Source organism: Ensifer sp. 4252 (assembly GCF_050434565.1).
Lineage (GTDB): Bacteria > Pseudomonadota > Alphaproteobacteria > Rhizobiales > Rhizobiaceae > Ensifer.
The window spans coordinates 113,498-171,168 of the sequence record NZ_JBNDIU010000003.1 but is presented as its reverse complement, the minus strand read 5'-3'; the positions used below and the strand labels follow the sequence as shown (position 1 = coordinate 171,168).

Below are 57,671 nucleotides of genomic sequence, written 5' to 3'. Positions count from 1 at the left end.
GAGGCCCCGCGCGCCGCATGCCATCCAGAGCCGTTTGGACACAATCACCGCAAAAGAATGGACCCGCTTGCACGGCTTTGCAAGCAAGCAACCGCTAACATTAATGCATCAGGAAAGGTCCGGATCCGAACGGGCCGCACCATGGCACCCTTGAGAGACGTGCTGCGTTCTGCTTCCGTCGGTCACGCGATCCCGCGACCGACGGAAACAAGGGCAGCGAAATCAGGAGTGGGCGCGGCGCCGGGGCTGCCTGCGCGCGCTCGATCTGCTCGCAAACGTTCCAAGGTCGATGGCGGCGCTGTCGGGCGCCCGGCAAACCTCTTCAGGATGGCGATCGCTTGCTTCGACTGCGAAATGGATTGCTGCCGCCTCGTTGGTGAACAGCCCTCCGACCAATCCCTTGCGGTCGGAAACAACCCACCATCCGTGGCTATCGCGCCCGACGACGAAACGCGCCCGCGCCAGAAAACCACGCCGAATCTGCTGCATACTGTCCATGATCGAATGTTCCTTGTTGATGAATAGTGCGGCCGCTCAACCGGCGAGCCAGGGGATGACCGTCTGGATGCCGTAGGCGAGCCCGAGCACGATACCGAGGCGGATGCCGATACCGAGGAAAGCGTCGCGAACCGCACTGTTGTCGGCGTGACAGCTGTCGGTCCCCTGCGACCGGCGTCTTTGTTCCGCCTGCGCGGCAAGATGGGGAAAGCGTGACATGGTCTGTCTCCTTTGATGTGTTTGATGTGAAGCTCGGGCCGTGCCCGTCGTGCACAGCTGCAAGAGCCGCCCAATTTGCGATGACATGGAAGCGCCCGGTCGATGGCCGCAGCCTCAGCTCGCAAGTGCGAGGGGCAAGCGCGGGCTGACATGCTGGCCGTCACGCGTCTCGATCAGCGGTTCGAGTGCCGAGCGGATCTCGGCCGCCGTCTCCGGCGACACCGTCGTCAGCGGCAGCCGCACTTCGGGGCTTAAGCCCCGGGCCAGATGCAGGGCGTATTTGATCGGGCCCGGATTGGTTTCGCGTTCAAGCGCGGCGAACAAAGGCTGCAGCCGCTCATGGATGGCGACGGCCGCCTGGCTGTTGCCGGTTGCGATCGCATGGTGCAGGGAAACCGTCAGCCTCGGCACGACATTCGCCGCCACCGAGATCGTGCCATGCCCGCCGCAAAGGTTGAACGGCAGCGCCGTCTGGTCGTTGCCCGAGAATTGGCAGAGCCGCGCCTTGACCGATGGCGGCGACGCGAGGAAGCGACCGATATCACCTGTCGCATCCTTGATGCCGACGATGCCGGGCAACTGCGCCAATCGCTCGAGCGTGCGCGGCGCAATATCGACCCCGGTGCGTGAGGGCACGTTGTAGACGATGACAGGCAGATCGACCGCCCGGACCACCGCCTCATAGTGGCGATAGATCCCCTCCTGGGAGGGCTTGTTGTAGTAGGGCGCAACGACGAGCACAGCGTCGGCGCCGAGCGTATTGGCCTCGGCGGTCAATTCGATCGTCGTTTCGGTAGAGTTCGTGCCCGTGCCGGCGAGAACAGGGATTTTCCTCTCCGCGACCTCGACGCACCCTTCGATGACCGTCTTACGCTCAGTGCGGGAAAGCGTCGCCGCTTCGCCCGTCGTTCCGCAGGCGACGATGCCGGAAATGCCGTGGCGGATCTGCCATTCGACGAGCGACATCAGACCGATGGCATCGACCTTGCCGTCCTTGAATGGCGTGACCAACGCCGTGATCGCCCCTTCGAGGCGAAGCGAATGATCGCTCATGGAAATGTCCTTCAGGTTGGGAGATGGCCGCGGCGGGTGCTGTCGCCTTCAATCGAAAGCCGAAAGGCGCGGCAGCATTGCAGGAAGGCCGAAAGGATCGCCGACGCCAGATCGGCGTGGCGCGCTTTGAACGTGACACGGCCGGCACCGGCGGGTGCGTAACGAAGCGCGCAGGTCCACACCCCGCACTCATGGCTGAGGGTACGCAGGCAAAGCTTGGCTTCGGTCAAAGCCGTCAGATGGATCACGGCATCGACCAATGCGTCTGCGGCCATCAACTCGCGAAAGCGGCGCGACGGCCAGTCTTCCGGCACCAGGTCGGGCCTGTCGCCGAGCAACCGCACAGCCTCCCAGACGTGATGCTCCCGCAGACGGCGAACCGCGGCGATGCGCAGAAGCAGGAGCGTCAAGGCATCCGCCCCGCCATCTGCGTGATCCGGCTCCACGAAGGGGCCTCTGCCGGGCTGGCGATCCGGTGTATCGGAACGATGGCTAAAGTTGAAATCGTGAAGGGTCATGGTGCTCACCCGTTGTCGATGAGCAAAGGCTACCCCCGCCCCGCGTCCGGTTTCGATTGCGACTTGCACCGGCCGGCATAAGATTTTCATAAGGGGGATCACGTGCCGGGTGTCCAAGGCCAAGGCACGACGCTAGACTGGCGCGAGGGGGTCGTTATCCGGCCGAAATGCGGGCAGTGACGCGTCGAAATAATCTGACGCAAAAGATGACGTGCGCGCAATTTTGCGCTAGGTAGCCCCTGCACTGGAGGTCAATGACCGCCATATCAGCCAATGACATTTCGTCCTTGAAGGAAACCGTCCATGCCTGCCTATCGCTCCCGCACCACCACCCACGGCCGCAACATGGCCGGCGCCCGCGGCCTTTGGCGCGCGACGGGCATGAAGGACAGCGACTTCGGCAAGCCGATTATTGCGGTGGTCAACTCGTTCACGCAGTTCGTGCCGGGCCACGTGCACCTCAAGGACCTCGGCCAGCTTGTCGCCCGCGAGATTGAAGCGGCCGGCGGCGTTGCCAAGGAATTCAACACCATCGCCGTCGATGACGGCATCGCCATGGGCCATGACGGCATGCTCTATTCGCTGCCGTCGCGCGAAATCATCGCCGACAGCGTCGAATACATGGTCAATGCCCACTGTGCGGACGCCATGGTCTGCATCTCCAACTGCGACAAGATCACGCCCGGCATGCTGATGGCGGCGCTGCGCCTCAACATCCCGGCCGTCTTCGTGTCCGGCGGCCCGATGGAAGCCGGCAAGGTCGTCCTGCACGGCAAGACCCATGCGCTCGATCTGGTCGACGCCATGGTCGCTGCCGCTGACGACAACATCTCCGACGAGGACGTCAAGATCATCGAGCGGTCCGCCTGCCCGACCTGCGGTTCCTGTTCCGGCATGTTCACCGCCAACTCGATGAACTGTCTGACGGAAGCGCTCGGCCTGTCGTTGCCGGGGAACGGCTCGACGCTCGCGACCCACGCCGATCGCAAGCGCCTGTTCGTCGAGGCCGGCCACCTCATCGTCGACATCGCCCGCCGCCACTACGAACAGGACGACGACAGCGTTTTGCCACGCAACGTCGCCTCCAAGCAGGCCTTCGAAAACGCCATGGCGCTCGACATCGCCATGGGCGGCTCGACCAACACCGTTCTGCACATTCTCGCCGCCGCCCATGAGGGCGAGGTCGATTTCACCATGGCCGACATCGACCGGCTGTCGCGCAAGGTTCCCTGCCTGTCGAAGGTGGCGCCGGCCAAGAGCGACGTGCACATGGAAGACGTGCACCGCGCCGGCGGCATCATGTCGATCCTCGGCGAACTCGAAAAAGGCGGCCTGATCAATCGCGATTGCCCGACCGTGCACAGCGAAACCCTCGGCCACGCCATCGACCGTTGGGACATCACCCGTACCACGAGCGAAACCGTGCGCAACTTCTTCCGCGCAGCCCCCGGCGGCATTCCGACCCAGGTTGCCTTCAGCCAGGAAGCGCGCTGGGATGAGCTCGACACCGACCGCGAAAAGGGCGTCATCCGCTCGGTCGAACATCCCTTCTCCAAGGACGGCGGCCTTGCCGTGCTCAAGGGCAACATTGCACTCGACGGCTGCATCGTGAAGACCGCCGGCGTCGACGAGAGCATTCTGAAGTTCTCCGGTCCGGCACGGGTGTTCGAAAGCCAGGACGCATCGGTCAAGGCCATCCTCGCCAACGAGATCAAGGCCGGCGACGTCGTCGTCATCCGCTATGAGGGTCCGAAGGGCGGCCCGGGCATGCAGGAAATGCTCTATCCGACGAGCTATCTGAAGTCGAAGGGCCTCGGCAAGGCTTGCGCGCTGATCACCGACGGCCGCTTCTCCGGCGGCACCTCGGGCCTTTCGATCGGCCATGTCTCGCCGGAAGCGGCGAACGGCGGCACGATCGGCCTGGTGCGCGAAGGCGACATGATCGACATCGACATCCCTAACCGCACGATCGGCCTGCGGGTCGACGAGGCGGAACTCGCCAGCCGCCGCGCCGAGCAGGACGCCAAAGGCTGGAAGCCGACCGAGGTCCGCAAGCGCAAGGTCACGACGGCACTCAAGGCCTACGCGGCCTTTGCCACCTCCGCAGACCGCGGTGCGGTTCGCGACCTCGGCGATCACTAAAGTTCGACTGGCAAGAGATAAGAGGCTCCCGCCTGCGCGGGGGCCTTTTTTATACGTTTTATGCGTCGCTTGATGGAAACGGCTTGGCGACTTGCGACCATGCTCCCCGCTATTCAATCCAAGCGCAGCCAAGCTGTTCCGCACACAATTCACCTGCTATTTTAGGTTTATCTAATTTCCGTGGAGTGAACGATGGCGAACGCGGCGGACCTGCTCGGCACCTGGAAAATGCTCTCCTGGACCCGCAAGGCGGTAGCATCGGGTGAGATCACCGATGCCATGGGTCCGGACCCCATCGGCTACCTCTCCTACCAGCCGGTAGGCCGCATGACCGCAGTCGTGGTCAAGCGCCATCGCCCGGCGTCGAATGGCGCACCCCCCACCGACGAGGAAAAGGTAGCACTGTTCGATTCGATGCTCGCTTATGCCGGCTCCTATACGCTCGAGGACGGCAAGGTCATCCATCATGTCGATGCGAGCTGGAACCCGGCCTGGGGCATTTCCGACCTGATCCGGCCATTCATGCTGGACGGCGACCGACTGGTGATCCACAGCGCGCCGGGCATCGATCCGACAACCGGCGAAGAGGTCACCTACCACCTCGAGTTTCGCAAGGTGTAAGTCGCCTGCAAAGGCGCCCACCTATGCGGGAGCTTGCATGACGCCCGATGCAGCAACCTAGAGATGGCGCGTCTCGGCCGGCGGGTGGAACCAGTTGTTGTTGCGGCCGTCCATATATTGCACCGGCGCTTCGGCGAGCACGGCGGGGTCGACGTCATCGAGCGTCGCGACGTTGACGGAATAGTAGGCGCCGCCGATTTCCTCGATATAGCCATGTCCAAAGGCGGCGATGCCGCAGGTCTTGCAGAAGCGGTGATGCACGCTGTCGCTACCGAACTGGTAGTCGGCGATATCGACTTCCTCGGCCTGCAGCCGGAACGCATCCGGTTTCACGATCGCGCCCCAATAGCGCTTCTTCCAGCAGATCGTGCAGTTGCACTTGCCCGTACCGGCGTCGAGATCGATGTCGGCCTCATAGCGGATCTTTCCGCAATGGCAGCTTCCCCGATAGGTCAGTTTCATCACCTTCACTCCCAATTCGAGACCAGAACAGCCCATGTTTCAATGCGTAATAATTGACAACTTGCTGTCATTTCATCTTGTCATGATGACAACATATTGTCAATTGTGCTCCGCGTCGGTTTTCCGGAAAAAGCGAATCGGGCGCAGCGCCCACATGGCGCACCTGATCTAGAGATGCCGTTGCCCTTGGTCGTGCCGGCATCAAGGTCGAAATCGGCCTCGTATCGCACGGTGCTGCAGGGGCAACTGCCTTTGTAACTCCGTTTGGACGTTCGCATTTCCCTTCGTGCGATCAAAACGCTTGCGACGAGCACGCCACCATGACAACATGCTGTCATTATTCACCATGGCACTTGGTAGTCGCTGTCAACATGAATGACCCTGTCCGCACCCCCGCCGGCGACGCCTTCGCCCAGTTCGCCATCTCGGTGCTTCGCCTGGCCGGTCCGTTGACGGCGGCTGGCGACGTGCTCGCCAAACCCTCGGGCCAGACCAGTGCGCGCTGGCAAGTGTTGGCGGCCGCAAGCCACGCACCGATGTCGGTTGCGGACGCCGCGCGCGCGCTCGGCCTTGCGCGGCAGGGCGTGCAACGCATCGCCGATCTGCTCGAAGAAGAAGGGCTGATCGCCTATGGCGACAATCCGGCGCACCAGCGCGCCAAGCTGATGGTGCCGACGCCGCGCGGCGAAGAAGTGCAGGATGAAATCAAGGCAAGGCAGGCCGTCTGGGCGGATGCCCTCGGGGCGGAGCTCGGAGAGGAGCGGCTGCGGCGGGCAACCGCGTTGATCGGCGAAGCGATCGCCATGCTGCGGGATCGCCCGGCGACGGGCTAGAACCAGATCGCTTCAGTCCGCGCTCGCAAAGCGTGTTTCAGGCAAACTGCAGGAGATCGCCGCGCAAACGCTCCGGCCCGCCCTCGCCAAGCCTCTCGTCGACGACCGCGTGGGTCGCCCTCCAGATCGGGACAGCCCGCGCCAGCAGACGCTCGCCCTCTGGCGTCAACCGTAGCCAACGCGACCGTCGGTCCTCCTCGTCGGCGAAAATCTCGACGAGCCCACGCCGCTCCAGCGGTTTCAGCGCTGCCGTCAGCGTCGTGCGATCCATGGCAAGCAGCAAGGCCACGGTGCGCATGTTCGGCGGCGCCGGGCGATTGAGCGACATCAGCACGGAAAACTGGCCGTTGGTGATATCGAGCGGCCGCAAGGCATCGTCGAATTGGCGGGCAATCGCACGAGCCGCGCGCTGGACGTGCAGGCACAGGCAGGTGTCCTTCACGAACAATGTGGTCTCGAACGGAATGACGGGCGATTTTGACATAACTGATTAATGTTGATATCAACGTAATTAGTCAAGTGCAACGTTGGAAGGAGGAACGGGCATGAGACAGGATCATGCAGTCGTATCGTCGCAGGAATGGCTGAAAGCGCGAAAAACGCTTCTGGATCTGGAAAAAGAGCACACCCACCTGAGAGACAAGGTCAACGCGGCGCGCCTCGCCTTGCCTTGGGTGAAGATGGAAAAGTCCTACGTCTTCAACACGCCGGACGGTCAGAAATCCTTGGCCGAACTCTTCGACGGCCGCAGCCAACTCGTCGTCTACCACTTCATGTTCGGCCCGACCTGGGAGGCCGGCTGCCCCGGCTGCTCGTTCCTCGCCGACCATTTCGACGGCATGCTGCCGCATCTCAATCACCACGACGTCACGTTGATCGCCGTCTCCAATGCCCCGCTTTCCAAGCTCGAAGCCTACCAGAAACGCATGAACTGGCATTTTCCCTGGGTGTCGGCCGAGGGCAACAGCTTCAACAGCGACTTTCACGTCGCCTTCACGCCTGCCGAACTCGCTGAGGGCAAGGTCATCTACAACTTCACCGAGACGGAAAGCGCCAATGCGCACGAGGAACTGCCCGGTCTCAGCGCCTTCCAGAAGGTCGACGACAGCACCGTCTACCACACCTATTCCACTTATGCCCGCGGGCTTGAGGAAATGGTCGGCACGCTGATGCTTCTCGACCGCGCGCCGAAGGGGCGAAACGAAGAGGGCACGCAGGGTTTCGTGCGCCGCCACGACGAATATGGCGATGCACCTCAACGCAAAGCCGGTTGAGCGTCCCGGCACCGCGCCCGGAACGGAACCTTTCGGCTCCGGGCGCGTTTCTTCCCGCTCATATCCCTGATTCACTTGTATCTCTGATCGACCCTTGCATATCTCGGATCGATTTTCACGCGTCCCCAGGAGAGGAAGTTCAGTGAAGGCAGAACCGGAAGAAGCGCATCGCTGGCTTGAACACTTGCTCGGCGATTGGCAGGTACGCACATCGGGCGAACCGGAAACGGTCACCCCATGGACAGAGCATGTTCGCAGCCTTCAGGGGCTTTGGGCCGTCTGCGAAGGCCGGGGCACCATGCCCGACGGCAACTTCGGCGAGACCTTGATGACACTCGGTTACAACCCGGAAACCGGACGTTTCGTTGGAACCTGGGTCGGCTCGATGATGACCCATATGTGGATCTATGACGGCGAGCTTGAACCGGACGGACTGACGCTGTCGCTCTACAGCGATGGCCCCGACTTCGATGCTCCGGGCAAACAGGCCAGGTATCGCGACGCGATAATCCTTGACGGCCAATCCCGACGCCTGCTGACGACCCATGTCAGGACAGATGACGGGACCTGGAAGGAAATGATGACGGTGGAGTACAGCCGCCTCTGACATGGGCTGAAGCGCCTCGCACGGCTGGACCGGCTCCGGCCGGCGCGGCTTCCAACTTTGCAACCGGAGGACATAAGATGGCAGGCCATAACGGCAAATTCGTCTGGTACGAACTGATGACCACGGACACCAAGGCGGCAGAAACCTTCTACAAGGATGTCGTCGGATGGGATGCCCGCGACGCCGGCATGCCCGGCGTGAGCTATACCCTGTTCAGCAAAGGCGAGCATCAGGTCGCGGGCCTGATGACCATGCCGGAAGGCGCGCTCGAGATGAACGTGCCCCCAGCCTGGCTCGGCTATATCGGTGTCGACGATGTCGATGCGGCGGCGGCAACGGTTGCTGCCAAGGGCGGCAAGATCCACCGTGCGCCGGACGACATCCCCGGCATCGGCCGCTTCGCCATCGCCACCGACCCGCATGGGGCGGTTTTCGCCCTGTTTACCGGCACCGGCGAGCCGCCACCCGCTGTCGACCCGATGACGCCGGGGCAGATCGGCTGGCATGAGCTGATGTCCGGCGACCTCGACAAGGCCTTCCCCTTCTATGCCGAGGTCTTCGGCTGGACCAAGGATCACGACATGGATATGGGCGAGATGGGCACCTATCGGATCTTTGCCATCGACGGTGCCCAGTCCGGCGGCATGATGACCAAGCCGAAGGATATCCCGTCACCCTATTGGCTTTACTACATCAACGTCGCAGCGCTGGACACGGCTATCGAGCGCGTCAAGTCCGGCGGCGGCAAGATCGTCCTTGAGCCCATGGAAGTGCCGGGTGGAGCCTGGATCATCCAGGCGCTCGACCCGCAAGGTGCTCTTTTTGCCCTTGTCGGTCAGAGAGGCTGAACGCAACCCGAGATCGAAACGGCCTGCCTGGTATCCATCGATAGGCTCCAGGCAGACCGAACGGCACCGCTCACATAGAAGACCCCTCGCGACCGCGGCTGGCGTGCGCCGCACGCATCCCTCAGTTGCGGTTTTACCCATGGTATTTTAGGGTATTTCAGGGATATTTAACACCTTATGCGATAGTACTGCGGCATGTATCACTGATCGCGGAAAGCATTCCTTCTCCGTGGCAAGAAATTGTCGCGACTCCGGCACGATGACCGGTAGCATTGGTGGACCAACTTCGCGCAAATGACCAATCCCACACCCAATGAGCCGCAGCGCAGCGAAAGCGGTCGAGACCTTCGCTCCGCCAAGATGCTGCGCCGCAAGCTGCAGTGGCTGATCGCCATCGTGGTCGCCTGTACGGGTGTGCTTGCCACCGAAATCATCGCCGCCTCCTACTCCGACTTCGTCATTGCCCGACGCAACCTCGCGGAAGTCATCGCATTCTGCCGGGTTCTCGACACGGCAACCTATCTCTCGGCCGAACGCGGGCCGTCGAACGGGGTCATGGGCATCGGCGTCGCCCCGGGCTCACCGGTTCAGGCGCGCCTTGCCGAATTCCGGGCGCGCAGCGACGCAGCCTTTGCCGAGATCGTGGCCGGCGCGACCGGTGGCAGCCGGTCGGAGCCGGCAACGGCACTTTCGCCCATCCTTGCCGAAGTCCAGCGCCGCCTCCGGCTCGCCCGGGCCGAGATCGATCGCATCGCCGCCATGCCGCCGGAACGCCGCGACCTCAAGGAAATCCAGACGGCCATCGAAGGCATGTTCGCCGTGATCGACGCGATGCGCCCTGCCTTCGACTGGAACATCCAACGCCTGACGAACACCGATCCTGATCTGGCGGGCATCGCCATCGCCGCCCACATGCTCGCCAATCTGCGCGAGGATGGTGGTCGTCTTGCCTCCCAGCTCATGGCTCCGGTCGCGGTCGGAAAACCGCTGGAAGCCAAGAACATCGCCGACAGCGAGCGAACACGCGGTCGCCTGCAGGAAATCTGGTCCGTCGTCGGCAAGCCGGGCGCACTGCCCGGGTTGAAGCCGAAGAACATTGCCGATATCGCCGCGATCGAACACCAGTTCTTCGGCGAAGGTTTTGCGATTATCGACAGCGTCGTGTCGGTCGGCAGACATACCGGGCATTACCCTGTCACGGCCGAGCAATTCACCGACCGCTACGTTCCGAAGATGAAGCCGCTCGAGATCCTTCGCCGCGACTTCATGGACGCCACGGTCGAAAGGCTTGCCAGCAGCAAGACACAGGCCTCGGTAAAGCTGGCGGTCGCCACCACCGCGACCTTCGCCTTGTTCATCGTCCTTCTCATTCTCATGCGTCGCGCACGATCGCTGGTCTTCGAGCCGCTGCTGCTTGCGCGCCACAGCATCATCGAACTTGCCAATGATCGCCCGATCGCGCGATTGAGCGGCAAAGGCGGCGAAGGCGAAATGGGACGGCTCTTCGATGCGATCGACGTGCTGCGTCAGAGGCTCGACGAGCGCACCCTCCTGATGAAGCACCTCGAGCGCCAGGCCGAAACCGACGAGTTGACCGGTCTGCTCAACCGTCGCGCGCTGGAACTCATCGGCGGCGCCGAGGATGTGGCGGGTAACGAGAAGAACGCCTGCCTGATCCTGATGGATATCGACCACTTCAAGCAGATCAACGACACCCACGGCCATCTTGTCGGCGACATCGTGCTGAAGGAAACCGCCCGCATCATCCGCTATTCCGTGCGCTCCTCCGACCTGGTCGCGCGTTTCGGCGGCGAGGAATTCGCCGTCATCACCCCCGGCGACGATCTCGAGGCCGCTCGCGCCCTTGCCGAGCGCATCAGGTCCAATCTTGCGCGCGAACCGATCACCTTTGCCGACGGCCAGGAGCTGAACGTCACCGCAAGTTTTGGCGTCGCCGGTGCCGACGCCAACCCTGGCTGGAAAGGCCTGATCGAAAGCGCCGACACCGAGCTCTACCGCGCGAAATCCGAGGGGCGCAATCGCGTCTGCGGCTAGCCCGACAGGTAGGCGCCCCGCCTCATCATCAGCCGGAAAGTCGCGCCCGTGCCGCCAGGAAGTCGAGCATCACCCGAACGCGGGACGGAAGCGCCCCACCCTGGCCTTGAAAAACAGCGTGGAAGGTTTCGCGGTCTCCCGGATTGAGATGCTCGACAAGCGGCACCAACCGGCCGGCATCGATGTCATCCCGGACCGTGAAGGTCGCCATCCGCGCCAGCCCGACGCCAGCCAGAGCCAGCCGACGCAACCCCTCTCCGTCGCTCACGCGTACCTTTTCACTCGGCGGCACCAAAATTGCTTCGCCATTGGACAATAGCGGCCACCCGTCGACGGCCCTGGTGTAGCTGAGGCTCAAGCGATTGTGCGTCATGAGCTCGCCAAGGCTGTCGGGTTTGCCGCAACGAGCGAGGTAAGACGGCGCTGCGACGATGGTCATCGACGTGCTGCCGAGCTTGCGCGCAATCAGCCTGGATGCCTTGAGCGGCCCCCCGCGGATCGCGATGTCGACGCGCTCCGCCATCAGGTCGACGACAGCATCGGTCTGGATGATATCGACCGAAAGATCCGGATATGCGCTCAGCAATTCCGGCAACAGCGGCATCAGCACATGCGTGGCAAAGGAGGCGCTGGCGTTGAGGCGGACACGCCCTGCCGGCACATCGCCGGCGGCTGCCTGTCTTTCCGCGTCGTCGATATCGGCGAGAATGCGGGCAGCCCGCTCGTGAAAGGCACACCCCTCCGGCGTCAATTGCAATTGCCGCGTCGAACGGTTGATCAACCGAACGCCGAGCCTCTCTTCCAGCCGCTGCACCAGCTTGCTCACCGCCGATGGCGTCATGCAGCATTCGCGTGCGGCTGCGGAGAAACCGCCGAGTTCGACGGCCCTGACGAAGACGGCCATTTCGCCGGAGCGGTTGATCGAGTGTCGCGACATGTGACTTCAACTCACAAATGATGTTCCTGCAGATGGTCTACCTCTCAAATGGTCGAGACACCACCTTCCTCTTGCCAATGCAGGCATGAACGCAATGAGGAGTTCGAATGATGGAATACAGACGGCTTGGATCGTCCGGATTGAAGGTTCCCGCGCTGAGTTTTGGCGCCGGAACGTTCGGCGGCAAGGGCCCGCTTTTCAGCGCCTGGGGCAACTCCGACAACGCGGAGGCACGCCGTCTTGTCGACATCTGCATCGAGGCCGGCGTCAATCTGTTCGACACCGCTGATGTCTATTCCGACGGCGCCTCCGAAGAGGTGCTCGGCGCGGCCATCAAGGGACGGCGCAATGACGTTTTGATCTCCACCAAGATGTCGCTGCCGATGGGCGATGGTCCGAACGATGCCGGTTCCTCGCGCTCGCGGTTGATCAAGGGGGTCGACGATGCCCTGCGCCGCCTCGGCACCGACTACATCGACCTAATGCAGTTGCACGCCTTCGATGCCGGCACGCCGGTCGAAGAGGTGCTTTCGACGGTCGATACCTTGGTGCGCGCCGGCAAGCTGCGCTACGTCGGCGTTTCCAATTTCGCGGGGTGGCAGCTGATGAAGTCGCTCGCTGCCGCGGAAAAGCACGGCTATCCGCGCTACGTCGCCCACCAGGTCTATTATTCGCTGGTCGGGCGCGACTATGAATGGGAGCTGATGCCGCTTGGGCTTGACCAGGGCGTCGGCGCGCTCGTCTGGAGCCCGCTCGGCTGGGGGCGTCTCACCGGCAAGATCAGACGCGGCCAGCCCTGGCCGGAAGGGAGCCGCCTGCACGATACCGCCTCGTTCGGCCCGCCGGTCGATGACGACCAGCTCTACGATATCGTCGACGTGCTCGACGAGTTGGCGAGTGAGACCGGCAGGACCATCCCGCAGATCGCCATCAACTGGCTGCTGCAGCGCCCGACGGTGTCGAGCGTCATCATCGGCGCCCGCAACGAAGAGCAGCTGCGCCAGAACCTCGGCGCTGTCGGCTGGTCGCTGACCGCCGAGCAGATTGCGCGGCTCGACCAAGCAAGCCGGAAGACGCCCGCCTACCCGCACTTCCCCTATCACCTCCAGGAAGGCTTTGCCCGCCTGAACCCGCCGGCCGTGTGATCTTCCGGCCGTGACGATAGACGCGCCGGAGAAATCCGGCGCCGTCTTTCACGCTTGCTTTCTCTCTTCGCATTGCACAAACTTCCCGAGAATGGGGGCAATATCAGCTGACGTTGGTATGAGACCTGCCATCAAGGGGACAAAATCCGGTATGTCGATCAAGGCCAGTATCTACCACCTGACCCACTATACCTATGACCGCCCGATCAGGCTTTCACCGCAGATCATCCGATTGAAACCGGCGGCGCATTCCAAGACCAAGGTCATCAGCCACTCGCTGAAGGTTTCGCCCGCCAATCACTTCGTCAATCTGCAGCAGGACCCCTACGGCAACTACCTCGCTCGCTACGTCTTCCCGGAGCCGGTCACCGAGCTGAAGATCGAAGTCGATCTGGTCGCCGACATGACCGTCTACAACCCCTTCGACTTCTTTATCGAAGAAGAATCCGAGCACTGGCCCTTCGCCTACCCTGAGGACCTGATCGACGACCTGAAGATCTACATGACGCCGGAGCCGATGGGGCCGGCGCTGTCTGGGTTCGTGGCGACCGTCGACCGCTCTCGACAGCGGACTATCGACATGGTTGTCGGCCTCAATGCCCGGCTCCAGCAGGAAGTCGGCTACGTCATCCGCATGGAACCCGGCGTCCAGCTGCCTGAGGAGACGCTCACCTCTGCCAGGGGCTCGTGCCGCGATTCGAGCTGGCTGTTCGTCCAGATCCTGCGCAATCTGGGTTTTGCCGCCCGCTTCGTCTCGGGCTACCTCATCCAGCTGGCGCCCGATCTCAAGGCGCTCGACGGACCGTCCGGCACCGAGCACGATTTCACCGACCTGCACGCCTGGGCTGAGGTCTACCTGCCGGGCGCCGGCTGGGTCGGGCTTGACCCGACCTCCGGCCTTCTGACCGGCGAAAGCCATATTCCGCTGGCCGCCTCGCCGCATTACCGCAACGCCGCGCCGATTTCCGGCGGCTTCTTCGGCGATCCGGAAACCCGCACCGACTTCGCCTTCGATATGAAGGTCTCGCGCGTCGCCGAGCATCCGCGCATCACCAAGCCGTTCTCCGACGAAAGCTGGCAGGCGCTCAACGCGCTCGGCGAGCATGTCGACCGGGTCCTGTCCGAAAACGATGTGCGCTTGACGATGGGCGGCGAGCCGACTTTCGTCTCGATCGACGATTTCGAAGCCGAGGAGTGGAACACCGAGGCTGTCGGACCGACCAAACGCGAGAAGGCGGATATCCTCATCCGCCGGCTGCGCGAACGCTTCGCGCCCGGCGGCTTCCTGCACTACGGCCAGGGCAAATGGTATCCGGGCGAAAGCTTGCCGCGCTGGACCTTCTCGCTCTACTGGCGCAAGGACGGCGTGCCGATCTGGAGTCAGGCCGATCTCATTGCCGAGGAGAACGGGCGGCATGAGGTGACGGCGGAGGACGCCGAACGCCTGCTGCATGGGGTGGCGGCTGAGTTGAATGTGCCGACCGACATGGTCGTGCCGGCTTTCGAAGATCCAGCCGACTGGTTGCTCAAAGAGGCGAACCTTCCCGACAACGTTGATCCCGCCAACTCCAAGCTGAAGGACCCGGAGGAGCGCAGCCGCATGGCCCGCGTGTTCGAGCGCGGCCTGACGGCACCGACCGGCTACGTGCTGCCGGTGCAGGCCTGGAACGCTCGGGCCACCGGCGTAAGGTGGATGAGCGAAAAATGGCAGACGCGCCGCGGCCGCATCTTCCTCGTTCCCGGCGACAGCCCCGTCGGTTATCGCCTGCCGCTCGGCGCGTTGCCCTATGTCGCTCCGTCCGCCTATCCCTATATCCATCCGGTCGACCCGACCGTTCCGCGCGACGACCTGCCGGATTTCGGAGAAACCAGCACTCGTCCGCAGCATTCGCGTTTCCAGGCATCGGAAGTGCCGGAAACCCCGCAGCCGCAGCCACGCGACGAAATCGCCGGGCTGGTGCGCACCGCCGTCAGCGTCGAGCCGCGCGACGGCAGGCTCTGCGTCTTCATGCCGCCGACGACCAGCATCGAGGAATATCTCGACCTGATCGCTTCGACCGAACGGGCGGCCGCCGCACTCGGTCTGCCGCTTCATATCGAAGGCTACGCGCCGCCGCATGACGAGCGCATCAATGTCATCCGCGTCGCCCCCGATCCCGGTGTCATCGAAGTCAACATCCATCCGGCCGCCAACTGGCAAGAGTGCGTCGATATCACCACGGCGATCTATGAAGAGGCGCGCCAAAGCCGGCTCGGCGCCGACAAGTTCATGATCGACGGTCGCCACACCGGCACCGGCGGCGGCAATCATGTCGTCGTCGGTGGTGCCAATCCCAATGACAGCCCGTTCCTGCGTCGGCCCGACCTGCTGAAGAGCATCGTCCTCTATTGGCAGCGCCATCCGGCGCTCTCCTACCTGTTCTCCGGTATGTTCATCGGGCCGACGAGCCAGGCCCCGCGCATCGACGAGGCCCGCCACGATCAACTCTACGAGCTGGAGATCGCGCTCGCGCAGGTGCCCCTGCCCGGTTCAGCAACGCCGCCGCCGCTGCCCTGGCTGGTCGACCGGCTGTTCCGCAACCTGCTCGTCGACGTCACCGGCAACACCCACCGCGCGGAAATCTGCATCGACAAATTGTTTTCGCCAGATGGCCCGACCGGCCGGCTCGGCCTCGTCGAATTCCGCGGCTTCGAGATGCCGCCCAATGCCCGCATGTCGCTTGCCCAGCAGCTGCTGGTGCGTGCGCTCATCGCTCGCTTCTGGAAACACCCGCTCGACGGCCGCTTCGTGCGCTGGGGCACCGCACTTCATGACCGCTTCATGCTGCCGCATCACGTCTGGCACGATTTCCTCGAGGTGCTCGCTGACTTGCGCGCCCACGGGTTCGATCTTCGGCCGGAATGGTTCGAAGCCCAGCTCGAGTTCCGCTTTCCGTTCTGCGGCGAGGTCGAATACGAGGGTGGCAAGCTGGAAATCCGTCAGGCGCTGGAGCCTTGGCATGTCATGGGCGAACAGGGCGCGATCGGCGGCACCGTGCGCTATGTCGACAGCTCCGTCGAGCGGCTGCAGGTCAAGCTCGACACGCCAAATCCCGAGCGCTACACGGTCACCTGCAACGGCCGCCCCGTGCCTCTTGCCAGGACCGGCGCCAATGGCAGCGCCGTTGCCGGCGTTCGCTACAAGGCCTGGCAACCGGCCGCCGGCCTTCACCCGGTTTTGCCCGTGAACACTCCCCTTACATTCGATATCTATGATACATGGTCGAATCGGGCGATTGGCGGATGCGTCTACCATGTCGCCCATCCGGGCGGGCGCAGTTACGAGACATTTCCGGTCAACGGCAACGAGGCAGAAGCGCGGCGACTGGCGCGGTTCGAGCCCTGGGGCCACACCCCGGGAGGCTACCTGCTTCATCCGGAGAGCCCGTCGATGGAATTTCCGATGACGCTTGATCTCAGGCGTCCGCCAGGAGCGTAAATGGCGAAGAAGCAGACAGCAGCGGCAGGCCGGCTGGGCATCGATGACGATCCGGTCTTCGGCTACCGCGCACTTCCCGGCATCGCCGACGAGATGCTCGACGCGCACGGCAATGTGCGGCCCGTCTGGCAGCGGCTGCTTTCGACGCTTGGCCGGCTCGACGAAACGGATCTCGCCAATCGCTTCGCGCGCGCCGACCGCTACCTGCGCGACGCCGGTGTCTTCTATCGGGTCTATGGCGGCAAGGACAGCTCGGAGAGAAGCTGGCCGCTGTCGCATATCCCGGTCCTCATTGACGAGCACGAATGGGCGACCGTCTCACAGGGTCTCATCCAGCGCGCAGAACTTCTGGAGAAGGTGGTCGCCGACGTCTACGGCGAAAACCGGCTGGTGCGCGAAGGCCTGCTACCGCCGGCATTGATCGCCTCCAACCCCGATTTTCTCCGGCCGCTCGTCGGCGTCAAACCGGCCGATGGCCATTTCCTGCAATTCATCTCCTTCGAGATCGGCCGTGGGCCTGACGGTAACTGGTGGGTCCTCTCCGACCGCACGGAGGCGCCCTCCGGTGCCGGCTTCGCCTTGGAAAACCGGGTCGCCACCACGCGCGCCTTCTCCAATCTCTATGCCGAAACGCATGTGCATCGCCTCGCCGGTTTCTTCGGCGCCTTCCGCGACACGCTGCAGGCGCGCAAGCTGCATCCGGACGATCGCATCGCCGTCCTCTCGCCGGGCATCGCCAACGAGACCTATTTCGAGCATGCCTATATCGCCCGCTATCTCGGCTTCATGCTGCTGGAAGGCGAAGACCTGACTGTCGTCGGCGGCCGGGTGATGGTGCGCACGGTCGCCGGGTTGAAGCCGGTCGGCGTGCTCTGGCGGCGCCTCGACGCCGCCTTCGCCGATCCGCTGGAATTGAACCAGTCGTCGCACATCGGCACCCCCGGCATCGTCGAAGCTCTGAGGGCCGGTTCCGTCGCGATCGTCAATGCGCTCGGCTCCGGCATCGTCGAGACACGCGCCTTCCTCGCCTTCATGCCGGCCATCTGCCGGCATCTGCTCGGCGAGGAGCAGAAGTTGCCGTCGATCGCCACCTGGTGGTGTGGCCAGACATCCGAGCGGGCAGAGGTCGCCGCCAATATCGAGCGCATGGTCATCGGCCCGGCCTATGCGACGCGGCCCTTCTTCGACGACAACGGCCAGTCGGTGCTCGGAGCGTCGCTGGGCGAAAAGGACAAGGCATCGATCTCCGATTGGCTCGATGCCGAGGCCGGCAAGCTTGTCGGCCAGGAGGCGGTCACGCTGTCGACGACGCCGGCCTGGGTGCGCGGTCGCCTGACGCCGCGCCCGATGAGCCTGCGCGTCTTTGCCGCCCGCACCCGCGACGGCTGGCAGATCATGCCCGGTGGCTTTGCCCGCATCGGCGCTGGCGACGATGTTGCCGCCATCGCCATGCAGGCCGGCGGCACGGCGGCCGACGTCTGGATCGTCAGCGACCGGCCGGTCGAACGCACCACCCTTTTGCCGGCCGAGGAAAGCTTCACCCGCAACATGCCGGGTAGCCTGCCGAGCCGGGCTGCCGACAACCTGTTCTGGCTCGGCCGCTATATCGAGCGGGCGGAAGGGGCTTTGCGTATCCTGCGCGCCTGGCATGGCCGGTTTGCCGAGACTGCCGACCCGAGCCTGCCGCTGCTCCAGGACGTCACCGATTATCTCGCGGCCCTCGATATCGATACCCGCCAGGCGGTACCCGACAGCCTGCTTGCCAACGTATCGAGCGCTCTTTTCAGCGCCGGCAACATCCGCGACCGCTTCTCGCCGGACGGCTGGCTGGCGCTCAACGACCTGTCGCAGACGGCACGAAAGTTCCATGCGACCGTGCAGTCGGGCGACGACGCCACCCGCGCCATGACCGTGCTTTTGCGAAAGCTTGCCGGCTTTGCCGGTCTCGTGCACGAAAACATGTACCGCTTCACTGGCTGGCGCTTTCTGTCGATCGGCCGCTACATCGAGCGTGGCCTGCACATGACGCGGCTGCTCGGGCATATGTCCGGCCCCGACGCGCCCGATGGCGCCTACGACATGCTGCTTGAGATCGGCGACAGCGTCATGACCCACCGCCGGCGCTACAACGTCAACACCGCGGCACTCACCGTGACCGACCTTTTGGCGCTCGACCCGCTCAACCCGCGCTCGGTGCTCTACCAGCTGAACGAGATCAAGACCGAGGTGGAGCTTCTGCCGAACGCCTATGTCAACGGCCAGATGTCACCCTTCTACCGCGAGGCGATGCGCTTGCATTCCGGGCTTGCCGTCATGACACCGGAGGCGATGAACCTCGGCGTCTACAACAGGCTGGAGCGGGATCTGGAAGCGCTCTCCAACATTCTCGCCAACACCTATCTCGGCTGACCGGCAGGACACGCCCATGCTCTACGATATCAGCCTGAAGATCACCTACGGTTACGAAGTGCCGGTATCCGGCGGGCGCCATCTGGTGCGCGTCATGCCGGCGACGCTACCCGGTCGGCAGCGGCTTGTCGTCGGCTCTCTGAGCTGCCACCCGATGCCGGCGGAACGCTCCGAAAGCGTCGATTTCTTCGCCAACCCGTTTACCGCGATCCTGTTTCGCTCCGCCCATGACGACCTCGTCATCCGCATGCAGGCGCGTGTGCAGGTGGAGCCGCTGCCGTTGACGGCGGACTTTTCGGCCGATCTGTCCGGCTTGCCGACGGAATTGGCGGCCTGCTGGTCCGTCGACCCCGACGCGCCGCATCATTTCGTCGGCCCGAGCCCGCTTCTGGCAGAGGTCCCGGAGATTGCGGCCTACGCGCAAGCCGTTGTCACCCCCGGCATGACGATCCGCCAGATCGCCACCGCGATCTGCGCGCGCATCCACCGGGATTTCGTCTATGATGCCGAGGCGACAACGGTGAACACGACACCGGCAGAAGCATTCGAACTCAAGCGCGGTGTCTGCCAGGATTTCACCCACGTGATGATCGTGGCGCTCAGGAGCCTCGGCATTCCTGCCGGGTATGTTAGCGGATTCTTAAGAACAATCCCTCCGGCCGGCAAGGAGCGCCTGGAAGGGGCTGACGCCATGCACGCTTGGGTTCGCATCTGGTGTGGCACCACCGCCGGTTGGATGGAACTCGATCCGACCAACAATATCCCGGCCGGAACGGACCATATCGTCGTAGGCCATGGCCGCGACTACGGCGACGTTGCACCCGTCATCGGCGTGCTGAAGAGCTATGGCGGGCAGAAGACCGAACAGGCGGTTGACGTCATTCCGGTCACCTGACCCGATTTGAGACACGACGTTCCCGTTTTCAGACACTCCCCGGTCGCCGGAACCCGCTGTAACCACTGGTTTTCCTGCATTCCGCTAAAATTGAATCGATCGCCTGAACAATATCGTAAGTCATCCCCGCTAATGTCCCCTCAAGTTTGCAACGTGTTCCTCGGGGTGTGCAGAGATGGGAAAACGATCCACGATCAACCGGTCCTTCATGGCTATGCTGAAGGACCGTGGCGGCAATTTCGGCATGATGGCGGCCTTGGCAACGCCATTGATACTTGCCGCCGGTGGTGTTGCCATCGACCTGGCGAACATGGTGACGATGAAGAACCAGATGCAAGACGCGGCCGACGCAGCAGCATTGGCGGCAGCGTCCGCACTGGTGGCCAAGAAGAACGAGACACCGGAAAAAGCCAAGGAAATTGCTTTGAATTTCCTGAAGGCCCAGTCGGCAGGCAGCGCTAGTGACGGTTGGGACGAATCCGGCGGCACCGGCGATGTAGCATTCAAGTCAGCATCGCCAGACCTGGCATCTAACGACGCGCCTCCTACCGACGAAGCGACTGTCGACATCCTCGAGGGCAGCAACGGCGCGACGGGCAAGACCTTCAAAGTCTCGATCGTCAACAAACGCACTATCGAGTTCAATGCGATGACGCGGCTGCTCGGCCAGAAATGGACGCAGATCGAGACTCGGGCAACTGCCGAAAGCGCAACCGAAACGAAGAACGCTCTGTCGATGTATCTCGTGCTCGACCGTTCCGGCTCGATGGCGGAGAAAACCAACGTCTCAGGCGTCACAAAGATCATGGCGCTGAAAAGCGCCGTCACCGATCTGGTTACCCAACTCAACACCGCCGACCCTGATCAAATCTATGTCCGGACTGCGGCAATTTCTTACAATTCGTCTCAAGACACTGCCGGCAAGCTGGCATGGGGCACCGCCGATACTGCGGCCTATGTCAAAAAACTAGTGGCAACCGGTGGTACGGCATCGGCAGCGGCGTTCGCAACCGCTTACGCCAAGGTCACGGACCCAAAAGAGGACGAGCTGCACCAGGCCAAGAACAAGCAAGTTCCGACGAAGTACATCGTCTTCATGACCGACGGTGACAACAACAACAGCAGCGACGACACGAAAACGCTGGCGACGTGCGCAACAGCAAGGAAGAACAATGTCCAAGTCTATACGGTAGCCTTCATGGCACCCGCGCGCGGACAGAAACTGCTTAGCGATTGCGCCACCACCACAGCCAATTACTTCAAGGCCGAGAACACGGCCGACCTGATCGCCGCCTTCAAGGCGATCGGTGAGAAAGCTTCGGCCATGGCGACCCGCCTGACCAAGTAAACAAACAAAAGCGCGCACCATTATGCCGCCCGGCCCCACCGGGCGGCATTTTTCGTTCGCGTGACCGTCAAAGCCATGGCCCTTCGTCGCGTGTCCCTTCTATTCAGGCAATTCTAATCCTTTTAAAAACAGCTGTTGCAAGCGCTTCGGATCGATGCATAAATTGCCTATCCCCGGTCGGTTCCGGCCTGCGACCTCCCAACGCAAAAGGGTAAGACAGTTCTGATGATGAACAAGATTTCCGCCAACGAACTGCCGCAGCCCGCACTTCGTTCTTCTGAACCCGACCAGCTGGCAGTCGAAATCCTCGAGCGATTGAAGTACCGCATCGGCAAGGATCCGAAGGTCGCCAAGCCGCACGACTGGCTGACCGCGGCAATCCTCGTGGTGCGTGACCGCATCACCGACAAGTGGATGGATTCGACTCGCAAGACCTACGCGACGGGTGCCAAGCGCGTCTATTATCTCTCGCTCGAGTTCCTCATCGGCCGGCTGATGCGCGACGCCATGACCAATATCGGCCTGATGGAGGAGATGCGCGATGCGCTCGCCTCGCTCGGTGTCGATATCGATGTCATCGCCCTGCTCGAGCCCGACGCAGCACTCGGCAATGGCGGTCTCGGCCGCCTTGCAGCCTGTTTCATGGAATCGATGGCGACCGTGGACGTTCCGGCCTATGGCTACGGCATCCGCTACATGCACGGCCTGTTCCGCCAGCAGATGGCCGATGGCTGGCAGGTGGAGCTGCCGGAAACCTGGCTTGCCCATGGCAATCCCTGGGAGTTCGAGCGGCGCGAAAGCTCCTATGAGATCGGCTTCGGCGGCGTTGTCGAAACCGCCAATGTCGACGAGGAGATCCAGCGCTTCGTCTGGAAGCCGGCCGAGCGTGTGATCGCCACCGCTTTCGACACCCCCGCTGTCGGCTGGCGCGCCAAACGCGTCAATACACTCAGGCTCTGGACGGCACAGCCGATCGACCCCATCCTGCTCGATGCCTTCAATGCCGGCGACCACATCGGCGCGCTGCGCGAAAGCAACAAGGCAGAAAGCCTGACGCGCGTGCTGTACCCCGCCGATGCCACACCGGCCGGCCAGGAGCTTCGCCTGCGCCAGGAGTATTTCTTCTCGTCCGCCTCGCTGCAGGACATCCTGCGCCGGCACCTGCAGCAATATCCTGATTTCACCTCGCTGCCCGATGCCGTCGCGATCCAGCTCAATGACACACATCCGGCGGTCTCGGTCGCCGAATTGGTGCGGCTCTTGACCGACCTGCACGGCCTCGATTTCGAACAGGCCTGGGATATCACCCGCCGAACCATTTCCTACACCAACCATACGCTGCTGCCGGAAGCGCTTGAAAGCTGGCCCGTGCCGCTGTTCGAACGCCTGCTGCCGCGCCATATGCAGATCGTCTATGCGATCAACGCCAAGATCCTGATTGAGGCACGCAAGCAGAAGGGCGCCACCGACGAGGAGATCCGCAGCATCTCGCTGATCGACGAAAGCGGCGACCGCCGGGTGCGCATGGGCAACCTTGCCTTCGTCGGCTCCCACTCGATCAACGGCGTGTCGGCATTGCACACCGAGCTGATGAAGGAAACGGTGTTTGCCAACCTGCACAGGCTCTACCCTGATCGCATCAACAACAAGACCAACGGCATCACCCCGCGCCGCTGGCTGATGCAGTGCAATCCCGGCCTGTTCAACCTGATCCGCGAGGCGATCGGCGACGAGTTCATGGACAATACCGAGGCGTTACAGGCGCTCGACGCCTTTGCCGACAAGCCGGATTTCCAGGAGCACTTTGCCGCGGTCAAGCGCGCAAACAAGGTGAAGCTGGCGCAGCTCGTGCAAAGCCGTCTCGGCATCAGGCTCGACCCTTCGGCGATGTTCGACATCCAGATCAAGCGCATACACGAGTACAAGCGCCAGCTCCTCAACATCATCGAGGCGGTGGCGCTCTACGACCAGATCCGCTCGCATCCCGAGCTCGACTGGGTGCCGCGTGTCAAGCTGTTCGCGGGCAAGGCGGCGCCGAGCTACCACAACGCCAAGCTGATCATCAAACTGGCCAACGACGTCGCCCGCGTGGTCAACAACGACCCGGCCGTCCGCGGTCTCCTCAAGATCGTCTTCGTACCAAACTACAACGTCTCGCTGGCCGAGATCATGGTCCCCGCTGCCGACCTGTCCGAGCAGATCTCGACAGCCGGCATGGAAGCGTCGGGCACCGGCAACATGAAGTTCGCGCTGAACGGCGCGCTGACGATCGGCACGCTCGACGGCGCCAATGTCGAAATGCGCGACTGGATCGGCGAGGAAAACATCAAGATCTTCGGCCTGACGGCCGAGGAAGTGACGAATGCCCGTGCCGAGGGCCACAATCCGCGCGCCATCATCGAGGGCTCCCGCGAGCTGTCGCAGGCGTTGCAGGCGATCGCTTCGGGCGTGTTTTCGCCCGATGACCGCAACCGCTTCACCAGCCTCGTCGATGGCCTCTACAATCACGACTGGTTCATGGTCGCGGCCGACTTCGAAGCCTATGCCAGGGCGCAGCGTGAAATCGATCAGCTGTGGACGACACCGTCGGCGTGGTATTCGCAGGCCGTGCGCAACACTGCGCGCATGGGCTGGTTCTCGTCCGATCGTACCATCCGGCAATATGCCGGGGAAATTTGGAGAGCCGGATGACCCCTTCGGCCGGCAAGGACCCGGAACCCGCAGCCTCAGCCCTGCTGTCAATGCCGGCCATTGCGGCCATTCTTTCGGGCACGCACGACGATCCCTTTGCCGTTCTTGGCGTACATCCGGCGGGGAAGAACTATGTCGCCCGCTGCTTCATCCCGGATGCCGTCAGCGTCGTTGCGGAAACGCTGGGCGGCAAGGAAGTCGGAACCCTCGAGCGGCGCGACGACGCGGGCTTCTTCGAGGGTCCGGTCTCGCTGCGCAAGATCCAGCCGGTGCGCTATCGCGCCCGCAACGACGGCGGTGAGTGGATCGTCGTCGATCCCTACTCATTCGGGCCCGTGCTCGGGCCGATGGACGACTATTACATTCGCGAAGGCTCGCATCTCCGGCTGTTCGACAGGATGGGCGCCCATCCGATCGACCATGAAGGCGCTCAAGGCTACCATTTCGCCGTATGGGCCCCGAACGCCAAGCGCGTTTCGGTGGTCGGTCAGTTCAACGACTGGGACGGGCGGCGCCATGTTATGCGGCTGCGGACCGACACCGGCATCTGGGAGATCTTCATCCCCGGCGTCGAGGCGGGCCTTGCCTACAAATACGAAATCCTCGACCGCCAGGGTATCCTGCTGCCGCTGAAGGCGGACCCCTTCGCACGCCGCTCGGAACTTCGGCCCAACACCGCCTCGGTGACGACGCCTGAGATCGCGCAGGTCTGGGAAGACGAGGCGCACCGCGCCCATTGGGCATCGACTGACGCCCGCCGCCAGCCGATCTCGATCTACGAGGTGCATGCCGGCTCGTGGCAACGTCGCGACAATGGCGACATGCTCTCCTGGGACGAGCTTGCCGACCGGCTGATCCCCTACTGCGTCGACATGGGCTTCACCCATATCGAGTTCCTGCCGATCTCGGAATTCCCCTACGACCCGTCCTGGGGCTATCAGACGACCGGGCTTTATGCGCCGACGGCGCGCTTCGGAGAGCCGGAAGGCTTCGCGCGTTTCGTCAACGGCTGCCACAAGGTCGGCCTCGGCGTCATCCTCGACTGGGTGCCGGCGCATTTCCCGACCGACGAACACGGGCTGCGCTGGTTCGACGGCACCGCGCTCTACGAGCACGAGGATCCGCGCCAGGGGTTTCATCCTGATTGGAACACGGCGATCTACAATTTCGGTCGCCAGGAAGTGCTGTCGTTCCTCGTCAACAATGCGCTCTATTGGGCGGAGAAGTTCCATGTCGACGGGTTGCGCGTCGATGCCGTCGCCTCGATGCTCTACCTCGACTACTCGCGCAAGCATGGCGAATGGGTGCCGAACGAGTACGGCGGCAACGAGAACCTGGAGGCGGTCCGCTTCCTCCAGACGATGAACACCGAAATCTACGGCTCCCACAAGGGCATCCTGACGATCGCCGAGGAATCGACGTCCTGGCCCAAGGTGTCGCACCCGGTCCATGCCGGCGGTCTTGGCTTCGGTTTCAAGTGGAACATGGGCTTCATGCACGACACGCTGCAATACATGTCGCGCGAGCCCATCCACCGCCGCCACCACCACAACGACCTGACCTTCGGTCTGCTCTACGCCTTCAGCGAAAACTTCGTGCTGCCGCTGTCTCACGACGAGGTCGTCCACGGCAAGGGTTCGCTGATCGCCAAGATGACCGGCGACGACTGGCAGAAGTTCGCCAACCTGCGCGCCTACTACGCTTTCATGTGGGGCTACCCCGGCAAGAAGCTGCTCTTCATGGGGCAGGAGTTTGCGCAGTGGCGTGAATGGTCGGAGGAGCGTGCCCTTGACTGGAACCTGCTGGAATATCACCTGCACGAAGGCATGCGGCGACTGGTGCGCGACCTCAACGGTACCTATCGCTCGAAGCCGGCGCTGCATGCGCGCGACTGCGAAGGCGACGGCTTCGAGTGGCTTGTCGCCGACGACCGGGACAATTCGGTCTTTGCCTGGCTGCGCAACGCGCCAGGTGAAAAGCTCGTCGCGGTCATCACCAATTTCACACCCGTCTATCGGGAAAACTACACGATCCCGCTTCCGGTCGCGGGTCGCTGGAAGGAAATCTTGAACACCGACGCGGAAATCTATGGGGGGAGTGGCAAGGGCAACGGCGGCGCCGTTCAGGCACAAAAGGATCAGTCAGGAGCGATAACAGCCACCATCACCTTGCCGCCCTTGGCAACGCTGATGCTGGAGCAGGATTAGAGCATTTCCAGGAAAAATGCGAAGCGGCTTTCCGTCAGGGAATGCGTAAAACAAAGAGATAGAGCGTTTATTCGACTCCGTTTAGTTCGAAAACGCTAGCGTGTTCCAGCCCGACGGTGAACCGGACGGCGGGGGCGCAAAAAGAGATTTCGAGGGCCGCAAGGCGTCGCAAAAGGTCGCCGTGACGATCCCGAAGAACAAACAATTTGGGGAGGACAAATGGTGGAAAAGCGTACGCAACCCTTGGCTCGTGATGCCATGGCCTATGTTCTCGCTGGCGGCCGCGGCAGCCGTCTGAAGGAATTGACCGACCGGCGGGCAAAACCGGCCGTCTATTTCGGCGGCAAGGCCCGCATCATCGATTTCGCGCTCTCGAACGCGCTCAACTCCGGTATTCGCCGCATCGGCGTCGCCACGCAGTACAAGGCCCATTCGCTGATCCGCCATCTGCAGCGCGGCTGGAACTTTTTCCGCCCCGAGCGAAACGAAAGCTTCGACATCCTGCCGGCAAGCCAGCGCGTTTCCGAAACGCAATGGTACGAAGGCACCGCCGACGCGGTCTACCAGAACATCGACATCATCGAGGATCACGGCGTCGAATACATGGTCATCCTGGCGGGCGACCACATCTACAAGATGGACTACGAATTGATGCTGCAGCAGCACGTCGATTCCGGCGCCGACGTCACCATCGGCTGCCTCGAAGTGCCGCGCATGGAAGCGACCGGCTTCGGTGTCATGCATGTCGACGACAAGGATCGCATCATCGCCTTCGTCGAGAAGCCGGCCGACCCGCCGGGCATTCCCGGCAATCCCGAGATGGCGCTCGCCTCGATGGGCATCTACGTGTTCCACACAAAGTTCCTGATGGATCTGTTGCGCCGCGACGCGGCCGATCCGAAATCGAGCCGTGACTTCGGCAAGGACATCATCCCCTATATCGTTGAGAACGGTAAGGCGGTCGCCCACCGCTTCAACCGGTCCTGCGTGCGCTCGGATTTCGAACGCGAAGCCTATTGGCGCGACGTCGGCACGATCGATGCCTATTGGCAGGCCAATATCGACCTGACGCATGTCACGCCCGAACTCGACATCTACGACAGCACCTGGCCGATCTGGACCTTCGCCGAGATCAAGCCACCGGCAAAATTCGTGCATGACGACGAGAACCGCCGCGGCTCGGCGACCTCCTCGCTGGTGTCGGGCGACTGCATCATCTCTGGCGCTGCGCTCAATCGCAGCCTGCTTTTCACCGGCGTCAGAGTAAATTCATATTCACGACTGGAAAATGCCGTCATCCTGCCCGATGTGAAGATCGGTCGTCGCGCATTGCTCAGCAATGTGGTGATCGACAGCCGCGTGGTCATTCCGGAGGGCCTTGTCGTCGGCGAAGACCCGGAACTGGATGCGAAGCGCTTCCGCCGCTCGGAAAACGGCGTTTGCCTGATCACCCAAACGATGATCGACAAACTGGGAATGTAGGTCCGCCGCCGATGAACATCCTCTCCGTTGCGTCCGAAGTGTATCCGCTGGTCAAGACCGGGGGGCTCGCCGACGTCGTCGGCGCCCTGCCGGCCGCACTATCGCCGCACGGTATCCGCACCCGCACCCTGGTGCCCGGCTATCCAGCGGTGCTGCAGAAACTGAAGAAGAAGAAGAAGGTCGGCAACTTCGCCAACCTGTTCGGCAGCCCGGCCTCGGTTCTCGCGGCCGATCTTGACGGCCTCGACCTGCTGGTGCTTGATCTGCCGGCCCTCTACGACCGCGATGGCGGGCCCTATGTCGACGCGACCGGTCGCGACTATGTCGACAATTTCCGCCGCTTCGCCGCCCTTTCGCTGGCCGCGGCCGAGATCGCCGCCGGCGATGTCGTTTCCGGCTGGAAGCCGGATATCGTCCACGTGCACGACTGGCAGACGGCGCTGACGCCGGTCTATATGCGCTTTGGCCGCGCGGCCTCGACGCCGACTGTCATGACGATTCACAACATCGCCTTCCAAGGGCAGTTCGGGCCTGAAGTCTTCGCCGAACTGGCGCTTCCGCCCGAAGCCTTCTCGATGCAGTTCGTCGAATACTACGGCGATGTCGGCTTCCTCAAAGGCGGCCTGCAGACTGCAAATGCAATCACCACCGTCAGCCCATCCTATGCGCAGGAGATCCTGACGCCGGAATTCGGCATGGGTCTCGAAGGCCTGCTCAAGAGCAGGCTTTCCGACCTCGTCGGCATCGTCAACGGCATCGACGCCGATGTCTGGGATCCGGCGAGCGACCCGCTGATCGCCCAGCATTTCAGCGCCACGACATTGAAGCAGCGCGCCGCCAACCGGCGGGCACTGGAGGAACGCTTCGCCCTGGAAAAGAGCGACGGCCCGATCTTCTGTGTCATCAGCCGGCTGACCTGGCAGAAGGGCATGGACCTGCTTGCCGAAGTCACCGACGAGATCGTAGCCATGGGCGGCAAGCTCATCGTTCTCGGCTCCGGCGACACGGCGCTCGAAGGCGCGCTTCTCGCCGCTGCCTCGCGCCATCGCGGCCATGTCGGCATGGTCACCGGCTATAACGAACCGCTCTCGCACCTGATGCAGGCGGGATCCGACGCAATCCTCATTCCGTCGCGCTTCGAGCCCTGCGGGCTGACCCAGCTCTATGGCCTGCGCTACGGCTGCGTGCCTATCGTCGCCCGCACCGGCGGCCTTGCCGACACCATCATCGACGCGAATGAAGCCGGGCTATCAGCCAAGGTGGCGACCGGCTTCCAGTTCACGCCGCTCACCGCCGACGGGTTGCGACTTGCGATCCGGCGCGTCTTCCGTGCATACAACGAACCGAAAGTCTGGGCGCGTCTGCAGACCCAGGGCATGAAATCGGACGTTTCGTGGGCCAGAAGTGCCGAGCGTTACGTCTCTCTATATTCCGGTCTTCTCGGGAAAGGCTAAGTCAGAATGATAAGAACAGTCACCACCACACCCTATAGCGACCAGAAACCCGGCACGTCGGGCCTGCGCAAGAAGGTTCCGGTGTTCCAGCAGAAGAACTATGCCGAGAACTTCATCCAGTCGATCTTCGACGCGCTCGAAGGCTTTGCCGGCCAGACCCTGGTGATCGGCGGCGATGGCCGCTTCTACAACCGCGAAGTCATCCAGATCGCCATCAAGATGGCGGCTGCCAACGGCTTCGGCCGCGTACTCGTCGGCCGCGGCGGCATCCTGTCGACGCCTGCCGCCTCCAACGTCATTCGCAAATACGAAGCCTTCGGTGGCATCGTGCTCTCCGCCAGCCACAATCCCGGCGGCCCGACCGAAGACTTCGGCATCAAGTACAACATCGGCAATGGCGGCCCGGCACCGGAGAAGGTCACCGACGCGATCTATGCCCGCAGCCAGGTGATCGATACCTACAAGATCTCTGACGTCGCCGACGTCAACCTCGATGCCGAGGGCACGCAGGTGATTGACGGCATGACGGTGACGGTCATCGATCCGGTGGCCGATTACGCCGCGCTGATGGAAAGCCTGTTCGACTTCGCGGCCATCCGCAAGCTGATCTCAGGCGGCTTCCGCGTCGTCTTCGATGCGATGAGCGCCGTCACCGGGCCTTACGCCAAGGAGATCATCGAGAAGCGTCTGGGCGCGCCAAAGGGCTCGGTCATGAACTTCATTCCGCTGCCGGACTTCGGCGGCCATCACCCGGACCCGAACCTCGTGCATGCCCGCGCGCTCTACGAGACGATGATGGCGCCCGACGCGCCCGATTTTGGCGCTGCCTCGGACGGCGACGGCGACCGCAACCTCGTCATCGGCCGCGGCATCTTCATCACCCCGTCCGACAGCCTGGCGATGCTGGCCGCCAACGCGCATCTGGCGCCGGGCTACGCCAAGGGTCTCGCCGGTATCGCCCGTTCGATGCCGACCAGCGGCGCTGCCGACCGGGTCGCCGAAAAGCTCGGCATCGGGCTCTACGAGACGCCGACCGGCTGGAAGTTCTTCGGCAACCTTCTCGATGAAGGTATGGCGACGATCTGCGGCGAGGAAAGTGCTGGCACCGGCTCCAACCACGTGCGCGAAAAGGACGGCCTCTGGGCGGTCCTCCTGTGGCTCAACATCCTTGCCGTGCGCAAGGAAAGCGCACTCGACATTGCCCGCAAGCACTGGGCGACCTACGGCCGCAATTACTATTCGCGCCACGACTACGAAGAAGTGGATAGCGATGCCGCCAACGGTCTGGTGGCAGCGCTTCGCGACCAGCTCGCGACCCTTCCTGGGAAATCCTTCGGCGCGCTCAAGGTGGCGACATCAGACGACTTTTCCTATCACGATCCGATCGACCAGTCCGTCAGCAAGAACCAGGGTATCCGCATCCTGTTCGAGGGCGGATCACGCGTCGTCTTCCGCCTGTCGGGCACGGGCACCTCGGGCGCGACGCTGCGCGTCTATATCGAGCGTTTCGAGCCGGATCCGGCGCGTCACGATATCGACACCCAGGAGGCGCTCGCCGACCTGATCCTCGTTGCCGACGAGATCGCCGGCATCAAGACCCGCACCGGCCGCATCGAGCCAAGCGTGATCACCTGACGGAGCGCCCCGTCGAGGGCGCTCGAAGACCTGACATCGCAACCTGCATAATTCCTGAAATCGGAATCGGTTTAAGGAGAAAATTATGCAGCAGAATTAAAGTGTTACAGCGTCCTTTGCGCGTCATATTGACGCGCGGCGCTGTAAGAAAAACCGAGGGTGCCTGATTGATGCCGACCGATGCACTGCCACCCCTCGGCGCCACCCTGACCCCGGAAGGCACGCGCTTTGCCGTCTGGTCGCGCAATGCCGCACGCATCGACCTCTGCCTGTTCGACAAATCAGGCGCAAAGGCATTGCGCCAACTGCCGATGACGCGCGACGGCGACCTGCACAGCCTGGTGCTTGCCGATGCGCCGAAGGGAACCCGCTACGGTTTCCGCGCCGATGGCGTCTATTCGCCCGATCACGGTCTCTGGTTCGATCCATCGAAGCTGCTCGTCGATCCCTACGCCGTCGAACTCGACCGGCCGTTCCGGCACGATCCGAGGCTCACCATCTTCGGCGAGGATACCGCCGATCTCGTGCCGAAGGCGATCGTCAGGGACGTCAAGACAGCCAAACCGAAGCCACCGATCTTCAAAGCGGGTGGGCTGATCTACGAGATCGCCGTCAAACCTTTCACCGCGCTGCATCAAGGCATTCCCGAGGAAAAACGCGGCACGGTCGCAGCACTCGCAGAGCCCGTCATCATCGACCATTTGAAGCGGCTCGGCGTTGCCGCCGTCGAACTGATGCCGATCGTCGCCTGGATCGACGAGCGCCACCTGCCGCTACTGGGGCTCAGCAATGGCTGGGGCTACAATCCGATCGCACCCATGGCGCTCGATCCACGGCTGGTGCCGGGCGGACTAAAGGAGCTTCGCCAGACCGTCGAGGCATTGCGCAAGGCGGGCATAGGCGTCATCCTCGATCTGGTCTTCAACCATTCCGGCGAAAGCGACCGGCTCGGCACGACGCTGTCGATGCGCGGGCTCGACAACCTCACTTACTATCGCCACGTCACCGACAGGCCGGGCGACCTCATCAACGACACCGGCTGCGGCAATACGATCGCCTGCGACCACCCGGTCGTGCAGACGCTGATCCTCGACAGCCTGCGCCACTTCGTGCTGGCCGCCGGCGTCGATGGCTTCCGTTTCGATCTTGCCGCGATCCTCGGCCGCGACATGGCCGGTTTCCATCGCGACGCGCCCCTGTTTGAGGCCGTTCATGCCGATCCGGTGCTCGCCGATCGCGTGCTGATCGCCGAGCCGTGGGATGTCGGCCCCGGCGGTTACCAGCTCGGCAATTTTCCCGCTCCGTTTCTCGAATGGAACGACCGGGCGCGCGACGACGTCAGGCTCTACTGGCGCGGCGACCGGCATGTGATCGGGGCGCTTGCGACGGCACTCGCAGGCTCTTCCGATACGTTCTCCCGCTGGGGCGACGCCTCTACTCGAACGGTCAATTTCATCGCCGCCCATGACGGTTTTGCGCTTGCCGACATCGTTGCCTATGCCGGCAAGCACAACGAGGCGAACGGCGAAGAGAACCGCGACGGCCACAACGAGAACCATTCCTGGAACAACGGCACCGAGGGTGCGACGAACGACCCCGAGATTACGGCCGCCCGCCGGCATGATGTGGCGGCGCTTCTCGGCACGTTGTTTGCCTCCCGCGGCACGATCATGCTGACCGCCGGCGACGAGGGCGGGCGTACCCAACGCGGCAACAACAATGCCTATTGCCAGGACAATGACATCACCTGGCTCGACTGGAGCGGGATGGATGAGGCGCTGGTCGCCCATACGGCAGCGCTTTCGGCACTCAGGAAGCGCTTCGACGTCTTCGGCCAGACGACCTTCTTTACCGGCAAGGGCGATGTCGAATGGCTGCGCCTCGATGGCCGCCCGATGGTGGTGACCGATTGGGAGCACCCGGCAACGGACAATCTGATGTTGGTGCTTGCCACCCGAGACGGCAAGAAGAAGCGACCAACGCGGCTTGCCGTCGTCGTCAATCGCAGCCACGCGCCGCATCCGATCCATCTGCCCGAAAGCCTCGACGGCCGCTGGCAGGATGCGCTTTCCGATAAGCCCCCGCCCACCTTCGTGCCTCCTCGCTCGGTTTCCTTCTTCGTCGAAAATTTCTGAACTATTCCGACCACTTGCTAGAACTCACCCGACCGTCCTATAGATTTGTCGGGGGGCCACTTTCAGGACAGTCATATGCTGAAGGACATTTCACTTTCCGAAATCAGGTCGCGCGTCGGCACCGAGATCGGCGTCTCCGACTGGATCACGGTCACGCAGGAAACGATCGACAAGTTCGCCGAGGCAACGGGCGACTATCAGTATATCCATGTCGACCCGGTGCGTGCCGCTGCCGAGACGCCGTTCGGCGGCACGATCGCCCACGGCTTCCTGTCGCTGTCGCTGTTGTCGGCGATGAACTACAGCTGCCTGCCGAAGATCCGCGAACAGACGATGGGCATCAATTACGGCTTCGAGAAGGTGCGTTTCATCGCCCCGGTGAAGAGTGGCGCCCGGGTGCGTGGGCACTTCACCATGGCCGACGCGCGCTTCCGCGGCGGCAGCATGCTGATGATCACCTATGAGGTCTCGGTCGAAATCGAGGGCGAGCGCAAACCGGCGCTGACGGCCACCTGGCAGACGATCATCCAGTTCGATCCCAAGGATCGCCCGGCCGATGCCTGAGGCAGACGCAATGCAGCAGGCGATCTGCGACGCGGTTTACGAGTTGAAGCCCGCCGAGCAGAGCATGTGATCGCGAAGCTCTTCGAATGCAGTGCCCATTCGCCACCGCTGTGGTTTGACAGCCGCGTTTCGACCATCTGGATCTCATCAGAACGCAATCACGTGCCGGATGACCTTTCCCTGATCCAGGAGGTCGAACGCTTCGTTGATCTCCTCAAGCGGACCGGTACTCGACAGCAACCTGTCGACCGGCAGCTTGCCGCGCCGATAAAGCCCGATGAAACGTGGAATGTCGCGGCTCGGCACGCAGCTTCCCATATAGCTGCCGCGAAGCGTACGCTCCTCGGCGACCAGGCTGACGGCCGGAATGGCGATCTGGCTCGAAGGATGGGCAAGGCCGGCAGACGCGGTCGCCCCGCCGCGACGGGTGATGCGATAGGCAAGCTCGAAGGCCTTGACCGAACCGGCCGCCTCCAGCGCATGATCGACACCGCCTGATGTCGCCTCGCGTATTGCATCTCCCACATCCGGGTCGGTGGCGACAAAGGTGTCGGTCGCGCCAAGGGAGCGTGCCAGCGCGAGCTTGTCCTCCGAAAGATCGATAGCGACCACCCGTTCCGCGCCCGACGCGACCGCTCCAAGCACCGCGGCAAGCCCCACCCCACCGAGGCCGACGACTGCAACCGATTGGCCCGCCTGAACGCGGCAGGTATTGACGATCGCACCGACCCCCGTCAGCACGGCGCAGCCGAAAAGCGCCGCCTCGACCAGCGGCAGATCGCCGTCCACCTTGACGGCGGAATGGCGCGACACGACCGCATAGTCGGCGAAGCCGGAAATGCCGAGATGGTGGTGAACCGGAACGGCATCACAGTGGATCCGACGCTCGCCGGAAAGCAACGTTCCCTTGCCGTTGGCTTCCGCACCCGGAATGCAGAGCGCCGGGCGCCCCTCCGCGCAAGGCAGGCAGTGGCCGCAGCTCGGCATGAAGCTCATCACCACCCGATCACCGGGCTTGAGATCGCGCACAGCGCTGCCGACGGCCTCGACCGTGCCGGCCGCCTCGTGACCGAGCGCCATCGGCACGGGCCGTGGCCTGTCGCCGTTGATCACCGAAAGGTCGGAATGGCAGAGACCGGCTGCGCCTATGCGAACCAGCAGCTCGTCCGGTCCCGGTGGGTCGAGGTCGACGGTCTCAATCGAGAGCGGTCGCGATCTGGCATAGGGCCGCTCGACCGGTGCGTGCCTGAGCACCGCTGCACGTGTCTTCAAACTATCCTCCCGCTTGCAAACGGGGGCAGCTTAGCCGCCGGAGAAGTCCGGCGGCAAGGTCGTATTGCGGGTTTGGCCACGGGGCGCCGCGCAGTCCGAAGAACACGTAGCAATTCGCGGCGCGAGAGAGCGTTGCCATCTTCAGCGGATGCCTGGAAACGCTCTATTTCTTTGCTGTACACATTTCCTGACGGGACCCCGCTTCGCATTTTTCCCGGAAAAGCTTTAGTGGCCGGCGTCTGCCGCTCCTTCGGACAGCATGCCGAAGACGTAAGGCGAAAACGACCGCCAGCATTCGACGCGGAACGTGTCCTCGGCAATCCGCAGCAGCACGATTTCGACCTTGCCGAGGATCGTGCGCGAGCAGGCGCCGACCGGGAAGATCGGCAGCGACAGGTCCTGCGGGCAGCCGCTGTTGATGGCCACTTCGGCGCCCGGACCGCTGACGATAACAGCGACGTTGCGATGGGAGACGTCGACCGCCGAGTGCAGCGTGCCGCTCGAGGCGGCCGCAGCCATCAGGTCGGCTTCGCCCTCGTCGATCAACAGCCACTCGTCCGGCCCGAGCCAGAGCGCATGGCGCTTGCCGCTCAAAGCCGAGGTCTTGGGCCGTGTCGGCAGGGTGACGCCGAGCGCTGCCGAAAGACCGGGCAGCGCGTCGGCGCCGGCGCGCAGCGACAGGCGCGAAGCGGCGGGCGCCGGCGTCAGGACCACCTCAGCGAAACCGCCGCGGGCAGTCAGAGCAGGCTTGCGGGTTGCAGTTGCCAGATCAGCCATGGAGGCGACCCCCTTCCTTGTCAAAGAACACCATGTCGCTCACCTCGACGGCGATCGTCCTGTCGGCCATCGGCACGTAGAGCGTCTGACCGAGGCGTGCGCGGCCACCGGCAACGACGGCGAGCGCGATCGAACGGCCGCAATTTTCCGACCAGTAGGACGACGTCACATGGCCAAGCATCGTCATCGGCTTCGGCTGGTTCGGATCGGCGACGATCTGTGCGCCTTCCTCCAGCACCACCTTCGGATCCTTGGTCAGGAGCCCGACAAGCTGCTTGCGACCGTCCTTGACGAGGTCCGGGCGCTTGAGGCCGCGAATGCCGACGAAATCGGCCTTCTTCTTCGAGACCGCCCAGGAGAGGCCGGCATCGTCGGGCGTCAGTGTGCCATCGGTATCCTGACCGACGATGATATAACCCTTCTCGGCGCGCAGCACGTGCATGGTCTCGGTGCCATAGGCGCAGGCGCCCATAGGTTCGGCCCGTTCCCAGATCGCTTCCCACACCGCCCGGCCGTAGTCGGCGGGTACGTTGACTTCAAAGCCGAGCTCGCCGGTGAACGACATGCGGAACAGCCGGGTCGGCACGCCGCAGATCTTGCCCTCGGCCACGCTCATATGCGGGAAGGCCTCGTTGGAAAGATCGATGCCCTCGACGAGCGGGGCAATGATCTCGCGCGCCTTCGGACCCTGCACGGCGATGACGGCCCATTGTTCCGTCGTCGACGTCAGCCACACCTTCAGGTGCGGGAACTCGGTCTGCAGATAGTCTTCCATGTGGTTCATGACCCGCGGCGCACCGCCGGTGGTCGTCGTCACGTGGAAGCGGTCCTCGGCAAGCCTGCCGACCACGCCGTCGTCATAGACGAAGCCGTCGTCACGCAGCATGATGCCGTAGCGGCAGCGGCCGGGCTTCAGCGTGTCCCAGGCGTTGGTGTACATCAGGTTCAGGAACTGGGCCGCATCCGGGCCGACCACCTCGATCTTGCCGAGCGTCGAGGCGTCGAACAGGCCGGCGACCTCGCGCACGGTCTTGCATTCGCGAGCGACCGCCTCATGCATGCCCTCACCCGCCTTCGGGTAGAACCAGGCACGTTTCCAGTTGCCGACATCCTCGAACTCGGCACCATGCGCCTCTTCCCAGGCATGAACAGGCGTCTTGCGGGCGGGATCGAACAGGCTCCCGCGTGAGTGATTGACGATCGCGCCGAAGGTCACCGGCGTGTACGGCTGGCGGAAGGTCGTCAGACCCACCTGCGGGATGTCCTTGCCGAGCGTTTCGGCAGCAATAGCAAGGCCATGCATGTTGGACAGCTTGCCCTGGTCCGACGCCATGCCATTGGTGGTGAAGCGCTTGATATGCTCGATCGAGTGCATGCCTTCGCGCACCGCAAGCCGGATATCCTTGGCGCACACATCGTGCTGGAAGTCGATGAAGGCCTTGACGGTGGTGTCGGGTCCGGCCCCTTCGGCCGCACCGATCATGCCGCCGGTCCAGGTGAAGGCATTGTCGCCGTGGAGCGTCACCTGAGCGCCGCCCTCGGCGCCTGCCGCGCGCGCGGTCAGTTCGCCGGCTGCCAGCGCCTCGTCGATCGTTGCCTGCAGGTCGTCGGTGCCGTTGCAGGCGCCGATCGACAGGCAATCCTGCAGATAGGTTCCAGGCAGGAAGCGCTGCGTTGCCGCATCGAACTTCACCTTGCCGCGCGACTGCGAGAACAGGTGCACCGATGGCGTCCAGCCGGACGACACCAGCAGCGCATCGACCGCGATCTTGCGCGCCGATCCGCCGCCGTTGCGGGCAACGCTGATCGAAGACACTCGAAGCTTGCCGCCGGCATTGACGACGGAGTGGCCGGTCAGCACTTCGATGCCGAGGCGGCGGGCTTCCGCCAGCACCGCTTCGCCCGGATTGTCGCGGCAGTCGACGATGGCGGGAACGGCAACGCCGGCGCGTTTCAGATCGAAGGCCGCCTCGTAGGCGGAATCATGCGCGGTGTAAACGCCGACCTTGGAGCCGACGGCAACGCCGTAATGGTTGAGATAGGTGCGGCCAGCCGAAGCGAGCATGATGCCCGGGCGGTCGTTGTTGGCGAACACCATGTGGCGCTCGATCGAGCCGTTGGCGAGGATCACCTTCTTGGCGCGCACCTGCCAGAGACGTTCGCGCGGCAGCGCCTTGTCGAGGGCGGGCAGATGGTCCGTGACCCTTTCGACCAGGCCGACGAAATTGTGGTTGTAGTAGCCGAAGCCGGTGGTCCGGGTGAGCACCGTGACGTTGTCCATCGCGGCAAGCGTCCTGGCGGTCGCCTGCGCCCAGTCCCAGCCGTCCTTGCCGTCGATCGTCGTGGCCCTTTCGTAGCGCAGCGCGCCGCCGACTTCCGGCTGCTCGTCGCAGAGGATCACCTTGGCACCCGCCTTTGCAGCTGCAAGCGCTGCCGAGAGGCCGGCGACACCGGCACCGATCACCAGCACGTCGCAATGGGCATAGCGGCTGGCATAATGATCCGGATCGGGCTCCGTCGGCGCGACACCGAGACCGGCCGCACGGCGGATGAAGGGTTCATAGATCGCGTGCCAGGCAGCCTTCGGCCACATGAAGGTCTTGTAGTAGAAGCCGGCGGCAAAGAACGGCGACAAGAGGTCGTTGAACCCGCCGACGTCGAAGGCAAGCGACGGCCAGCGGTTCTGCGATTCCACCTTCATGCCGTCGAAGACTTCCTGCACCGTGGCTCGCACGTTCGGCTGACGACGGGCTGCATCGCGTGAAACGTCGAGCAACGCGTTCGGCTCTTCGGCCCCGGCGGAAAGAATGCCGCGCGGACGATGATACTTGAACGAACGGCCGACGAGATGAACGCCGTTGGCAAGCAATGCCGAGGCGACGGTATCGCCTTCGAGCGCCGTCAGCGTGCGGCCGTCGAAGGTGAAGCGCGCGGTGCGCGCCGGCGTCAGGCGGCCGGCACCTGCAATGCGATTGGCGCCGCTCATCGTACCGCTCCCTTGTCCTGCTCGCCCTTTAGAATGGCGGCAATATCGGGCTTCGGCTCGCCGGCCTTGTAGGTGGTGTGGAACCGATCGCTCACAGTATCGCGCGCGGCATTGAAGAACCGGCCGCATCCATGGATATGGCGCCAGCGTTCGAAGATCAGGCCTTTGGGGTTCTGTCTGAGGAAGAAGAATTCCTCGAACTCCTCATCGCTGATCCCGGCAATGTTGGCAGGCCGGACGATATGGGCGTCACCGGCATTGCGGAATTCGAGCTCGGAGCGCTCTTCCTCGCAATAGGGGCAATAGATCAGAAGCATCTCGAAATCCTTGGCAATCAGTGCGCAACGGCGGCAGCAGCCGCCTCGTCGATCAGTCGGCCGGTGCGGAAGCGGTCGAGCGTCAGCCCGGCGGCCAGCCGATGCGGTTCGCCCCTCGCAATGAGGTGCGCAAAGAGGTTGGCCGAACCCGGCGTCGCCTTGAAGCCACCCGTGCCCCAGCCGGCGTTCAGGAACAGGCCCGGAACCGGGGTTACGCCCTGGATCGGCGAGCGATCCTGCGTCACGTCGACGATACCGCCCCACTGCCGCATCATCTTGACGCGGCGGAACATCGGGAAGAGCTCGCAGATCGCATCCAGCGTGTGGGTGATGATCTGCAGGCCGCCGGTCTGCGAATAGGAATTGTACTGGTCGGTGCCGGCGCCGATGACGAATTCGCCCTTGTCGGATTGCGAGATATAGGCATGCACGGAGTTCGACATGACGACGCAGGGGAAGATCGGCTTCAGCGGCTCGGAGACAAGTGCCTGCAGCGGCTGGCTCTGCAGCGGCACGCGCACGCCGGCCATTTCCATCAGCACCGACGAATGCCCGGCAGCGGAAACGCCGATCTTCTTGGCGCCGATGAAACCGCGATTGGTGTCGACGCCGGTAACCCGGCCGTTCTCGTCACGGCGGATGCCGGTCACTTCGCAATTCTGGATGATGTGCACGCCGCGATCGGACGCACCGCGGGCATAGCCCCAGGCGACGGCATCGTGTCGAGCGGTGCCGCCACGCCGCTGCAACGCCGCGCCATTGATCGGGTACCGGGCGTTCTTGGCGATATCGAGCGGCGGGCAATAGGCCTTGGCCTGTTCCGGCGTCAGCCATTCATTGTCGATGCCATAGAGGCGGTTGGCATTGATATGGCGCTTGAACGACTGCTGGTCGTGGATGTTGTGCGAGAGCATCATGACGCCGCGGGGCGAATACATGACGTTGTAATTGAGGTCCTGCGACAGGTTTTCCCAGAGCTTCAGCGAATGCTCGTAGATGTCCATACTCTCTTCATAGAGATAATTGGACCGGATGATCGTGGTGTTGCGGCCGGTGTTGCCGCCGCCGATCCAGCCTTTTTCGAGCACCGCGACATTGGTGATGCCATGCTCCTTGGCAAGATAGTAGGCAGCACCCAGGCCGTGACCGCCGCCGCCGATGATGATCACATCATAGTCCTTGCGGGGTTCGGGCGAGGCCCACTGCGGGCCCCATCCCTTGTGGCCGCGCAAAGCCTCGCGCGCCACGGCAAAAACTGAATATTTGCGCATCCGCCTGTTACTCCATGAACCCCGGTGATCATTCTCGTTGGCGTTAGAAATCGCAAATCCGGCGCCCGCGCAACGTTTCTTTTGCGACGCAAACGGGCGGACTTGCGCGGAGTTGCGACATCGCTACATCACGCCACCTGTGGCGCGATGATACACATAGCGTGCCGCCATTGCGGATTTTTCAGCACACCCTCACGTCCTCGCTGGACTTTCCACTGATGATCTGGTATCCGCACCTTCAATCGTTGAGCTTTCGGCTCAGCGAACGCAGCTTTTTTGCCTCCGACACCTGACGTGAGGCAACAACTCGAAACAACCAAAGGAACGGGATTCACGTGCAGGTACTTGTCCGCGATAACAATGTTGATCAGGCGCTCCGCGCTCTCAAGAAGAAGATGCAGCGCGAAGGCATTTTTCGCGAAATGAAGATGCGTGATTTCTACGAAAAGCCTTCCCAGAAGCGCGCCCGCGAAAAGGCTGAAGCCGTTCGCCGCGTTCGCAAGCTGGCCCGCAAGCGCGCACAGCGCGAAGGCGTCGTTGCCCGCTAATTTGTCGATTTTTCGACGCTTTTCGATCTAAGTCGTGGCGGGGGCGAAATATCGCCGCCGCCTTTCTTTTGGTATGGACATCTTTTCCGTCGTCGGGCTAGCGTGATAGTCGCAGCCGGCAACGGTGGCCGGTCGCGGTGCTTGACGCCGGACGGTTTGCCGCAGGCCCTGGTAGCCTCGGCTGTGGGGCCCCGCGAAATTCGCCGGCCTCCTTGAACGGGAAGCCGTTGGCTTTCGGACCTAGTCGCATTGAGGGATCGACCTTTGACACTTGCTGCCATGACTGCGGACGTCGCCGGTTTCACCACCCAAGAGGCGCGCCGCCGCCACCAGCGCAAGCCGAAGCTTGCGGCCATGTTCCTCCTGGGATCGGCTCTGCTGCTCGCGGGATGCCAGACCGAGGGTCCTGAATCGATGGCCAAGGTCGAGCGCGAACAGGGCTCGCAAGGAAATATCGCATCGCTGTCGAGCGTGATCGCTTCCAACCCGAGCGATCCGGAAGGCTATAATGTCCGCGGCTCCGCCTACGGCCGCGCCGGCGAATACCGCCGCGCCATTGCCGATTTCGACCAGGCGATCCAGCTCAACCCGCGCTTCTACCAGGCCTTTGCCAACCGTGCGCTCGTCCACCGCAACATGGGCAACACTCAGGCGGCACTCGCCGATTACAACACGGCGCTGCAGCTGAACGCCAACTACGATGTAGCCTATATCGGCCGCGGCAATCTCTATCGCCAGGCAGGCCAGCTCGATTCCGCCTTCAACGACTTCAACAAGGCGATCCAGCTCGACACCACCGACCCGCGCGCCTACCACAATCGCGGCCTGATCTACCAGGCCCGCAACCAGCACGGCCAGGCTATCGAAGACTTCTCGACGGCGATCTCGCTGTCGCCGAGCTCGCCGGAGCCTTATAACGGCCGCGGCATTTCCTACGTCGCCCAGGGCGATGACGACAATGCGTTCTCCGACTTCAACACCGCCATCACGCTCGACGGCAAGGTGGCCGAATCCTGGGCAAATCAGGCGCTGGTCTATGAGCGCAAGGGTGACAAGGCCAAGGCCTCGAAGTCCTACTCGCACGCCCTGCAGCTCGACCCGAAGTACGAGCCGGCGCGCGCAGGCCTCGCCCGCGTGAAGGCATCCTAAGAAGCAAAAGCGCTTCTCTTGTTTCAACGCCCGCGACCACGTCGCGGGCGTTGTCGTTTACGCGGTCGTTGCAGCGCCGCGCGTCCGGTATGACGCGCAAAGGACGCTGCAACGCGTTAAACCTGCTGCATAATTTTCTCCTTAAATCGATGCCGATTTAAGGAATTGTGCAGTGGCTCCGCCCGAAGCGAACGGAACCTTCCCGGCCACCATCCGTTTGCCCCAGGAACCAAAAAACGGAGACTGAGCCATGATCAAGAAAACCTTCATCGCGACACTGGCCCTGGCAGCCCTTTGCGCCGGCCCGTCCGCAGCCCAGAACTATGTCGCGCTCGGCCGCCTTGTCTGCGGTTCGGACGGCGGCACGGGCATGATCCTCACCTCGACGAAGAACCTGCTGTGCACCTTCAAGCCTGCCAACGGCGCGCCGGCCGCGACCTATGCCGGTACCATTCGCAAGATCGGCATCGACATCGGCAAGACCGGCAAGAGCACGATGGTCTGGGATGTTCTGGCCAAGACGGGTACGCCGGTGAGCAAATACGCGCTTGCCGGTGAATATTACGGCATCGGGGCCGATGCGAGTCTCGCCGTTGGCGGCGGCGCCAAGGTGATCGGCGGCGGCACCAACAAGGCCTTCATGCTGCAGCCGGTCAACGTTCAGGTCCAGGAAGGGCTGAACATCGCGATCGGCGTCGACGAACTGACGCTCGCCCCCGCAAGCTGATGGGTCGAGCCGATGAAATGCCGACGAGATGATCCTCGCCGGCAGGCATCGAGTTGTCGGAGAGGCCGAAATTATGCAGCGGCATGCCCGCTTCCCCGGCAGTTTGACGCGTTAAACGAAAACGCCCGCCATATGGCGGGCGTTTTCTATTCCAACATTGGCCTGACGCTTAAGCGTGCAGTGCCTTGACGATGTCTTCCGTCACCTTCTTGGCGTCGCCGAGCAGCATCATGGTGCCGTCCTTGTAGAACAGCGTGTTGTCGATGCCGGCGTAGCCGGAGCCGAGCGAGCGCTTGACGAACAGGCAGGTCTTGGCCTTGTCGACGTCGAGGATCGGCATGCCGTAGATCGGCGACGACGGGTCGTCGCGCGCGGCCGGGTTGGTGACGTCGTTGGCGCCGATGACATAGGCAACATCCGCCTGGGCGAATTCCGAGTTGATGTCTTCGAGCTCGAACACTTCGTCATAGGGAACGTTCGCTTCCGCGAGCAGCACGTTCATATGACCGGGCATACGGCCGGCAACCGGATGGATCGCGTATTTCACATCGACACCTGCCGCCTTCAGCTGGTCACCGAGTTCGCGCAGCGCATGCTGTGCCTGGGCGACAGCCATGCCGTAGCCTGGAACGATGATCACCTTGGAGGCATTCGACATCAGGAACGCGGCGTCGTCGGCCGCTCCCTGCTTGACGGTACGCTGGACGCCGTCGTCAACGGCGGCTGCCACCGCCTCGCCGCCGAAGCCGCCGAGGATGACCGAGATGAACGACCGGTTCATGCCCTTGCACATGATGTAGGACAGGATCGCACCGGACGAGCCGACGAGCGCCCCGGTAACGATCAGCGCCAGGTTGCCGAGCGTAAAGCCGATCCCGGCCGCGGCCCAACCCGAATAGGAGTTGAGCATCGACACGACCACCGGCATGTCGGCGCCGCCGATCGGGATGATGATCAAGACGCCGAGTGCCAGCGACAGGGCGACGATCAACCAGAACACCGTCGTGCTCTGGGTTAAGACCAGCATGAACACCAGGACGACGAGCGCGATCGCCAGGCCGGCATTAACGAAGTGACGGCCGGTCAGCATGATCGGCTTGCCGGACATGCGTCCGTCGAGCTTGAGGAAGGCAATGATCGAACCGGTGAAGGTGATCGCGCCGATGGCAACGCCGAGCGACATCTCGACCAGTGCCTGGGCATGAATGTCGCCGAGGGTGCCGATGCCGAAGCTTTCGGGCGCATACATCGCCGCGGCCGCGACCATCACCGCCGCCAGACCGACGAGCGAATGGAAGGCGGCGACAAGCTGCGGCATCGAGGTCATGGCGATGCGGCGCGCAATCACTGCGCCGGCACCACCGCCGATGACAAGGCCGAGCACGATCAAGAGGAAACCGCCGAAGGTGGGCTTGGCCAGGAGCAGCGTGGTGACGATGGCGATGCCCATGCCGACCATGCCGTAGGTGTTGCCCTTGCGGCTGGTGGCCGGGTGCGACAGGCCGCGGAGTGCCGTGATGAAGAGCACGCCCGAGACGAGATAGAGGAAGGCTGCGAAGTTAGCGTTCATCGGCCGGCCTCACTTGTCTTTTTTCTTGTACATGGCGAGCATGCGCTGGGTGACCAGGAAGCCGCCAAAGATGTTGACCGAGGCGAGCACGAGCGCGATGAAACCGAAACCGGTCGCAAGCCCGGAGGCCGAGATGCCGACGGCCAAGAGTGCACCGACGACGATGACCGAGGAAATCGCGTTGGTGACCGCCATCAACGGCGTGTGCAGGGCCGGCGTCACCGACCAGACGACGTAGTAGCCGACGAAGATCGACAGAACGAAGATCGCCAGACGGAAGACGAACGGGTCGATCGCGCCGCCGGTGGCGCCATGCGCCAGCGCGCCGGCGACGTCCGCGGTCTCGGGAAGGTTCAGCGCTGCCTGCTGGACGGCCGCGACCGCCTTATCGAGCGCATCGAGCGCTTTTTCCAATGCTTCGTTCGCCATCAAAGATCCCCCTTCTTCTTCGGCTCGAAATTCGGGTTGACGATGGCGCCGCCATGGGTGAGCGCCGTCGCCTTGACGAGCTCGTCTTCCATGTTGAGCGCCAGCGCCTTGGTTTCCTTGGAGACCATGGTCTCGAGGAAGGTCACGAGGTTCTTGGCGTAGAGACCGGAAGCCGATGCGGCGATCCGGCCGGGCACGTTGAGATGGCCGATGACCTTGACGCCTTCGACATCGGCGACCTTGCCGGCTTTAGCGCCTTCGACGTTGCCGCCGCGTTCGACCGCCAGGTCGACCGCGACCGAACCGGGCTTCATCGCCTTCAGCATCTCGCGCGTGACGAGACGCGGCGCCGGACGGCCCGGGATCAGCGCCGTGGTGATGACGATGTCCTGCTTGGCGATGTGTTCGGCGACGAGTGCCGCCTGTTTCGCCTGGTACTCCTTGGACATTTCCTTGGCATAGCCGCCGGCGGTTTCGGCCGCCTTGAATTCCTCGTCCTCGACGGCGATGAACTTGGCACCGAGCGAGGCCACCTGTTCCTTCGCGGCGGGGCGCACGTCGGTCGCCGAAACCACGGCGCCGAGACGGCGGGCGGTCGCGATCGCCTGCAGGCCGGCAACGCCGGCGCCCATGACGAAGACCTTGGCCGCGGGAACCGTACCGGCCGCCGTCATCATCATCGGCAGAGCCCGGTCATACTCGTAGGCCGCATCGATCACCGCCTGGTAGCCGGCAAGGTTTGCCTGGCTCGACAGCACGTCCATCGACTGCGCCCGGGTGATGCGCGGCATCAGCTCCATCGCAAAGGCGCTGAGGCCGGCCTTGGCCATTTCGGCGACCGCATCCTCGTTGCCGTAGGGATCCATGATGGCGATGACGATGGCACCGGATTTGTAGCCGGCGATTTCGGCGCTGTTCGGCCGACGAACCCGAAGGACGACATCGGCCGTCTTCGCATCGGAAATCGCGCCGATCCTGGCCCCGGCCTTCTCGTATTCCGCATCCGGAACGCGCGACAGAAACCCGGCGCCGGTCTCGACGACGACGTCGAAGCCGAGCCCCTTCAGTTTCTTCACGCTATCCGGCGATGCCGCAACGCGACCCTCATTCGGATCCGTTTCCTTGGCGATAAAGACAATTTCGCTCACAAGTCCCCTCCCTGGCCGCAATCGAGCCAAGGCTGGAATGCGGGCATCCTGTCCGACTGCAAAGCGGCCGCTCATGCGAGCAGGCGCCCTCCCATGTGCAAAGCACACATTCCCCTGGAGACAGGCTCAGCCTGTCTTCCACTCCCCCTCACGCGGTGAGGATAAAGCGCCGCGCGTTCTCCAAGAAACGCTTCGAAGCGCTGCGAACTTTCAACAGCCGAAGCATTGATGTCGACGCTCCCAGTCGACGCCATGCGGCTTCAGTCCGGACCTTGAAGTCCGGCAGCCAAGGACAAGCCTCCACCCGGCCCGTCCCTGGCAAGTCGTGTCAGTGATGCCGATTAACGAAGGAAGAAGAAACCGGCGACGTTGATAAGGATGAACAGCACCAGCGAGCTGAAGAAGCCCATCGTGGTGAAGAAGGCGGCAGCCATGGCGATCAGCAGAGCCACGCAGAACAGCGTGCCGTATTTCGTTGCACTGAGGAAGAAATTGTAGGTCTTCTCGTGTTCCGCATAATCCATCGGAGCGCCCATTTCGACCGGTCCAGAATGATGCTCAGCCATCGTCCAATTCTCCCAGAATGCTGCGGCGCGACCGTTGGCCCCACCGCCCTTCAACCTTGATCTACGAACGGCCTCGGCGGAAAATCGCGCAGAAGCCCTTTAGCTGCCCATACACAATGCCAGGCCCGCGCGCAACGAAAACCCGCCGCCGCGCCCGGTCGCCTGGGGCGATATGCCGCGTGCGTCTCTAAAGCGCGTCACGATCTCTAGGATTCGCTCACTGCGCTTTAGGCTCTTTCTCGCATGTCGTTATCGCAAGACCGATGCACACTTTTGCGCGACATGCGCTAGCGGAACACGGATGTGCGATAGGAACGGCCGGAACCGTTCTGTGCGATGCGCGCTGTTGGCAGAATCGTCAAAGGCGCGAACGGCACTTCCTGGTGGTCCGCGAACATCAGGCGACGCTCGAACGGCTCGGAATCGAAGATCGGATAGCGGTCGAGGATCGAGGGCCGCTGCCCCCTCACCTGCGCGACCAATAGCGCACCGTCGGCATTGTAGACGCCGAGGTTCTCGCGCTTGGCGACAACGGTCTCTGACGCAAAGATGCGCTTGTAGAACGCCGCATGCCGCGGCCGGCAGGCAGTCAGGCATCGATCGGCGGTGAAGTATTCGCACGCCATCGCCACCGGGCGCAGCGTCAGGTAGGGAAGAGCGCGCATCTCATCGCCGGTGACATCCGGGTCAACCGCCAACCTGCCCGGATCGACCAGCACCATGCCCGCGTCGAGAAAGACATCGATCTCGGGGGCGAAGATCAGGCCCGAGGTGCTGGCCCTGTGCTCAGGCGTCACGTGATGGACACGCACCGTGCTGACCAGATTCTCGTCGAGATAGATGCCGAAGACATACGCATGGCTGTCGAAATCGAGATCGTCGATCAGGGTCGAGCCGGTCAGCTCCATCAGGTTGACGGCCTTGTAGGCCTTGTAGCGAAGCCGGGCGATGTCCTCCATGTCCTCGCCCGTCTCGACCCGCCGATATTCGACGCGATCGAGAAGAAGCATCAGCTTCTCAGAAAAACTCCCAGGCTCCGCCCGGTGAAGACCTTCACCCATTTCCTGACCCTCATAGTTAACAGATCGTTAACCTATTGACGGCCAGCCCATCAGCAACAACAAAATGGCACACATTTCAATTAACCTATTGTTAACCTTAATATTTCGTAAAGTTTCATGGTTAACGATCGGTTAAGGCCGCAACCTCGCCATCCCTGGAGAACGGCCGTGCAAGGAAGGAGATGGAGGGCGCAGATCGCGGAGGAAATGGAGGGCGGCGTGCCGAGTTGTCAGGCGATGCGTTTGCTCGTCGGCGTGGTGACCGGTTTCTGGACACCATTCTTGCAGAATGCCTCGATGGCGGATGCCGGCATGGGAGCCGCGAACACAAAACCCTGTATCAGATCGGCGCAGTGGTAATCGTTGATGAGCTGCAATTGATCCGCCGTCTCCACGCCCTCGACGACGATCTTCAGGCCTAGTGCACGACCGAGGTTGGCCGTGCCGCGCAAAAGCTTGAAGCGGCGCGAATCCTCGCGAATGTTGCGCACGAAAGAGCGATCGATCTTGATGATGTTGACCGGCAGCGCGTCGAGGTAGCTGAGGCTGGAATAGCCTGTGCCGAAATCGTCTATGGCGATCGTTATGCCACTGTCGCGCAGCTCGCCCAGAATGGCCTGCACCTTGACCGGCTCATCCATCAGGCAGCTTTCGGTGACTTCGAGATGCAGGCGCGAGGCATCGAGGCCGGTCGCCCGGAGTGTATCCGCCACCACCGTGACGATATCGTTGCTGCGCAGGTCGAGCACCGAGAGATTGACGGAAACGGAGACCTCGCCGGGCCAGATCATGCAATCCTTGCACGCCTGCTCCAGCACGAAGCGCGTGATCTCGGTGACGAGGCCCAGCTCCTCGGCAAGCTGGATGAAGACGTTCGGTGCGACTGGCCCGCGCTCGGGATGCGTCCAGCGCGCCAAAGCCTCGCAGCATTCAAGACGCGCGCCGTTCGGCGTGAACATCGGCTGGTAGGAAAGCGTCAGCGCGCCAGCATTGATCGCATCGCGCAGATCGCTCTTCAGTTTCTGGCGGTCGAGATAGCGCGCGTCCATCTCGTCCTCGAACAAGGTGCAACCGCCCTTGTTGCGCGCCTTGGCTTCCGACAGCGCGAGATCGGCCTTGATCTGCAATTCTTCAAGCCGGAAGGCGCTGCTCGGCACGAGAACTACGCCGGCGCTCATGGTCATGTTGAAGGTAAAGCCGTTCGCCACATAGGCACCGCGCAAGCCGGCATGAACCGCGCGCATCTGCTCTTCGAGATCCGGCAGATGCATCCTGTTAGGGAAAAAGACGACGAACTCGTCGCCCATCAAGCGCGCGGCGATCGCCGTATTGCCGACCAGTGTCTTCAGCCGCCCGGCAATCGCCTGCAACAGCCGGTCGCCGACGATGTGGCCGCGCATGTCGTTGACATGCTTGAACTCGGCGACGTCGAGCACCATCAGGCCGACCTCGACGTCTTCCTTGCCTTCGAGGGCCACGGCGCTGTGGGCAAGTTCGGCAAAATAATCGCGGCTCGGCAGGCCGGTCAGCGTGTCGAAGCGCACCATCTGAAGGATCTGCCTGTCGGCCTGAACGCGCGCGGTCACGTCCTCGAATATCAGCACGACCTCGCCGTTTTCGTGCCGACCGGCGGAAAACTCGAGAAAAAGGTCGTCGGTGACCGGCACGAGAACCTGGGTCTTCTTGCCCTTGATCAGGAGGTCAAGCTGGCGGGAGATTGCGCGTGTCTCTTCGACGCTGAGCGACATACGCCGGACGCCGCGGCGCACGACGTCATCCAGCAACCTATCCTTCAGGTCGGCCTTGTCGCCGAGCATCAACAGCGCACAGGCGCGCTCGTTGGCAACGACGATGCGATTGTCACGGTCGAGCATCAGCAGCCCGTGCGTCATGTTGTTAAGCGCCGCGTCGAACTGGCCGGCAATCGTTGCGATTTCCCGGGCGGCCAGCACGTTCTCATAGAGAAACGCGCGCACATTGTTGGCCATCATCCAGGTCGAGAAGATGAACGGCAGGATCAGAACCGCCAGGATGAGCATGAATCCATCCTGCAGCGTGATCAGCCCGATCACGATCGGCAGGCAGGCGGACGAGGACAGAAGCAGCACCGCCCGTTCCGACCCATAGTTTCGCCCGACCAGCGAGATCATCGACGCGAGCGTGACGGAAATGCAGGCGAGTTCCGCGAAGGAATCCCGGCTGACGGCAATCGCATAGCCGCAGGCAATGCCGCAGGTGAGCGTCACGCTGACGCCGCCGAGAATGTAGCGGTTCTCCCATTTCCTGACCGTTGCCCGGTCGGCATTGGAGAAATCCTGGCGATCGAAGCGCGCCATGTCGAGATTGCGCAGCACCCAGAAGATGACGATGGCTGCAGTGCAGATGAGATAGAGCGGGTCGGAAGTCTTGAGATAGACGAGCACAAAAGTCACGACATGCGAGAGCATGCCGATCAGCAGAGTCCTGCGATGTTCGTAGAGCGAACTCACCGACGACAGATAGACATCCGTCGGGAGAGCGCCCCGTTCATTGCGCGTCATGAACCCATAGCTCCGGTTTTCCGGATTTTTAGAGGCGATGATTTAACGAAAGATTTCGTGAAAACACCGCCTCGAAGCCTTGTATTGCAACATTTAAACGGTGCCCCGTGGGAGTTTTTCTGAAACTCAACCTAGTATTGCGAAACCAACGACCGGCAGAAGTTTTATACAACCATGCATAGACAAAATCACGATTTGCTTTCTGACATTGTATTTAAGGCAATTCTGCTTGGCAAACATCATATCCACCGATTCACTCGGGATGTGGTTACCCAAAGCTGAAGAAAAATCATCAATTCCTGCCGCGTCGGTACCAGCCTCGTTCCGACCGGCGTCACCATCACATCTGCGCGCATCGCAGTTGACTTTCGGCCACATCTGGCGGCAAGGCTTTGCAAAGCGAGATACGGAGCCTGATGATGTCGAAACCTGTCGTTGCCATCCCCTGCGATTTCCGCGAATTCGACGGCAATGTCTGGCATGTCGTTGCCAACCAGTATGTCCGTGCCGCCGTCGAAGGCGCCGGCGTCATGCCCTTCCTCATTCCGGCGCTCGAAACCGGCAACGATATCGACGAGATCCTCGATCGCGTTGACGGCGTGCTGGCAAGCGGCGCCCGTTCCAATGTTCATCCCTCGCTCTACGGCCGCGAGGCCAAGGACACCGACGGCCCCTTCGACCCCGGCCGCGATGCCACCAGCCTGCCGTTGATCCGGCGAGCACTCGAGCGCGGCGTTCCGCTGTTTGCCATCTGCCGCGGCATCCAGGAGCTCAACGTTGCCCTTGGCGGCACACTCGCAAGCGAAATCCAGGAGCAGCCGGGTGTCTGGGATCACCGCAAGCCCGACGTTTCCGAGCTGGACGTCGCCTACGGCATCCGCCAGGATGTGATCGTCAAGGAAGGCAGCTGTCTTGCGCCGGTGCTGGGTGCTGGCCGCGTGCGCGTCAATTCCCTGCATCGCCAGGCCATCGGCGCCGCGGCGCCGCGCCTCGCCGTCGAGGCCGTTGCCGACGACGGCACCATCGAGGCGGTCTCGGTGATTGGCGCCAAAGCCTTCGCCGTCGGCGTGCAATGGCATCCGGAATACTGGGTGCGGACGGACGCTCCGTCGGCGACCCTGTTCAGGGCTTTCGGCGATGCCGTGCGCGCCTACGCGGCGCGGCGCATGGCCGCTTAGAGCATTTCCAGGAAAAATGCGAAGCGGTTATCCGTCAGGAAATGCGTAAAAACAAAGAGATAAGGCGTTTCTGCTGCTCCGCCTAAACCGGAAACGCTTTAACCGACTCGGCGCATAAACGGCGTTTCCGGCACCGGCGTCAGTGCTTTGCCGGTCGAAAACCAGGCCTTCAGATTATCGACCACCAGATCCGCCATCGCGTTGCGGGTGACCACCGAAGCCGAAGCTACATGCGGCAACAGCGAAACATTCGGCAGCGTCAGCAGCGCATCGGGCACATGCGGTTCGTTGTCGAAAACGTCGAGCCCCGCCCCCGCAATCACGCCGTTCTGCAGCGCCGCGACCAGCGCTGCCTCGTCAACGGTCGAGCCGCGGCCGACATTGATCAGGACGCCGCTGCTCCCCAGTGCCGAAAGCACCGCGGCGTTGACCGTCTTTCGTGTCGCCTCCGTTCCCGGAACGATGACAACAAGCGTATCGACGGCGCCGGCGAGCCCTTCGAGCGTCGGATGATAGGCATAGCCGAGCCCCTCGCGAGGCGTGCGCGTATGGTAGGCGACCGAAACGCCGAAGGCTTCGAGCCGCTTGGCAATGGCAAGCCCGATCCGCCCGAGGCCGTAGAGCCCGACCGTACGGCCGCGCAGCGACAAGGGCGACAGCGCAAAGGCGCCATCCCGCACCCAGCGCCCCTGGCGCAACCATTGTTCCGCCTGCGGCAGAAGGCGCAGCGTGTTGATCAGCAGGCCGACAGCCGTATCGGCGACCTCTTCGGTCAGAACGTCAGGCGTATTGGTGACGACGATGCCCTTGGAGGCCGCATGTTTCGCGTCTACCCCATCATAACCGACGCCGAAATTGGCGATGATTTCGAGACCGGGCAGCGCATCCATCAGGCCGGCGGGAACGCGACCGGAAACGGCGATACCTCTGATGTCAGCCATGTCTGCCGTCACCAGCTCGGGGTCCGCACGTTCCAGCCGCACGATTTCAGACAGGTCGGGCAGCCGCTGCAGCACCCGTTCGTTGATTTTTCCGGGCACGAGGATGCGGGGAAGGTTCGCGGACATGGGCACTCCTGGTCTTAAAGCGCATCGCGATCTCCAGGATTCGCTTGCCGCACTTTAAGTTCTTGTTTTTGCGCATGTCGCTTTCGCAAAACCGCTGCACACTTTTGCGCGACATGCATCAGGGATTTCTTCAGGCGGTGACGCGCAACGGGCCTGTCGACTGGCGGATGCGCATTTCCGGCTTGATCAGGTGGATGCCGTCAGGCTCGTGGCTGCCGGAAAGCTTGTCGAGAAGCGCGCGCGCAGCACTGCGGCCGACATCCGCCTGGCCGTTCCAGACGGTGGTCAACGCCGGCGTCGCGATCGACGCCTCTTCGAGGTCGTCATAGCCGGTGACGGAGATATCGACGCCGGGAACAAGGCCCGCACGCGCGATGCCGTTCATCATGCCGATCGCCACCAGATCGTTCCAGCAGACGACCGCGGTCGGCTTCTGCGGCAGCGACAGCAGATGCACCGCCGCCTCGAAGCCGCCTTGCTTGGAGCGCGGGCCGGGAATGCGCAGCTCGGGATCGACCTCGATGTTGGCCTTGCGCAACGCGTTGACATAACCCTGGTAGCGGTCACGACCGGTCGAGGTCTGGTCGGTGCCACCGACCATGGCGATACAGCGGTGGCCAAGGCCAATCAGGTGGTTGGTCGCCAGCGAGATGCCATAGGCGTCATCGCCACGGAAGATCGGGACGTCCAGCCCCTCGATCGACCGGGCGATCAGGATCGCCGGCATGCCGTTGTCCTCGGCAAGCTGGATATCTTCCGGCGGGGTGCCGATAGCCGGCGACATGATGACGCCATCGCCGCCGAGCTGCAGCAGCGTCTCGATGAAATCGCGCTGCTTGTCGACCGAATCGTAATGGTTGGAGAGGATGAAGGTCTGTTTGTCGCGGTCGAGTTCCGCTTCGATCGCCTTCAGGATTTCCCCGTAGAACGGGTTCATGATGTCGTGCACGACGACGCCGATGATGCCGGAGCGGGAGGTTCTGAGGCTGGCGGCACGGCGGTTGTAGATATAACCGAGTGCGCGCGCCTGCTCCTTGATCTTGTCGCGTGTGAGGGTCGCCACCAAGGGACTGTCACGCAATGCCAGGGATACCGTTGCCGTCGAAAGACCGAGTGTTTCCGCAATCGTCGAAAGCTTGACCTTTTGCGCCACGATGCCCCCTGCTTAAGCCTAGTTGCCTACCCTCAAATTTAAATCCTATTTAAACTGTTTAAATGGCCGCCGCAATATGCCGCGAAACGAGGCTTAATCGGCTGCCCGCGCGGCCTGCAGGTTGCTGTCGACGGCCCGCAGAAGCTTCATCAGCGTGCGCACCTGCTTGTCGGTCAGTCCGCGCGTCGCAAGGTTTTCCGAATGCTGTCCGGCCTCGGCGATCGTCTGCAGCCGGTTGCGCCCGGGCTCGGTGAGATAGACCTTGGTCAGCCGCGCATCGTCATCATCAGGGCGGCGCTCGAGGAAACCTTGCGCTTCCATGCGGCCGATCGTGCGCGTCATCGTCGGCGCCTTGACGCCGAGCTTGGCCGCAAGCCCGCCGGCCGTCAGCCCGTCCATTTCGGCAAGCGCCAGCATCACGCCGTCCTGGCCGGCATAGAGGCCGCTTTCGAGCAGATTGCGCGACAGCACGGTGCGCATCGAGCGCGCCGCCTGAACAAGAATGGAGGCAAGATCGTGCGGTTCGGCGAGAAGCTCGTCCTTCTTCTTGCCGTTCTTGCCCTTCTTTTCGGCCTTGTTCTTCTTGCCCATTGGACCTCCTGCCGAATCCCGCCTCAGACATTTATAGCAATACAGCTTGCGATTACGAACTGTATGACTCAAATAACATTTTTACGACAATTGACGTGAAGGATCGAAGACAAATGTCGATGCCCAAGGCCCGATGGCAGGACAATCCGACCGATCTTCCGCACCAGGCCCGGCACGACTGGATCGCCGTGCTGCCGCTCGGCGCCCACGAGCAGCATGGCCCGCACCTGCCCTTCGACACGGACACGCTGATTGCCGAGGGCATCGTCAAACGCTGCATCGCCGCCCTGCCCACCACCCTGCCCGTCACCTTCCTGCCGACAGAACCGGTCGGCTATTCCATCGAGCATATGGACGTCACCGGCAGCCGGTCGCTCGGCTACGACGAGGCTGTGCGCCGCTGGCTCGGCATTGCCGAAAACCTGCACGACCTCGGCATCCGCAAGTTCGTGATGTTGAACGCCCATGGCGGCAATTCGCCCCTGATGACCATCGTCGCGACCGAGGCACGGGTGCGTTTCGGCATGCTGGCGGTGGCAACCAGTTGGACCCGCTTCGGCCAGCCGGACGGTTGGATCGCGCCCGAAGACAAGGCCATCGACATTCACGGCGGCGATATCGAGACGTCGGTGATGCTGGCGCTCCATCCGGAAAAGGTCGAGATGGCCAACGCCCGTGCCTTCCCCTCACGCCAGAGCGACTACGCTAGGCGCTTCAGGCATTTGCGCGCCTATGGTCCGCATGCCTTCGGCTGGAAGATGTCCGACCTGAACCGCGAGGGTGTGGCCGGCAAGGCGTCGTCCGCAACCGCGGCGCGCGGCGAGCAACTGCTGGCCCATGCGGTCAAGGGCGTGATCGAGCTTTTGACCGATGTCGCCGACTTCGACATGGCCGAATTCGCCTGAACAAAGGAGCGGCCGGCGCCGGCAAACACTTTGTTTGTGCTTTTGCGCTATCAGCATTGGCAGCAGCAAACGACGACAGGCGGCGCTAAGCCGGAAACCCATGGCGAAGATCATCGCGCTCGGCGCCTATTTCTATCAGGCCCTGATCGCCTTCGGCCTGTTGATCATCGTCGCTCACTGGCTGGCGCCAGTCGACTATGCCGCCTATTCGCTCTTCATCTCGCTCAGCCAGTTCGGCGCAATCGCCGCCTTTGAATGGGTGCGTTTCTCCTGCATGCGGTTTTACCCCGGCCAGACGGCGGAAAGCGAAGCGGCGGAGCGACGAACGATCGTTGCTGAGGCGGCGGTTTGCGCGCTTTTCTGCCTTATCGCTGCGGTCGTGTCGCTCGCCTTCTACGTCTCGCCGCTGGTGGCGCTCGTCGGCGGCCTCGTTGCCGTCGCGCAAGGCGGCAGCGACCTGCACCTGACCATGCTGCGCTTCCGTCAGGATTTTCGCGCCTTTTCCGTGTTGCAGGGTTCCCGCGCCACCATCCTGGCGGCGGGAACATTGATCGGCGCGGTCGTGTCGCCAACGTTCCTGTCAACGGTCACGGGCCTGCTTGGCGGTTATGCCCTCTACGCTTTGCTCGCAGCGCTGCTTTCGCGCAGATCAGGGCCGCGTCCTTCCGCATCGCTCGACATGGCGCGCGTGCGAAAGCACCTCGTCTATGGCAGCGTTTCGGCAGGGGCCGCCACCGCCTCGATGTTCGCGCCGCTCGCGCTCAAGACGATCTTCACTTCGGTTCTTGGGCCGGGAGGTGCTGCCGGTGCGCTGCTCGCGCTGGACCTCTTGCAGCGCCCGTTCGTGCTGATCGTCTCCGCCCTGCAGGCGATCCAGTATCCAGAGATCGTCGCCGCGCACGACAAGGGCGGAGAAACCCCGGAGCTTCGCCGTGAGCTCGGACAGTATTACGCGCTTTTGACCAGTTTCGCGCTGATGATGGCGGCCGGCATCTTCGCGGTTCTGGTGCCGGCGACATGGCTGGTCATCAGCCCCGACCTGCAGGCGGGTTTCCTGGCGACCGCCCCGTTCGTCATCCTCCTCTCGCTCGTCCGCGTCCTGACCCAGATCATGCTGCCGACGCCGCTGCACCTGAAACAGCGCCTCACCGCGATCTTCGCGCTCGCCGCGATCGACTGCGCGCTACTCAATCTGGGCGCCCTTGCCGGCGGCTTCCTGCTGGCGCCGACGGACGCCGTGATGATGGCCGGCGGCGCACTCGGCGCCCTGTCGGCCGCCTTGATTGGCCTGCGCCTGATGGCAACCCTCGCCTTCGATTTCACATGGCCGCCGGTCCTCCTGGCTGCCGCAGGCCTCGCCGTGACCATTGTCGCCTTCGTCTTGTCGTACCAAGCCACTTACGTCGCCACCGTGGGCGGGATCATCGCCGGTAGCGCCTGCTGCCTCCTCGCGCTCAATCATCTGCGCCTTGGCATGCGCGCCTCAAACGCGGCGTGACTTCGGTCGCTAGCGACGCGGTCGCGATAAGAAAAACTGAACCTCTTTGCGCTTATATCTGGGCAAATCGAGAGGCGACGAGCACCATGAACATCACAGTCGGAATAGCCACGGCGGGTCGCCGGGAGGTGCTGTCCGAAACACTGCTGCACCTGACCCAGCAGGTGCGCCGGGCGGACGCCATCCTCGTCTGCCCGTCTTCGCCTGATGATATCGATCTCGACTTTGTCAAATCGCTTACACCGGAAATTACCCTGGTCACGGGCAGCAAAGGTTCCTGCGCCCAACGCAACGCCATCCTCGACCGGAAAGGAAACGCCGATGTCATCGTGTTTTTCGATGACGATTTTCTGCCCCGGCACGATTTTCTGGCTGAGGTCGAAGCGCTCTTTGGAAGCGAGCCCGACATCGTGGTGGCAACCGGCATGGTCTTGGCCGACGGAATCCATGGCCCGGGCATCCCGGTCAAGGAGGGCCTGGAAATCCTCGCGCGCGATCGGGTGGCGGAAAGCCGGGCTGCGCTCGAACCTGTTTTCAACGCCTATGGCTGCAACATGGCCTTTCGCGTGTCGGCCATTGAAGCCGACGGCACCCGGTTCGACGAAAACCTGCCGCTCTACGGCTGGCAGGAGGACGTCGACTTCTGCCGTCGCCTCGCGCACTACGGACGCATCGTGCGCAGCGACGCATTGCGCGGCGTCCATCTCGGCAACAAACGCGGCCGCACGTCAGGCCTGCACTTCGGCTACTCGCAGGTGGCAAACCCGCTCTACCTCTTCCGCAAGGGCACCGTCGGTCTGGGCTGGGCCCTGAAGCTTATGGGCTCCAACATCGCCGCAAACATTATCGGCAGCCTGAGATCTCAGGGACTTGTCGACAGACGGGGCCGCCTTAAAGGAAATCTCATCGCCTTCGCGGATCTCCTCCGCGGCAGGATCGATCCACTGCGCACACTCGAACTCTAATCGGGCGCTCAGTACCGAATAAGCAAACTGGTCAGCCCCGCCCTGCGACCAGCAGGTTGAGCAGAACGACCGCGCTTGCGTTCCATGAGAACCGATTAGCATTGTCGTGCCCGGCGCGCGCAAGCTGCCGCCGAAGGGCAGCATCGGCGGATATGTGCCGCATGACCTCGACCAGAGTTTCCGCCTTTGTCGGATCGAAGTAGAGAGCGGCCTCGCCACAGGCCTCCCTGACCGGCGGTATGTCGGCGGCGAGCACCGGGCATCCTTGCGTCATCGCCTCGAGCGGCGGGATACCGAACCCTTCGTAGAGGCTCGGGAATAAAAAGGCCGTGGCGTGGCGCTGCAGGCCGGCGATCTCCGCGTCAGTGAGACGCCCGGGAAAGATCAGGTTGCCGCGCGACGTCGGAGCGATGTCGCGAAAAACACTTGGATCCGTGCCGCCG

The 57,671-nt window shown here is 62.9% G+C and carries 48 protein-coding genes (1 of these 48 cut by a window edge); 26 read left to right on the top strand and 22 right to left on the bottom strand.

The window, feature by feature from the left end; genetic code table 11:
• Positions 1 to 222 precede the first annotated feature (222 nt).
• The 4 genes from ABIE33_RS09825 to ABIE33_RS09810 all read right to left on the bottom strand — a co-directional run bounded on the left by ABIE33_RS09825 (position 223) and on the right by ABIE33_RS09810 (position 2,288).
• Entirely contained in the window at positions 223 to 498 is a 276-nt protein-coding gene (locus ABIE33_RS09825) for a hypothetical protein (protein WP_429124331.1), read from the bottom strand.
• Positions 499 to 534: 36 nt separating this feature from the next.
• Positions 535 to 717: a hypothetical protein gene (locus ABIE33_RS09820; RefSeq protein WP_429124329.1), complete on the bottom strand. Its 183-nt coding sequence runs from the start codon at positions 715 to 717 to the stop codon at positions 535 to 537.
• A 114-nt stretch (positions 718 to 831) separates the two neighbouring features.
• Positions 832 to 1,770, bottom strand: coding sequence for a 4-hydroxy-tetrahydrodipicolinate synthase (gene dapA, locus ABIE33_RS09815; RefSeq protein WP_429124327.1), 939 nt, complete (start codon positions 1,768 to 1,770; stop codon positions 832 to 834).
• Between the two features lie 11 nt (positions 1,771 to 1,781).
• Positions 1,782 to 2,288 carry a hypothetical protein gene (locus ABIE33_RS09810; protein ID WP_429124325.1) on the bottom strand — a complete coding sequence of 169 codons (507 nt, stop codon included), beginning with the start codon at positions 2,286 to 2,288 and terminating at the stop codon, positions 1,782 to 1,784.
• A gap of 303 nt (positions 2,289 to 2,591) precedes the next feature.
• On the opposite strand from ABIE33_RS09810, the gene ilvD reads away from it, so the two are divergent.
• Both ilvD and ABIE33_RS09800 read left to right on the top strand, forming a co-directional pair.
• Entirely contained in the window at positions 2,592 to 4,430 is a 1,839-nt protein-coding gene (gene ilvD / locus ABIE33_RS09805) for a dihydroxy-acid dehydratase (protein WP_429124323.1), read from the top strand.
• Positions 4,431 to 4,622: 192 nt separating this feature from the next.
• Positions 4,623 to 5,051 (top strand): lipocalin-like domain-containing protein, encoded by a 429-nt coding sequence (locus ABIE33_RS09800; RefSeq protein ID WP_429124321.1) that lies wholly within the window; start codon positions 4,623 to 4,625, stop codon positions 5,049 to 5,051.
• A gap of 57 nt (positions 5,052 to 5,108) precedes the next feature.
• Here the strand turns inward: ABIE33_RS09800 and ABIE33_RS09795 are convergent, their stop codons facing one another.
• A complete protein-coding gene (locus tag ABIE33_RS09795; protein ID WP_429124319.1) occupies positions 5,109 to 5,513 on the bottom strand; it encodes a GFA family protein in 405 nt (134 codons plus the stop codon).
• A gap of 371 nt (positions 5,514 to 5,884) precedes the next feature.
• On the opposite strand from ABIE33_RS09795, the gene ABIE33_RS09790 reads away from it, so the two are divergent.
• Positions 5,885 to 6,346 (top strand): MarR family winged helix-turn-helix transcriptional regulator, encoded by a 462-nt coding sequence (locus ABIE33_RS09790; protein ID WP_429124318.1) that lies wholly within the window; start codon positions 5,885 to 5,887, stop codon positions 6,344 to 6,346.
• Positions 6,347 to 6,383: 37 nt separating this feature from the next.
• Here ABIE33_RS09790 and ABIE33_RS09785 read toward each other — a convergent pair whose 3' ends face one another.
• Positions 6,384 to 6,830: a MarR family winged helix-turn-helix transcriptional regulator gene (locus ABIE33_RS09785; protein WP_429124316.1), complete on the bottom strand. Its 447-nt coding sequence runs from the start codon at positions 6,828 to 6,830 to the stop codon at positions 6,384 to 6,386.
• 61 nt (positions 6,831 to 6,891) lie between these two features.
• Here ABIE33_RS09785 and ABIE33_RS09780 point away from each other — a divergent pair, with 61 nt between their 5' ends.
• From ABIE33_RS09780 to ABIE33_RS09765, 4 genes are all read left to right on the top strand, one after another.
• Entirely contained in the window at positions 6,892 to 7,620 is a 729-nt protein-coding gene (locus ABIE33_RS09780) for a DUF899 domain-containing protein (RefSeq protein ID WP_429124312.1), read from the top strand.
• Between the two features lie 142 nt (positions 7,621 to 7,762).
• Positions 7,763 to 8,227, top strand: a complete 465-nt coding sequence (locus ABIE33_RS09775; RefSeq protein ID WP_429124310.1) for a DUF1579 domain-containing protein — start codon at positions 7,763 to 7,765, stop codon at positions 8,225 to 8,227.
• Between the two features lie 77 nt (positions 8,228 to 8,304).
• The gene (locus tag ABIE33_RS09770) at positions 8,305 to 9,075 is read left to right on the top strand and encodes a VOC family protein (RefSeq protein ID WP_429124308.1); all 771 of its coding nucleotides are present in this window, start codon (positions 8,305 to 8,307) and stop codon (positions 9,073 to 9,075) included.
• A 294-nt stretch (positions 9,076 to 9,369) separates the two neighbouring features.
• The gene (locus tag ABIE33_RS09765) at positions 9,370 to 11,130 is read left to right on the top strand and encodes a GGDEF domain-containing protein (protein ID WP_429124306.1); all 1,761 of its coding nucleotides are present in this window, start codon (positions 9,370 to 9,372) and stop codon (positions 11,128 to 11,130) included.
• A gap of 28 nt (positions 11,131 to 11,158) precedes the next feature.
• On the opposite strand, the gene ABIE33_RS09760 is transcribed toward ABIE33_RS09765, so the two are convergent.
• Positions 11,159 to 12,067 (bottom strand): LysR family transcriptional regulator, encoded by a 909-nt coding sequence (locus ABIE33_RS09760; protein ID WP_429124305.1) that lies wholly within the window; start codon positions 12,065 to 12,067, stop codon positions 11,159 to 11,161.
• 110 nt (positions 12,068 to 12,177) lie between these two features.
• On the opposite strand from ABIE33_RS09760, the gene ABIE33_RS09755 reads away from it, so the two are divergent.
• The 12 genes from ABIE33_RS09755 (at position 12,178) to ABIE33_RS09700 (ending at position 33,510) form a co-directional block, all read left to right on the top strand.
• On the top strand, positions 12,178 to 13,212 hold the full coding sequence (locus ABIE33_RS09755) for an aldo/keto reductase (RefSeq protein WP_429124710.1): 1,035 nt from the start codon (positions 12,178 to 12,180) through the stop codon (positions 13,210 to 13,212).
• Between the two features lie 151 nt (positions 13,213 to 13,363).
• Positions 13,364 to 16,690, top strand: coding sequence for a DUF2126 domain-containing protein (locus tag ABIE33_RS09750; RefSeq protein ID WP_429124304.1), 3,327 nt, complete (start codon positions 13,364 to 13,366; stop codon positions 16,688 to 16,690).
• Complete coding sequence (locus ABIE33_RS09745; protein WP_429124302.1) at positions 16,691 to 19,099, top strand: circularly permuted type 2 ATP-grasp protein; 2,409 nt, start codon at positions 16,691 to 16,693, stop codon at positions 19,097 to 19,099.
• Positions 19,100 to 19,115: 16 nt separating this feature from the next.
• Entirely contained in the window at positions 19,116 to 19,994 is an 879-nt protein-coding gene (locus ABIE33_RS09740) for a transglutaminase family protein (protein ID WP_429124301.1), read from the top strand.
• Positions 19,995 to 20,169: 175 nt separating this feature from the next.
• Positions 20,170 to 21,342 (top strand): vWA domain-containing protein, encoded by a 1,173-nt coding sequence (locus ABIE33_RS09735; protein ID WP_429124299.1) that lies wholly within the window; start codon positions 20,170 to 20,172, stop codon positions 21,340 to 21,342.
• 228 nt (positions 21,343 to 21,570) lie between these two features.
• Entirely contained in the window at positions 21,571 to 24,033 is a 2,463-nt protein-coding gene (locus ABIE33_RS09730) for a glycogen/starch/alpha-glucan phosphorylase (RefSeq protein WP_429124709.1), read from the top strand.
• Positions 24,030 to 26,240 carry a 1,4-alpha-glucan branching protein GlgB gene (glgB, locus tag ABIE33_RS09725; RefSeq protein WP_429124297.1) on the top strand — a complete coding sequence of 737 codons (2,211 nt, stop codon included), beginning with the start codon at positions 24,030 to 24,032 and terminating at the stop codon, positions 26,238 to 26,240. The genes ABIE33_RS09730 and glgB overlap by 4 nt, the downstream gene beginning before the upstream one ends.
• Positions 26,241 to 26,459: 219 nt before the next feature.
• The gene (glgC, locus tag ABIE33_RS09720; RefSeq protein ID WP_429124295.1) at positions 26,460 to 27,722 is read left to right on the top strand and encodes a glucose-1-phosphate adenylyltransferase; all 1,263 of its coding nucleotides are present in this window, start codon (positions 26,460 to 26,462) and stop codon (positions 27,720 to 27,722) included.
• 11 nt (positions 27,723 to 27,733) lie between these two features.
• The gene (glgA, locus tag ABIE33_RS09715) at positions 27,734 to 29,176 is read left to right on the top strand and encodes a glycogen synthase GlgA (protein ID WP_429124293.1); all 1,443 of its coding nucleotides are present in this window, start codon (positions 27,734 to 27,736) and stop codon (positions 29,174 to 29,176) included.
• Positions 29,177 to 29,182: 6 nt separating this feature from the next.
• Positions 29,183 to 30,811, top strand: a complete 1,629-nt coding sequence (locus tag ABIE33_RS09710) for an alpha-D-glucose phosphate-specific phosphoglucomutase (RefSeq protein ID WP_429124291.1) — start codon at positions 29,183 to 29,185, stop codon at positions 30,809 to 30,811.
• 170 nt (positions 30,812 to 30,981) lie between these two features.
• Positions 30,982 to 32,946 (top strand): glycogen debranching protein GlgX, encoded by a 1,965-nt coding sequence (gene glgX / locus ABIE33_RS09705; RefSeq protein ID WP_429124289.1) that lies wholly within the window; start codon positions 30,982 to 30,984, stop codon positions 32,944 to 32,946.
• 75 nt (positions 32,947 to 33,021) lie between these two features.
• The gene (locus ABIE33_RS09700) at positions 33,022 to 33,510 is read left to right on the top strand and encodes a MaoC family dehydratase (RefSeq protein WP_429124288.1); all 489 of its coding nucleotides are present in this window, start codon (positions 33,022 to 33,024) and stop codon (positions 33,508 to 33,510) included.
• A gap of 147 nt (positions 33,511 to 33,657) precedes the next feature.
• Here ABIE33_RS09700 and ABIE33_RS09695 read toward each other — a convergent pair whose 3' ends face one another.
• The 5 genes from ABIE33_RS09695 to ABIE33_RS09675 form a co-directional block, all read right to left on the bottom strand.
• On the bottom strand, positions 33,658 to 34,782 hold the full coding sequence (locus ABIE33_RS09695) for a zinc-dependent alcohol dehydrogenase family protein (RefSeq protein WP_429124286.1): 1,125 nt from the start codon (positions 34,780 to 34,782) through the stop codon (positions 33,658 to 33,660).
• 225 nt (positions 34,783 to 35,007) lie between these two features.
• Positions 35,008 to 35,559 carry a sarcosine oxidase subunit gamma family protein gene (gene soxG / locus ABIE33_RS09690; protein WP_429124284.1) on the bottom strand — a complete coding sequence of 184 codons (552 nt, stop codon included), beginning with the start codon at positions 35,557 to 35,559 and terminating at the stop codon, positions 35,008 to 35,010.
• Positions 35,552 to 38,545, bottom strand: coding sequence for a sarcosine oxidase subunit alpha (locus tag ABIE33_RS09685; protein WP_429124283.1), 2,994 nt, complete (start codon positions 38,543 to 38,545; stop codon positions 35,552 to 35,554). The genes soxG and ABIE33_RS09685 overlap by 8 nt, the downstream gene beginning before the upstream one ends.
• Positions 38,542 to 38,862: a sarcosine oxidase subunit delta gene (locus ABIE33_RS09680; protein ID WP_429124281.1), complete on the bottom strand. Its 321-nt coding sequence runs from the start codon at positions 38,860 to 38,862 to the stop codon at positions 38,542 to 38,544. The genes ABIE33_RS09685 and ABIE33_RS09680 overlap by 4 nt, the downstream gene beginning before the upstream one ends.
• A gap of 17 nt (positions 38,863 to 38,879) precedes the next feature.
• Positions 38,880 to 40,133, bottom strand: coding sequence for a sarcosine oxidase subunit beta family protein (locus tag ABIE33_RS09675; protein ID WP_429124279.1), 1,254 nt, complete (start codon positions 40,131 to 40,133; stop codon positions 38,880 to 38,882).
• A gap of 335 nt (positions 40,134 to 40,468) precedes the next feature.
• Between ABIE33_RS09675 and rpsU the strand changes: the two genes are divergently transcribed.
• The 3 genes from rpsU (at position 40,469) to ABIE33_RS09660 (ending at position 42,557) form a co-directional block, all read left to right on the top strand.
• Entirely contained in the window at positions 40,469 to 40,681 is a 213-nt protein-coding gene (gene rpsU, locus ABIE33_RS09670; RefSeq protein ID WP_077500520.1) for a 30S ribosomal protein S21, read from the top strand.
• Positions 40,682 to 40,945: 264 nt separating this feature from the next.
• The gene (locus tag ABIE33_RS09665; RefSeq protein WP_429124276.1) at positions 40,946 to 41,830 is read left to right on the top strand and encodes a tetratricopeptide repeat protein; all 885 of its coding nucleotides are present in this window, start codon (positions 40,946 to 40,948) and stop codon (positions 41,828 to 41,830) included.
• A 250-nt stretch (positions 41,831 to 42,080) separates the two neighbouring features.
• Positions 42,081 to 42,557, top strand: a complete 477-nt coding sequence (locus ABIE33_RS09660; RefSeq protein ID WP_429124274.1) for a DUF992 domain-containing protein — start codon at positions 42,081 to 42,083, stop codon at positions 42,555 to 42,557.
• A gap of 169 nt (positions 42,558 to 42,726) precedes the next feature.
• Here ABIE33_RS09660 and ABIE33_RS09655 read toward each other — a convergent pair whose 3' ends face one another.
• The 6 genes from ABIE33_RS09655 to ABIE33_RS09630 all read right to left on the bottom strand — a co-directional run bounded on the left by ABIE33_RS09655 (position 42,727) and on the right by ABIE33_RS09630 (position 49,871).
• Complete coding sequence (locus tag ABIE33_RS09655; RefSeq protein ID WP_429124272.1) at positions 42,727 to 44,127, bottom strand: NAD(P)(+) transhydrogenase (Re/Si-specific) subunit beta; 1,401 nt, start codon at positions 44,125 to 44,127, stop codon at positions 42,727 to 42,729.
• 9 nt (positions 44,128 to 44,136) lie between these two features.
• Positions 44,137 to 44,556: an NAD(P) transhydrogenase subunit alpha gene (locus ABIE33_RS09650; protein WP_429124270.1), complete on the bottom strand. Its 420-nt coding sequence runs from the start codon at positions 44,554 to 44,556 to the stop codon at positions 44,137 to 44,139.
• A complete protein-coding gene (locus ABIE33_RS09645; protein WP_429124268.1) occupies positions 44,556 to 45,704 on the bottom strand; it encodes a Re/Si-specific NAD(P)(+) transhydrogenase subunit alpha in 1,149 nt (382 codons plus the stop codon). Before ABIE33_RS09645 ends, ABIE33_RS09650 begins: the two co-directional genes overlap by 1 nt.
• 341 nt (positions 45,705 to 46,045) lie before the next feature.
• On the bottom strand, positions 46,046 to 46,270 hold the full coding sequence (locus ABIE33_RS09640) for an aa3-type cytochrome c oxidase subunit IV (RefSeq protein ID WP_429124266.1): 225 nt from the start codon (positions 46,268 to 46,270) through the stop codon (positions 46,046 to 46,048).
• A 287-nt stretch (positions 46,271 to 46,557) separates the two neighbouring features.
• Positions 46,558 to 47,280 (bottom strand): N-acyl amino acid synthase FeeM domain-containing protein, encoded by a 723-nt coding sequence (locus ABIE33_RS09635; protein ID WP_429124265.1) that lies wholly within the window; start codon positions 47,278 to 47,280, stop codon positions 46,558 to 46,560.
• A gap of 281 nt (positions 47,281 to 47,561) precedes the next feature.
• A complete protein-coding gene (locus ABIE33_RS09630) occupies positions 47,562 to 49,871 on the bottom strand; it encodes a putative bifunctional diguanylate cyclase/phosphodiesterase (RefSeq protein WP_429124263.1) in 2,310 nt (769 codons plus the stop codon).
• 419 nt (positions 49,872 to 50,290) lie between these two features.
• On the opposite strand from ABIE33_RS09630, the gene ABIE33_RS09625 reads away from it, so the two are divergent.
• The gene (locus ABIE33_RS09625; RefSeq protein WP_429124261.1) at positions 50,291 to 51,049 is read left to right on the top strand and encodes a gamma-glutamyl-gamma-aminobutyrate hydrolase family protein; all 759 of its coding nucleotides are present in this window, start codon (positions 50,291 to 50,293) and stop codon (positions 51,047 to 51,049) included.
• Positions 51,050 to 51,147: 98 nt separating this feature from the next.
• Here ABIE33_RS09625 and ABIE33_RS09620 read toward each other — a convergent pair whose 3' ends face one another.
• The 3 genes from ABIE33_RS09620 to ABIE33_RS09610 form a co-directional block, all read right to left on the bottom strand.
• The gene (locus ABIE33_RS09620; RefSeq protein WP_429124260.1) at positions 51,148 to 52,116 is read right to left on the bottom strand and encodes a 2-hydroxyacid dehydrogenase; all 969 of its coding nucleotides are present in this window, start codon (positions 52,114 to 52,116) and stop codon (positions 51,148 to 51,150) included.
• A gap of 130 nt (positions 52,117 to 52,246) precedes the next feature.
• The gene (locus ABIE33_RS09615) at positions 52,247 to 53,269 is read right to left on the bottom strand and encodes a LacI family DNA-binding transcriptional regulator (protein ID WP_025424869.1); all 1,023 of its coding nucleotides are present in this window, start codon (positions 53,267 to 53,269) and stop codon (positions 52,247 to 52,249) included.
• A gap of 93 nt (positions 53,270 to 53,362) precedes the next feature.
• Positions 53,363 to 53,860, bottom strand: coding sequence for a MarR family winged helix-turn-helix transcriptional regulator (locus ABIE33_RS09610; RefSeq protein ID WP_429124259.1), 498 nt, complete (start codon positions 53,858 to 53,860; stop codon positions 53,363 to 53,365).
• 113 nt (positions 53,861 to 53,973) lie between these two features.
• Between ABIE33_RS09610 and ABIE33_RS09605 the strand changes: the two genes are divergently transcribed.
• From ABIE33_RS09605 to ABIE33_RS09595, 3 genes are all read left to right on the top strand, one after another.
• On the top strand, positions 53,974 to 54,765 hold the full coding sequence (locus ABIE33_RS09605; RefSeq protein WP_429124257.1) for a creatininase family protein: 792 nt from the start codon (positions 53,974 to 53,976) through the stop codon (positions 54,763 to 54,765).
• A gap of 100 nt (positions 54,766 to 54,865) precedes the next feature.
• The gene (locus ABIE33_RS09600; RefSeq protein ID WP_429124255.1) at positions 54,866 to 56,263 is read left to right on the top strand and encodes a hypothetical protein; all 1,398 of its coding nucleotides are present in this window, start codon (positions 54,866 to 54,868) and stop codon (positions 56,261 to 56,263) included.
• Positions 56,264 to 56,349: 86 nt separating this feature from the next.
• The gene (locus tag ABIE33_RS09595) at positions 56,350 to 57,228 is read left to right on the top strand and encodes a glycosyltransferase family 2 protein (protein ID WP_429124253.1); all 879 of its coding nucleotides are present in this window, start codon (positions 56,350 to 56,352) and stop codon (positions 57,226 to 57,228) included.
• A gap of 31 nt (positions 57,229 to 57,259) precedes the next feature.
• Here the strand turns inward: ABIE33_RS09595 and ABIE33_RS09590 are convergent, their stop codons facing one another.
• Positions 57,260 to 57,671, bottom strand: partial view of a glycosyltransferase family 4 protein gene (locus ABIE33_RS09590; RefSeq protein ID WP_429124251.1) — the 3' end only. 680 nt of this gene lie beyond the right edge of the window; 412 of the gene's 1,092 nt are visible here — the last part of the coding sequence; its start codon lies off the right edge, out of view; it ends in the stop codon at positions 57,260 to 57,262.

Bases quoted from the DNA above. Each gene is read 5' to 3' on its own strand.
- ABIE33_RS09640 (WP_429124266.1), bottom strand. From the start codon at position 46,270: ATGGCTGAGCATCATTCTGGACCGGTCGAAATGGGCGCTCCGATGGAT.
- ABIE33_RS09630 (WP_429124263.1), bottom strand. From the start codon at position 49,871: ATGACGCGCAATGAACGGGGCGCTCTCCCGACGGATGTCTATCTGTCG.
- ABIE33_RS09710 (WP_429124291.1), top strand. From the start codon at position 29,183: ATGATAAGAACAGTCACCACCACACCCTATAGCGACCAGAAACCCGGC.
- ABIE33_RS09760 (WP_429124305.1), bottom strand. From the start codon at position 12,067: ATGTCGCGACACTCGATCAACCGCTCCGGCGAAATGGCCGTCTTCGTC.
- ABIE33_RS09675 (WP_429124279.1), bottom strand. From the start codon at position 40,133: ATGCGCAAATATTCAGTTTTTGCCGTGGCGCGCGAGGCTTTGCGCGGC.
- ABIE33_RS09810 (WP_429124325.1), bottom strand. From the start codon at position 2,288: ATGACCCTTCACGATTTCAACTTTAGCCATCGTTCCGATACACCGGAT.
- ABIE33_RS09735 (WP_429124299.1), top strand. From the start codon at position 20,170: ATGGGAAAACGATCCACGATCAACCGGTCCTTCATGGCTATGCTGAAG.
- ABIE33_RS09765 (WP_429124306.1), top strand. From the start codon at position 9,370: ATGACCAATCCCACACCCAATGAGCCGCAGCGCAGCGAAAGCGGTCGA.
- ABIE33_RS09770 (WP_429124308.1), top strand. From the start codon at position 8,305: ATGGCAGGCCATAACGGCAAATTCGTCTGGTACGAACTGATGACCACG.
- ABIE33_RS09655 (WP_429124272.1), bottom strand. From the start codon at position 44,127: ATGAACGCTAACTTCGCAGCCTTCCTCTATCTCGTCTCGGGCGTGCTC.
- ABIE33_RS09820 (WP_429124329.1), bottom strand. From the start codon at position 717: ATGTCACGCTTTCCCCATCTTGCCGCGCAGGCGGAACAAAGACGCCGG.
- ABIE33_RS09740 (WP_429124301.1), top strand. From the start codon at position 19,116: ATGCTCTACGATATCAGCCTGAAGATCACCTACGGTTACGAAGTGCCG.
- ABIE33_RS09600 (WP_429124255.1), top strand. From the start codon at position 54,866: ATGGCGAAGATCATCGCGCTCGGCGCCTATTTCTATCAGGCCCTGATC.
- ABIE33_RS09730 (WP_429124709.1), top strand. From the start codon at position 21,571: ATGAACAAGATTTCCGCCAACGAACTGCCGCAGCCCGCACTTCGTTCT.
- ABIE33_RS09620 (WP_429124260.1), bottom strand. From the start codon at position 52,116: ATGTCCGCGAACCTTCCCCGCATCCTCGTGCCCGGAAAAATCAACGAA.
- ABIE33_RS09780 (WP_429124312.1), top strand. From the start codon at position 6,892: ATGAGACAGGATCATGCAGTCGTATCGTCGCAGGAATGGCTGAAAGCG.
- ABIE33_RS09795 (WP_429124319.1), bottom strand. From the start codon at position 5,513: ATGAAACTGACCTATCGGGGAAGCTGCCATTGCGGAAAGATCCGCTAT.
- ABIE33_RS09750 (WP_429124304.1), top strand. From the start codon at position 13,364: ATGTCGATCAAGGCCAGTATCTACCACCTGACCCACTATACCTATGAC.
- ABIE33_RS09745 (WP_429124302.1), top strand. From the start codon at position 16,691: ATGGCGAAGAAGCAGACAGCAGCGGCAGGCCGGCTGGGCATCGATGAC.
- soxG (WP_429124284.1), bottom strand. From the start codon at position 35,559: ATGGCTGATCTGGCAACTGCAACCCGCAAGCCTGCTCTGACTGCCCGC.
- ABIE33_RS09685 (WP_429124283.1), bottom strand. From the start codon at position 38,545: ATGAGCGGCGCCAATCGCATTGCAGGTGCCGGCCGCCTGACGCCGGCG.
- ABIE33_RS09605 (WP_429124257.1), top strand. From the start codon at position 53,974: ATGTCGATGCCCAAGGCCCGATGGCAGGACAATCCGACCGATCTTCCG.
- dapA (WP_429124327.1), bottom strand. From the start codon at position 1,770: ATGAGCGATCATTCGCTTCGCCTCGAAGGGGCGATCACGGCGTTGGTC.
- ABIE33_RS09700 (WP_429124288.1), top strand. From the start codon at position 33,022: ATGCTGAAGGACATTTCACTTTCCGAAATCAGGTCGCGCGTCGGCACC.
- glgC (WP_429124295.1), top strand. From the start codon at position 26,460: ATGGTGGAAAAGCGTACGCAACCCTTGGCTCGTGATGCCATGGCCTAT.
- ABIE33_RS09825 (WP_429124331.1), bottom strand. From the start codon at position 498: ATGGACAGTATGCAGCAGATTCGGCGTGGTTTTCTGGCGCGGGCGCGT.
- ABIE33_RS09785 (WP_429124316.1), bottom strand. From the start codon at position 6,830: ATGTCAAAATCGCCCGTCATTCCGTTCGAGACCACATTGTTCGTGAAG.
- ilvD (WP_429124323.1), top strand. From the start codon at position 2,592: ATGCCTGCCTATCGCTCCCGCACCACCACCCACGGCCGCAACATGGCC.
- ABIE33_RS09680 (WP_429124281.1), bottom strand. From the start codon at position 38,862: ATGCTTCTGATCTATTGCCCCTATTGCGAGGAAGAGCGCTCCGAGCTC.
- ABIE33_RS09610 (WP_429124259.1), bottom strand. From the start codon at position 53,860: ATGGGCAAGAAGAACAAGGCCGAAAAGAAGGGCAAGAACGGCAAGAAG.
- ABIE33_RS09790 (WP_429124318.1), top strand. From the start codon at position 5,885: ATGAATGACCCTGTCCGCACCCCCGCCGGCGACGCCTTCGCCCAGTTC.
- ABIE33_RS09660 (WP_429124274.1), top strand. From the start codon at position 42,081: ATGATCAAGAAAACCTTCATCGCGACACTGGCCCTGGCAGCCCTTTGC.
- ABIE33_RS09625 (WP_429124261.1), top strand. From the start codon at position 50,291: ATGTCGAAACCTGTCGTTGCCATCCCCTGCGATTTCCGCGAATTCGAC.
- glgB (WP_429124297.1), top strand. From the start codon at position 24,030: ATGACCCCTTCGGCCGGCAAGGACCCGGAACCCGCAGCCTCAGCCCTG.
- ABIE33_RS09650 (WP_429124270.1), bottom strand. From the start codon at position 44,556: ATGGCGAACGAAGCATTGGAAAAAGCGCTCGATGCGCTCGATAAGGCG.
- ABIE33_RS09800 (WP_429124321.1), top strand. From the start codon at position 4,623: ATGGCGAACGCGGCGGACCTGCTCGGCACCTGGAAAATGCTCTCCTGG.
- glgA (WP_429124293.1), top strand. From the start codon at position 27,734: ATGAACATCCTCTCCGTTGCGTCCGAAGTGTATCCGCTGGTCAAGACC.
- ABIE33_RS09635 (WP_429124265.1), bottom strand. From the start codon at position 47,280: ATGCTTCTTCTCGATCGCGTCGAATATCGGCGGGTCGAGACGGGCGAG.
- ABIE33_RS09595 (WP_429124253.1), top strand. From the start codon at position 56,350: ATGAACATCACAGTCGGAATAGCCACGGCGGGTCGCCGGGAGGTGCTG.
- ABIE33_RS09755 (WP_429124710.1), top strand. From the start codon at position 12,178: ATGGAATACAGACGGCTTGGATCGTCCGGATTGAAGGTTCCCGCGCTG.
- glgX (WP_429124289.1), top strand. From the start codon at position 30,982: ATGCCGACCGATGCACTGCCACCCCTCGGCGCCACCCTGACCCCGGAA.